The 42522-nt window shown below is 33.1% G+C and carries 34 protein-coding genes, 1 other RNA gene and 1 pseudogene; 20 read left to right on the top strand and 16 right to left on the bottom strand.

The window, feature by feature from the left end; all coding sequences use genetic code 11:
• Both BC748_RS00175 and BC748_RS00170 read right to left on the bottom strand, forming a co-directional pair.
• Window positions 1–3334: pseudogene (locus BC748_RS00175) on the bottom strand (hypothetical protein); the annotation flags it as partial.
• An 18-nt stretch (window positions 3335–3352) separates the two neighbouring features.
• Window positions 3353–3952 carry a hypothetical protein gene (locus tag BC748_RS00170; protein WP_133531439.1) on the bottom strand — a complete coding sequence of 200 codons (600 nt, stop codon included), beginning with the start codon at window positions 3950–3952 and terminating at the stop codon, window positions 3353–3355.
• Between the two features lie 553 nt (window positions 3953–4505).
• On the opposite strand from BC748_RS00170, the gene BC748_RS00165 reads away from it, so the two are divergent.
• The 5 genes from BC748_RS00165 to BC748_RS00150 are packed head-to-tail and all read left to right on the top strand — an operon-like array spanning window position 4506 to window position 9237.
• Window positions 4506–4991, top strand: a complete 486-nt coding sequence (locus BC748_RS00165; RefSeq protein ID WP_133531438.1) for a SixA phosphatase family protein — start codon at window positions 4506–4508, stop codon at window positions 4989–4991.
• Between the two features lie 3 nt (window positions 4992–4994).
• Window positions 4995–7148, top strand: coding sequence for a polyphosphate kinase 1 (ppk1, locus tag BC748_RS00160; protein WP_133531437.1), 2154 nt, complete (start codon window positions 4995–4997; stop codon window positions 7146–7148).
• Window positions 7145–8035: a Ppx/GppA phosphatase family protein gene (locus BC748_RS00155; RefSeq protein ID WP_133531436.1), complete on the top strand. Its 891-nt coding sequence runs from the start codon at window positions 7145–7147 to the stop codon at window positions 8033–8035. The genes ppk1 and BC748_RS00155 overlap by 4 nt, the downstream gene beginning before the upstream one ends.
• Before the next feature lie 10 nt (window positions 8036–8045).
• On the top strand, window positions 8046–8228 hold the full coding sequence (locus BC748_RS14125; protein ID WP_162846376.1) for a hypothetical protein: 183 nt from the start codon (window positions 8046–8048) through the stop codon (window positions 8226–8228).
• A 7-nt stretch (window positions 8229–8235) separates the two neighbouring features.
• The gene (locus BC748_RS00150; RefSeq protein ID WP_133531435.1) at window positions 8236–9237 is read left to right on the top strand and encodes a proline iminopeptidase-family hydrolase; all 1002 of its coding nucleotides are present in this window, start codon (window positions 8236–8238) and stop codon (window positions 9235–9237) included.
• Window positions 9238–9271: 34 nt separating this feature from the next.
• Here BC748_RS00150 and BC748_RS14265 read toward each other — a convergent pair whose 3' ends face one another.
• Window positions 9272–10000, bottom strand: a complete 729-nt coding sequence (locus BC748_RS14265) for a DNA polymerase III subunit gamma/tau (protein WP_246013980.1) — start codon at window positions 9998–10000, stop codon at window positions 9272–9274.
• Complete coding sequence (gene dnaX, locus BC748_RS00140) at window positions 9955–11037, bottom strand: DNA polymerase III subunit gamma/tau (protein ID WP_133531434.1); 1083 nt, start codon at window positions 11035–11037, stop codon at window positions 9955–9957. Before dnaX ends, BC748_RS14265 begins: the two co-directional genes overlap by 46 nt.
• Window positions 11038–11327: 290 nt before the next feature.
• Between dnaX and rnpB the strand changes: the two genes are divergently transcribed.
• An RNA gene (gene rnpB / locus BC748_RS00135) (RNase P RNA component class A) lies at window positions 11328–11632 on the top strand.
• Between the two features lie 16 nt (window positions 11633–11648).
• Window positions 11649–12107: a hypothetical protein gene (locus BC748_RS00130; protein WP_133531433.1), complete on the top strand. Its 459-nt coding sequence runs from the start codon at window positions 11649–11651 to the stop codon at window positions 12105–12107.
• A gap of 12 nt (window positions 12108–12119) precedes the next feature.
• Here BC748_RS00130 and BC748_RS00125 read toward each other — a convergent pair whose 3' ends face one another.
• From BC748_RS00125 to BC748_RS00110, 4 genes are all read right to left on the bottom strand, one after another.
• Window positions 12120–12809, bottom strand: a complete 690-nt coding sequence (locus tag BC748_RS00125) for a response regulator transcription factor (RefSeq protein WP_133531432.1) — start codon at window positions 12807–12809, stop codon at window positions 12120–12122.
• Window positions 12810–12961: 152 nt separating this feature from the next.
• Complete coding sequence (locus BC748_RS00120) at window positions 12962–14320, bottom strand: sensor histidine kinase (protein WP_133531431.1); 1359 nt, start codon at window positions 14318–14320, stop codon at window positions 12962–12964.
• Between the two features lie 327 nt (window positions 14321–14647).
• A complete protein-coding gene (gene rsmD, locus BC748_RS00115; RefSeq protein ID WP_133531430.1) occupies window positions 14648–15235 on the bottom strand; it encodes a 16S rRNA (guanine(966)-N(2))-methyltransferase RsmD in 588 nt (195 codons plus the stop codon).
• Window positions 15232–16044, bottom strand: a complete 813-nt coding sequence (locus BC748_RS00110; RefSeq protein ID WP_246013979.1) for a DUF3822 family protein — start codon at window positions 16042–16044, stop codon at window positions 15232–15234. The genes rsmD and BC748_RS00110 overlap by 4 nt, the downstream gene beginning before the upstream one ends.
• A gap of 207 nt (window positions 16045–16251) precedes the next feature.
• On the opposite strand from BC748_RS00110, the gene BC748_RS00105 reads away from it, so the two are divergent.
• Together BC748_RS00105 and BC748_RS00100 are read left to right on the top strand one after the other, a co-directional pair.
• Window positions 16252–17673 carry an ATP-dependent DNA helicase gene (locus BC748_RS00105; RefSeq protein ID WP_133531428.1) on the top strand — a complete coding sequence of 474 codons (1422 nt, stop codon included), beginning with the start codon at window positions 16252–16254 and terminating at the stop codon, window positions 17671–17673.
• A 100-nt stretch (window positions 17674–17773) separates the two neighbouring features.
• A complete protein-coding gene (locus BC748_RS00100; protein WP_246013978.1) occupies window positions 17774–18346 on the top strand; it encodes a hypothetical protein in 573 nt (190 codons plus the stop codon).
• On the opposite strand, the gene BC748_RS00095 is transcribed toward BC748_RS00100, so the two are convergent.
• From BC748_RS00095 to BC748_RS00085, 3 genes are all read right to left on the bottom strand, one after another.
• Window positions 18333–19139 carry a hypothetical protein gene (locus BC748_RS00095; protein ID WP_133531427.1) on the bottom strand — a complete coding sequence of 269 codons (807 nt, stop codon included), beginning with the start codon at window positions 19137–19139 and terminating at the stop codon, window positions 18333–18335. The two genes, BC748_RS00100 and BC748_RS00095, sit on opposite strands and share 14 nt — an antisense overlap.
• 105 nt (window positions 19140–19244) lie before the next feature.
• A complete protein-coding gene (locus BC748_RS00090; protein WP_133531426.1) occupies window positions 19245–20813 on the bottom strand; it encodes a T9SS type A sorting domain-containing protein in 1569 nt (522 codons plus the stop codon).
• 333 nt (window positions 20814–21146) lie between these two features.
• On the bottom strand, window positions 21147–21554 hold the full coding sequence (locus tag BC748_RS00085; RefSeq protein ID WP_133531425.1) for a hypothetical protein: 408 nt from the start codon (window positions 21552–21554) through the stop codon (window positions 21147–21149).
• 231 nt (window positions 21555–21785) lie between these two features.
• On the opposite strand from BC748_RS00085, the gene kdsB reads away from it, so the two are divergent.
• From kdsB to BC748_RS00070, 3 genes are all read left to right on the top strand, one after another.
• Window positions 21786–22511 (top strand): 3-deoxy-manno-octulosonate cytidylyltransferase, encoded by a 726-nt coding sequence (kdsB, locus tag BC748_RS00080; protein ID WP_133531424.1) that lies wholly within the window; start codon window positions 21786–21788, stop codon window positions 22509–22511.
• Between the two features lie 84 nt (window positions 22512–22595).
• Window positions 22596–22898: a MafI2 family immunity protein gene (locus tag BC748_RS00075; RefSeq protein WP_133531423.1), complete on the top strand. Its 303-nt coding sequence runs from the start codon at window positions 22596–22598 to the stop codon at window positions 22896–22898.
• A 203-nt stretch (window positions 22899–23101) separates the two neighbouring features.
• The gene (locus BC748_RS00070) at window positions 23102–23830 is read left to right on the top strand and encodes a hypothetical protein (protein WP_133531422.1); all 729 of its coding nucleotides are present in this window, start codon (window positions 23102–23104) and stop codon (window positions 23828–23830) included.
• 446 nt (window positions 23831–24276) lie between these two features.
• Here the strand turns inward: BC748_RS00070 and BC748_RS00065 are convergent, their stop codons facing one another.
• Entirely contained in the window at window positions 24277–24939 is a 663-nt protein-coding gene (locus BC748_RS00065; protein ID WP_133531421.1) for a spermidine synthase, read from the bottom strand.
• 57 nt (window positions 24940–24996) lie between these two features.
• On the opposite strand from BC748_RS00065, the gene BC748_RS00060 reads away from it, so the two are divergent.
• From BC748_RS00060 to BC748_RS00035, 6 genes are all read left to right on the top strand, one after another.
• Window positions 24997–25548: a 1-acyl-sn-glycerol-3-phosphate acyltransferase gene (locus BC748_RS00060; protein ID WP_133531497.1), complete on the top strand. Its 552-nt coding sequence runs from the start codon at window positions 24997–24999 to the stop codon at window positions 25546–25548.
• A gap of 54 nt (window positions 25549–25602) precedes the next feature.
• Complete coding sequence (locus tag BC748_RS00055; RefSeq protein WP_133531420.1) at window positions 25603–26598, top strand: hypothetical protein; 996 nt, start codon at window positions 25603–25605, stop codon at window positions 26596–26598.
• A 100-nt stretch (window positions 26599–26698) separates the two neighbouring features.
• Window positions 26699–27832 (top strand): M14 family metallopeptidase, encoded by a 1134-nt coding sequence (locus BC748_RS00050; RefSeq protein WP_133531419.1) that lies wholly within the window; start codon window positions 26699–26701, stop codon window positions 27830–27832.
• 73 nt (window positions 27833–27905) lie between these two features.
• Complete coding sequence (locus BC748_RS00045; protein WP_133531418.1) at window positions 27906–28388, top strand: Lrp/AsnC family transcriptional regulator; 483 nt, start codon at window positions 27906–27908, stop codon at window positions 28386–28388.
• Window positions 28389–28466: 78 nt separating this feature from the next.
• On the top strand, window positions 28467–31037 hold the full coding sequence (locus BC748_RS00040) for a phosphoenolpyruvate carboxylase (protein WP_133531417.1): 2571 nt from the start codon (window positions 28467–28469) through the stop codon (window positions 31035–31037).
• Between the two features lie 10 nt (window positions 31038–31047).
• A complete protein-coding gene (locus BC748_RS00035; protein ID WP_133531416.1) occupies window positions 31048–31566 on the top strand; it encodes a DinB family protein in 519 nt (172 codons plus the stop codon).
• A gap of 142 nt (window positions 31567–31708) precedes the next feature.
• Here the strand turns inward: BC748_RS00035 and BC748_RS00030 are convergent, their stop codons facing one another.
• The 4 genes from BC748_RS00030 to aroB form a co-directional block, all read right to left on the bottom strand.
• Window positions 31709–32125, bottom strand: coding sequence for a DNA primase (locus tag BC748_RS00030; RefSeq protein WP_133531415.1), 417 nt, complete (start codon window positions 32123–32125; stop codon window positions 31709–31711).
• Window positions 32126–32136: 11 nt separating this feature from the next.
• Complete coding sequence (locus BC748_RS00025; RefSeq protein WP_133531414.1) at window positions 32137–33111, bottom strand: deoxyhypusine synthase family protein; 975 nt, start codon at window positions 33109–33111, stop codon at window positions 32137–32139.
• 109 nt (window positions 33112–33220) lie between these two features.
• Entirely contained in the window at window positions 33221–34621 is a 1401-nt protein-coding gene (locus BC748_RS00020) for an arginine decarboxylase (protein WP_133531413.1), read from the bottom strand.
• 298 nt (window positions 34622–34919) lie between these two features.
• The gene (aroB, locus tag BC748_RS00015) at window positions 34920–35987 is read right to left on the bottom strand and encodes a 3-dehydroquinate synthase (RefSeq protein ID WP_133531412.1); all 1068 of its coding nucleotides are present in this window, start codon (window positions 35985–35987) and stop codon (window positions 34920–34922) included.
• A 92-nt stretch (window positions 35988–36079) separates the two neighbouring features.
• Here aroB and BC748_RS00010 point away from each other — a divergent pair, with 92 nt between their 5' ends.
• Both BC748_RS00010 and BC748_RS00005 read left to right on the top strand, forming a co-directional pair.
• Window positions 36080–37252, top strand: a complete 1173-nt coding sequence (locus BC748_RS00010) for a proline dehydrogenase family protein (RefSeq protein ID WP_133531411.1) — start codon at window positions 36080–36082, stop codon at window positions 37250–37252.
• Window positions 37253–37410: 158 nt separating this feature from the next.
• Window positions 37411–42522: lamin tail domain-containing protein (locus tag BC748_RS00005; RefSeq protein ID WP_133531410.1), on the top strand; the 5112-nt coding region annotated here is incomplete at its 3' end.

The following is a 42522-nucleotide window of genomic DNA, read 5'->3' as shown; positions in this document are numbered from 1 at the left end:
TACAAGATGTAGTATTGAATTGGTAGTTATCCCAACAGTTAACCGCAGTTGGTTGAACAGGTTGAGTACCTTCATTTACCCATGTACAAGATGTAGTATTGAATTGGTAGTTATCCCAACAGTTAACCGCAGTTGGTTGAACAGGTTGAGTACCTTCATTTACCCATGAACAAGATGTAGTATTGAATTGGTAGTTATCCCAACAGTTAACCGCAGTTGGTTGAACAGGTTGAGTACCTTCATTTACCCATGAACAAGATGTAGTATTGAATTGGTAGTTATCCCAACAGTTAACCGCAGTTGGTTGAACAGGTTGAGTACCTTCATTTACCCATGTACAAGATGTAGTATTGAATTGGTAGTTATCCCAACAGTTAACCGCAGTTGGTTGAACAGGTTGAGTACCTTCATTTACCCATGTACAAGATGTAGTATTGAATTGGTAGTTATCCCAACAGTTAACCGCAGTTGGTTGAACAGGTTGAGTGCCAGTTACATCATATTTACATGTAGTCGGATTAAACGTTGCTATTTGGTAACATTTTAATTCTGTTGGAGGATCAGGTTGTGTACCCGTTATATCCCAAACACAAGTTGTTGTATTAAACACAGCTGTTTGATAACATTCTAATGTTGGTTGAGGAACAACAGGACAAACAACAGTAATAGTTACTATTGCAGTATCACAGTTAGTTAAATTCCCAATTTCACATATTTCGTAAGTGATTGTATAAGTTCCAGAAGGAGTTCCAGCAGGAACACTAACTTGACCATTTGCAGTATCTATTGTTGGAACTGGACCACCATTTATTGGAGTAGCTGGAGTGACAATTGTCAAATTAACTTGAGAAGTATTTGTTTGATTATTGTTTAAAGTATCAGGACCATTTCCATTAGTATTGAAAACATTTCCAATGTTTGGATTTCCAATAGCACCATTTCCACCGTTTAAAGTATCATCTTGAGCTATAATTCTTGGACATTTGCTAACAGTAAAAGGGAAATTACATCCACTTCCACCACCAGCTGGTACAGCAAAGTAGTCTTCAGTTGAACCAGCAACAAGAGGAATTGGATTTGCATCACTATACTGAATTGAGTTTACAGTTACAGGAAATTCGTTATAGAACAATGATCCTGGAGGAAAATTAGATGCTATTTCAGATGTACCTACAGTTGTATTTGAGCTACAGTATGTAAAGTTTCTAACTATGTTAGTATTAGGACAATTCTGTTTCACATAAGTAGAACCATTAATTCCTAGGTTAAGTGGAGTAGGTATTGGTTCACCCAAACAACTTCCGTTTTGTGTAAATCCTTGAATTAAATTCGAGTTTCTTAAATCAACATTTGTTGTATTTCCTTTTCCTGTAGAATTACCAGTTATAGCAATTGTACTTGCACAAGTAGCATTATTTAAAATGGCACAATCTGTTGTTGCTTTTAATTTAAAAGTCAATTTTGCAAGTAAAACACTTGGATTTGCAGGTAAAGGTAAAGTTCCAAAATTCCAAACAATTGAACCTGTAGTTCCTAGTGAAGGATCAAATGATCCAGTTATTGTTGTATCTGGAGTTGTATAATATAATGTACCCGAAGCACTTCCCGGAACATAACTAGCATTGTAAGGAACAGGAACAATAACTTTATAATTATTAATTGCTTCAGTACCTAAGTTTCTAATGTCTATACTAAAACCAGCATCTTGTCCTGGCAATACTTCAAATGGAGCAACAGCTGGAAGATTATTGATAGTTGTAGTAGTTAATACACCTTCAGTTTCTGGAACATAGGCGTCGATTGCCATAGCAATTGCAAAAATCGAATACGTATCAGATGTTGTTCCATATCTGAAATTAGTGTTTTGATCTCCATTATTAATAATAGCGTTTCCAGTATTATCAATATTAAACATGGCTACATCAATTCCTGTGTTGTTAATCAATTGAGGATTTCTTGCTCCGCCTGAGTTTATAGACGAGTTAAAAAAGTTACCAGTTGAATTTCCAGAGTGACTTAAGTCAGTGTAAACAGCAGTATTTCGATTGCTTATTCTGAAGTAATCTCCAGTAAAACTAACATCACCTTCACTGGCAATAGTTCCTAGTTTCACACCAACATTTCCATATTGAACTGCATTGAACCCAGAAACAGGTAAATCAAATCCAGTTGTATTGCTTGCACTTACATAAGCATAACCATCAAAAATAGTTATATCTCTCCATTTCATTTTGGAGTTTTCATAAATAATAATCATTCCCCAACCACCAGAGTATCCTGTTCCAGTTACATTTCCTTCTAACAAAGGCATATCAGCAACCCAGTATTCACCAATTCCGTTATTTTTAACATAATCAGTAATTTCAGTGTAAGCTGAAAAAATATTATCATCAGAACCCGATGGATAATAGATATCATTAGTTGAAGCTGTTACTGTTGTATAACTTGAAGAATTTGGACCTTTTAAAGAAACTTGTCTTTTGTTGAAGCTCTTAGTAACATTACCAAAAACGGGTGCATTACCTGTAACATTAACACTTGCAGAAGAGGTTGATTGTGTATCACCTGTACTTAAATTTGTTGCAGCACTTCTAGTTAAACTTCTAATAGTTAAAACTACACCACCATCGTTTATAGTGTAAGGTGTTGTTAGTGTAGCTAGAGTTCCAGTACCATTAACAGTAACTGGAATAGCAATAGCCGTTGCACCATTTATTGATAAAGTAACTCTATTTGTTGCTCCATTATTGAAAAAATTGAAAACATAAGAATTACCATTTCCATTGAATGTGTAAATAGGATTTCTATTATTGTTACTTGGATTATTTCTTCCAATAGATAGGGCATAATTTGTATTAGCAATATTTTGATTGTGAACCACAGTCAAATTGTTATTTACAAATTGTGTTCCAGTTTGAACATTTTTAGTTACAGAGAAAGTTTCATTAGCAGATGATTTACCTGTCCAATACAAACCTGCATAAACAATGTTTGAACAAGATGGAATAGCTCCATTTTCAGTTGATAAAACTAAAGTAGAAGATGAAGAGTTAAAAGTGTTCAAATCTGAATCCTTGTCAACATAAGTCATAAACTGGCCATTGTTGTTTTGTGTATCAGAATAGTTTTGAGGTGTTAAACTCGTATTACCCAACATTGTAAAATCACCTTTTACATTATAAATTTTCTTAGTAGGTGAATATGCTGATGTTCTTTGAGTAAAAGTCTTTTTTACCTGAGCATTAGTTTCAATAGTATTTCCAAAAAGAAGTACAAATAATAAAACTAAACACGACAGTAGATTATTTATCTTATTTGTGTATAAATTTTTCATAATAGTCTCTTTAAAATATTATTGATTTGTATCTCTATCTTCAACTCTGAAGAAAACACTATATTTCTCGTTGTTGTTTTGTATCATTCTAGAAATTGTTCTATCACTTACATTAACCTTTGAAGTAAGGAATATGTATTTTAAATTTTTATAACTAGAAAATAAAGACATGTCCAAAGTACCATTCAACTCGCTTGAATTTGAAATTGAAATTATGATAATCTCAATGTTGTTTTTCAAAATACTTGGATTGGAAAGTTGGCTCAAACTACTTAAATCTGTAAATAGATTTTTTGGTTTTTCACCATACGTTTTTACATTTCCAGAATAGAAATAAACTGACGGCTGAACATTGGAAATTAAATCTTCCAAATTCTTCACATCAGAATAAGTGTTACTGGAACTAAGGCGCATTCCTCTTTCAGAGTTTAGAAAAGTGTTTAACTCTCTTATTACAGGAGCGTCTTCACTTTCTAATCTTACTTGAGCTGACATGTTTGCACAGATCATAGCAAACATTAAAAGTAGCATTACTTTTATTCTCATAGTTACATTAGATTTTTCAAACATTTTATTCGTTTGAAGGTTAATTAATTGGTTTGGGATATTTGTTTTCATGATATTAAAATTTTTAATTCATTACTATTTCTATGTTCTTCGTCACGCTTAGCTATACTATTTTAATAGTTTTAGCACAACTTATCACGTTGCTAATTTAGATACATCATTCAGTAATGGTTAATTTTTTCTACAAGTAGCTTGAAAACTCGATAAAATGTTATTTTTTGTCGAATTTGTTCTATTCGTCGATACTTTTTTCGCTTTTTTCATCGTTTTAATTGTTTGTTTTTTGACATAAACGCATATTTCCATCATCGAAATTAGATTTAATTTATCACTTCACCAAAAAAAATATCGATAAAACGCATTATTTTCCAGTTAAAGTGCATTATTTAACAAATAATAAAATAAAAATACTACAAATATTTGTTAACACGATTTTGTTTATAACATTTTTATCGCATTATTAATTCATTTAAAAGTAATTCGACAAAATGCAATCTCGATAAAAAAAAATAAGACTAACTATTACTTAATATTTTTGAATAAAAAATAATTCATTCACACTAAATTTTAGTAATTTTATGGATTATGTTATTTTGGAAAAACTATGAAAAAACTAATCCTCATAAGACATGCAAAATCTAGTTGGAATGCACCATTAAAAGATTTTGATAGACCTTTAACTTCTGGTGGAATTGCAGATGCACATCTAGTATCATCAGCTGTTGTAAATTATCTCCCAAAAAATTTTTTACTTTGGAGTAGTGCAGCTAAGAGAGCTTCAGAAACTGCAATGATTTTTGCTCAGAATATTTCGTTCCCAGTTGAAAGTATTGTCTTTAAAGATGAGTTGTATACTTTTGATGACTACAAACTTGAACAAATAATTTCAAATTGTTCTGATAAAATCGATAACCTAGTTGTTTTTGGTCATAATGAAGCAATTACAAACTTTGTCAATAAATTTGGAAATATATTTATTGATAACGTAACAACATCTGGATTTGTTTCTATTACTTTTGAAACAAATTCATGGAACGATTTAAAAAATGGAACAACTTCAAAAGTTTTGTTTCCCAGAGATTTAAGATAAAATATGAGCGAACAGAAAAACTACAAATATATAGATAGAGAAAAAAGCTGGTTAGCTTTTAATGCAAGAGTACTACAAGAAGCTGCTGATGAAGCAGTTCCATTATTAGAAAGATTACGTTTTTTGGGAATTTTTTCCAATAATCTTGACGAATTTTTTAGAGTTCGTTTTGCCGCTGTACGTCGTTTATCGCTTTCGGGAGTTTCTGGAGAGAAAGTTCTAGGTGGAATTTCTGCTCAACAATTAGTAAAAGACATTACCGAAATTGTAATTAAACAGCAATCAGAAAGTCTAAAAGTTCTCAAAAAAATTGAACAACAACTAGAAAAAGAAAATATTATTATTCTCAACGAAACCCAAGTTGATGCCGATCAAGCTGAATTTATAAAAGATTATTTCATTCAAACCGTAAGTCCTGAATTAGTTACCATTATATTAAATGACTTAGCCGAATTTCCTTTACTAAAAGACACATCCGGTTATTTAGCCCTGAAGTTAGTCATGAAAAATGAAGTCGAAGTAACATCCTCTGTTCTTGGTTTAATAAAAAAGAGAAAGAAAGAAGTTCGATATGCCTTAATCGAAATTCCTAGAACATTTAATCGTGTATTAGTTTTACCTCCAAAAGCTGGGAAACAATATATAATGTTACTTGATGATGTTATTCGCTTCAATCTAAGCAGTATTTTCAATATTTTTGATTACGAAAGCATCTCGGCTCACATGATAAAAATTACTCGTGATGCGCAGCTCGATATTGATAGCGACATGAGTAAAAGTATGCTTGAAAAAATTGCTACTTCCGTAAAAGAAAGACGAATTGGCGAACCTGTTCGTTTTGTGTATGATACCGAAATAGAAAAAGACACGCTACAATTTTTTCTAACCAAAATGAATATTGATGCTTCGGATAGTATTATTCCAGGTGGAAGATATCACAACCGTCGTGATTATATGTCTTTTCCAAATTTAGGAAGATTTGATTTATTGTACCAACCAAAAGTACCACTTCCTGTTGAAGGTCTTTCGCTAGATGGTAGTATTTTGAGTAAAATTGCCAAAAAAGATTATCTAATAAATACACCTTATCAATCCTATTCGTATTTAATCAAATTTTTGAGAGAAGCAGCTTTAGACCCAAAAGTTACTTCAATAAAAATTACGTTATACCGTTTAGCAAAAAATTCGCAGATAATAAGTTCTTTAATTAATGCTGCCAAAAACGGAAAACGTGTTGTGGTGCAAATCGAACTTCAAGCCCGATTTGACGAGGCTAGTAATATTTCTTATGCCGAAATAATGCAACAAGAAGGAATTGAACTTATTTTTGGTGTAAAAGGATTAAAAGTTCACAGTAAAATTTGTATTATCGAAAGAACCGAAAGCGGAAAATCAAAACGTTACGGCTTTATTTCGACAGGAAATTTCAACGAGTCAACGGCTAAAATTTATACCGACCTAACACTTTTTACAAGCCATCAACAAATATTGAAAGATGTAGATAAGATATTTGAGTTTTTCAATGTTAATTATCGTTTGCATCGATACAAACATTTAATCGTTTCACCACATTATACAAGATCAAAAATTAATAAGCTTATCGATAGAGAAATTATGAATGCACAATTAGGTAGAAATGCCTATATGCATTTAAAAATGAATAGCTTATCCGATTTTGCTATTATTGACAAATTGTACGATGCAAGCAATGCAGGTGTGAAAATAAAACTCCAAGTTAGAGGTATTTGTTCTCTAATTCCGGGCGTAAAAGGAATGAGCGAAAATATTGAAGCCATCAGTATTGTAGATAATTTTTTAGAACATTCACGTTGTTTTATTTTTTGCAATAATGACGAACCCGAAGTATTTATTTCTTCTGCCGATTTTATGACTCGTAATCTTGACGGTCGAGTAGAAGTAACTTGTCCAATATATGATGAAGATTGCAAAAATCAAATTATTAATTCCTTCAATGTGGGTTGGAAAGGAAACGTAAAAGCGCGTTTGCATTCAGAAAAATTAGATAATATATATAGAAAACGAAAAGAAAATGAACCAATTTTCAGAGCACAATTTGAAACCTATAATTATTTTTTAAACCAAAATAAAGACGTATTAAACTCTAATTGCCCAATACCAAACTCCAAGCCCGAATGATAACCATAAAAAAATATGCCGCAATTGATATTGGTTCCAATGCCATGCGATTGCTTATTTCCAATATAGTTGAACAACAAGACAAGGAAACACAATTTAATAAAAGTGCTTTAATTCGTGTGCCAATTCGTCTTGGGCAAGATGCTTTTACCGTTGGCGAAATATCAGACGAAAACATTGACCGAATGATTGATGCCATGAAAGCTTTTAAACTGTTGATGAAAGTTTATAAAGTCGAGAAATATAAAGCGTGTGCAACTTCTGCCATGCGCGAAGCCTACAACGGAAAAGAGGTAGCGGAAATCATAAAGGCAAAAGCCGAAATCGACATCGAAATAATTGACGGTAAAAACGAAGCAGCAATTATTGCCTCATCTGATTTGCATTCATTCCTAAAAACAGACCAAACCTATTTATATGTAGATGTTGGTGGCGGAAGTTCGGAGTTTTCTCTTTTTAACAACGGAAAAATGGTAGCTTCCAAATCTTTCAAAAACGGAACCGTTCGCTTACTCAACAATATGGTAAACGAAGTTGTTTGGGAAGAAATTGAAAAATGGATTAGAACCCATACTGCCGAATTTGAAAACGTTACACTTATTGGTTCAGGAGGAAACATCAATAAATTATTCAAACTTTCTGGCAAAATGCAAGACAAACCCTTGTCGTTTCTCTATTTGAACTCACAATACCAATATTTAAGTTCACTTACCTATGAGCAGCGAATTGCGGAACTTGGACTGAATACTGATAGAGCTGACGTAATTATTCCTGCCACAAGAATTTATCTGAATGCCATGAAATGGAGTGGAGCAAGACATTTGTATGTGCCAAAAATTGGATTAGCTGACGGAATTGTAAAAGCAATGTATCAGGGATTAATATAAATCGGATAATATGAAATATTTTAATTTAGCAGTTATGATTATTGCAGTTGTAGTTTTAGTATTTACCATTCAAAAAATAAATTTTTCTGATTTGAGTTTTGAAACTAATTACAGAAACTATATTAGGATTGTGTTGAGTATTGGTATCTTTTTAATTTACTGGGGAAAAGTGTTTAATAAAAAAAATCATTAAATCTATTATGAATAAATTGAAATACATTCTTGCATTAACCATTACTTTATTGATGATATCTTGCAAACAAGAGCCAATTTCATCTACTTATTTTAATTCAGAGGAAACAGGAGTGAAAATTGGTGGAACAAAAATGATAACTATTGAAACTTCAAAAGGTAAATTTAAAGTATGGACAAAACGTATTGGTAACAATCCCAAAATTAAATTATTGTTGCTAAATGGCGGACCAGGTATGTCGCATGAATATTTTGAATGTATGGAAAGTTTTCTCCCAAAAGAAGGAATTGAATTCATTTATTACGACCAACTAGGAACTGGTTTTTCTGAAAATCCAAATGATACTTTAATGTGGGATTTACCAAGATATGTCGAAGAATTAGAACAAGTTCGAGTAGCTTTAAAGTTGAATAAAGATAATTTCTACTTGCTTGGACATTCTTGGGGAGGAATTCTTGGGATGCAATATGCACTTAAATATCAAGATAATTTAAAAGGATTAGTTGTTTCTAACATGATGGCAAGTTGTCCAAAATATGGAGAATATTCTAAAGTTTTGGCAAAACAAATGGATCCGAAAATCCTAAAAACAATCCAAGACCTAGAAGCTATAAAAGACTACGGTAATCCAAAATATATGGAATTATTAATGGCAAACTTTTACAATCAACATATTTTAAGAAAACCAGTTAACGATTGGCCAGAACCTGTAAATAGAGCTTTCGGAAGACTAAATCAATCCTTATATATTACAATGCAAGGTCCAAGTGAATTAGGAATATCTGGAAAACTGACCAACTGGGATGTTTCTAAAGAACTTAAAAATATAAAAGTCCCAACTTTAGTTATAGGAGCAAAATACGATACAATGGATCCTGAATATATGAAATGGATGGCAAGCGAATTTCCTAATGGTTCTTACTTATATTGTCCAAATGGTAGTCACATGAGTATGTATGATGACCAAGAAATTTATATGAAAGGATTAATCGAGTTCTTGAAAAAATAGTTTTAAAAAGAAGTGATAATTTTAAAATGTATTGCTAAACATCCAAATCAAACATCTTTCTTAATAAATCAAGATTAGGATTAATTTCCCTCAATCTATTGTATTTGTCTTGTGGCGTAAATGCTTTTTTAACCTCGATGCTTTCGTTTACATTTACCGTAATACTTATTTCGTGGTTGTGAAGTTTACCACGCAAGTAACCCAATAAATCGTGTTTCTCTTTTTCAAAATCGATTTTTGAACTCTCGTTTGGCAATTCATGAATAATGGTTGTGCCGTCAAGTTTAGGATCGTTAATAGTTAACAGTGAAGCAATAATGCGATAACCTTTATCTTCCATTCGTTGGGCATATTTCATCCATTGTTCAAGCATTTCAGTTTCAGTGAATGCTTCGCTTGGCAAATGAACATGTTCAACTATTTTCCCTTTTTGTTGTTCCAATAATTCTTTCTTGGCTCTAATACTAGCTAACGATAAAGCGGAAACTTTTGGTTGCACTTCGACTGCGCTCGGTGTGACAGAAGTTGGTTTTTGTGAGTTTGGATTTTGGATTTCTTCGTTTTTAACGACAACATTTTCAACTTGAGGAACAATTTCTTCCGTTTTTTGTTCTTCAACTTTTACTATATCATTATTCGTATTTTGTACTTCTAACTTCGTACTTTTTGGCACTTCTGCAATCGAATAACCTGAATTTCTATAATAAGTTGGCGGAATTATGAAATTAGCTTTTTTTTTTCTCCGTCGAAGTTGACAGAGCACAATTGCATCAAGCAAAGTTCAACTAGCAATCGTTGATTTTGACTTACTTTATATTTTAAATCACAATCATTTGCTAAATCAATTCCTTTAAGTAAAAATTCTGAAGAGGCTTTTTTGGCTTGTTCAAAATACAATCGTTGTGCTTGTTCGCCAACTTCCAATAAGGAAAGTGTCGCTGGATTTTTAGCCACTAAAACATCTCTAAAATGCGAAGCCAATCCAGCAATAAAATGATGTCCGTCGAATCCTTTTGCTAAAATTTCGTTGTAAGCCAATAAAACTTCAGGAATATTATTTTCCAAAATCAAATCAGTTACTCGAGTATAGGTTTCATAATCAAGAACGTTCAAATTTTCAGTTACGGCTTGACGTGTTAAATTATTTCCGCAATAAGAAACCACTCGGTCAAAAATAGATAAAGCATCACGCATCGCACCATCTGCTTTTTGGGCAATAATATGCAAAGCATCGTCTTCAAATGCAACACCTTGACTTTTGGCAACTTCAGCTAAATGTTCTTTAGCGTCTTTTACAGTAATACGTTTGAAATCAAAAATCTGACAACGTGATAAAATAGTTGGAATGATTTTATGTTTCTCGGTCGTTGCCAAAATAAAAATGGCATGTTTTGGTGGTTCTTCTAATGTTTTTAGGAAAGCATTAAATGCCGCCGATGATAACATGTGAACCTCGTCAATAATATACACTTTGTATTGTCCTGTTTGTGGCGGAATTCGAACTTGGTCAATTAAGTTTCTAATATCATCCACCGAATTATTGGAAGCCGCATCGAGTTCAAAAACATTGAAAGCAAAATCCTCAAATGGATCGTCATATCCAGGTTGATTGATTTTTCGAGCCAAAATCCTCGCACAAGTTGTTTTTCCAACACCTCTTGGACCAGTAAATAATAGGGCAGAAGCTAGGTGATTATTTTCTATAGCATTCAGCAACGTATTGGTAATCGCTTGTTGTCCAACAACGTCTTTAAACGTTTGCGGACGATACTTTCGAGCTGATACTACAAATTGTTCCATTAGCAAATTATTGGATTACAAATATAGGTTTTGAAATATCAAATATCAAATATTAGATGTCAAATATTTTAAATGACTGAAAATTTAAATCGTTTCTTATTGATTGTTTTGTCATTTCGACGAAGGAGAAATCACATAATCTTTTGTTGATGCGATTTCTCCTTCGTCGAAATGACAAATGATGTGTTTTTTGTGGCAAATAAAAAATATAAAATTATATCAAACATTTCAAATTACTAAATTTTTTAAATCTAATATCTAATATCTAAAATCTAATATTCTACCTTTGCCGCGCAGACCGCCTTATCGTCTCAATTTATTGAGGAGGAAAGTCCGGACACCAAAGAGTAGCATATTGGGTAACGCCCAACCGTCGAAAGGCGAGGACAAGTGCAACAGAAAGTATGTACAGTTCGGCTGTAGTGAAACCAGGTAAACTCTATGCGGTGAAATTCCAAGTATATCGGCATTTAAGGATTACTCGTCCGTTGTCGAAGGGTAGGAAGATTGATTCCGTGAGTAATTGCGGAACTAGATAAATGATAAGGGTTCGTTTCGGCGAATACAGAATCCGGCTTACAGGTCTGCTTTTTTAATTTAAAATCTAATTTATGTTAAATTTATTAAAGTTAATTTTTGGAGGTTTCTCAAAGAAAAAATCTACAAAGTCTATTATAGATTCTAAATTAGGTAAACTTACAAATGAGTATTCTGAAAAGGATAATTATTATTCTTGGGATTTTGAGTTGAAAATAAAAAAAGGTAAAAAGATTGCTTTTTCATTGGATGGAAATTTGAATGGTCCATTTAATGACGTTTTACAAAAAGCATATCAAATGGTAGATTTTGTTGAAGATTTATTTTCCGAAGTGCAAATGGAACTTGATACAAAATTTGCTGAAAAGAAAATAAATTTAGCTAATGATTATGCTTTAGAAGATGTTTTTATTTATAAAAATGAAGAAACTGGTTCAGTAGATTTTGAATTAGAATTTTATACTGAGGGTTCAGAAATAATGATTTCAGTTGAATTTGTAAATGATAAAATTGAAAAGATAGAGTTTTATTAGTCTTCAATCTTTTTATATTTTTACCTTAAACTCCAAACCAATATTTCGAATACTTTCTATCGAAATTGTTTTATCATCAGCAAAATATTTCCGCAATTTACTGATGTAAACGTCCATACTTCGTCCAGAGAAATAATCTTCATTATTCCAAACGGAGCGCAACACTTCTTCTCGTTTTAGTAACTGGTTTCTGTTTTCAAATAAAAAAGTGAGCAAAGCGGCTTCTTTTTCCGTGAGTTGTTGTTTGCTGTTTTCGGTTCTTAATTCCAAACGTTTGGTATCAAAAAGATATAAACCAATTTGAATGTCATTTTGGATTACGTCCAATGGTTTTTGTCGTGAAGTTCGTTTTAAAATATTAGTCAAACGCAAAACCAATTCGTCGGCTTCAAATGGTTTCACGATATAATCATCGGCGCCAAGTTTCAGTCCTTTGATTTTGTCTTCACTTTGATTTCTTGCAGTTAGGAATAGAAAAGGAACTTCGGGTTTTAGCTCTACGCATTTTTCAGCTAAAGTAAATCCGTCGATTTTAGGCATCATCACATCAAAAATACAAATGTCAACATCTTTGGTGTTGAATGTTTGCCAAGCTTCTTCGCCATCTTTTGCCCAATGAATTTCAAACTGATGAATTTCAAGATAGTGCTTCAAAACAGTAGCAAAATCGATATCATCTTCGGCTAAAAGTACTTTTTTCATAGGTTGAAAGACTAGGTTTTGGCGTAATTAAAAAATTAAATATTTAAAACTCACAAAACCATTAAGAAATTAAGTTTCATTAAGGATGGTTTTACTTAATTACCTTAATTCCTTAATGGTTTATATTAAAATATTTTTATGTTAAAGACATATCAAAAAGTTGGTAAACTGATAGTAAATGAAGCACCTTTTCCCAATTCGCTCATGACATTAACCGAACCTTTATGGGCTTTTACAATTTGATCTACATAATATAAACCCAATCCAAGACCTTTTGTATTGTGCAAATTGCCTTGTTCTACACGATAGAATTTTTCAAAGAGTAAATGTTGTTTTGCTTTCGAAATTCCAATGCCATCGTCTTGTATGCGCAATTGAAAATTACCATTTTCGTTTTGCGTGCTGATAGTAATGTTTTGACAACCATATTTTACGGCATTTTCCAAAACATTAGTCACTGCAGTAGTCAAATGAAACTTATCCAAGGTTAGCGATGTTTCATTTTGGTCAAAATGAGTATGAATATTGATGTTAGGAAATGCTAAATTAAAATCGGCGATGATAGTTTTTAATAACGAATTGATTTTGATTTTTTCTTTCTGCAATTCAATTTCTTCAAAACCTAGCGAGTTGCTCATTACTTGGTCGATGATGTTTTGCAAACGGTTATTTTGTCGTTCTACTGTATCGATTATGGTATTGAAAATGGCTTCATTCTCTTTGATTTCGGGTCTTGACAACATTTTAGTAGAAACACTCAAAGTCGATAAAGGTGTTTTTAATTCGTGAGTGATATTATTAATAAAATCGGTTTTAACATCGCTTACTTTTTTCTGTTTGATTAGTGATTTTATGGTGATGACAAAAAGCGTTATCAAAACCACCATCGAAAAAATAGCCAGAATTAGGATGGATGTCATTCGACCTAAAATAATTTGTTCTGCGTTGTGCACTGAGACATATAGACTGTCTTCTGTTAGAAGTTTATAATTTCCATTTTGGATGGCGCTAGTTGTTCCCACATAATTTCGAACCAAAAAAGCATTGTCCAGAGAAGCCAAATCGCCATAAATTGAATTACCAATCAATGGTTTTTCAGAAAAAATAGTGTCAGTTTCAGTAGTATTATTGAAGACAATAAATTTATTGACTACAACGGCAAAGGTAATTTCGCTTTCGGGAAATTCTTTGTTCAGTTTTTCCTTTAAACGTAGCGTTAAAATATCACGATATTCATTGGCTAACAAATCACTTTTAACGTTGTATCGATAGCTTTTGTTATGGATTATTTTTTCTAATAAACTTTTGTACAATACATCTTTTTTGAGAAAAACACTGGAATCGAGTTCGGTGTAATTATTGGTGATGTTGCCAATTTTTTCTTTTACTTCGGTGTGAAATTGTTCTACTTTATAATCATAAGTAGTTTTGACCAGATAAAACTGAATCGCGCAAAGCAGCAACAAAACCAGTGCTGAAAAACCAATTAACAAATTTATTTTTTTCTTCATACGAATAAATGATACTTCAAAAATAGCGGATTTGTTTTAGAAAATGCGTTTTAACTTCGGATTAACTTTGAATTAACGTAGAAATTAAAAAATCAGAGTTCAAGGAAAAAAGTATTGATGAAAATTCAGGAAGGATAAATGAACAATTTTTGGGTTGTAAGAGTTAAACCGTCAGTTCGAGTGTTTTTTGTGCAGAGAAACGGAACAAAAAATGTATCGAGAACCCGTTTTTAATGAAATTTTTCTTTTTCTCGGTACGATTTTTTTTCAAAAAATCACTCGAACTGACGAAAACTTGTCATCAAAAACTATGTAAGAATAAAAAAACTATTCTTCCTCACTTTCCAAACTATCCTCATCATCATTTTCCTCATCACTTTCGAACTCAAAAAAAGTAAACACCGAACCACCATAATTCTTCTGAAATGAAAAATTACTCATTTGATCCAGTTTGGTATATTTAGAATGTTCTACAACCAGCATTCCTTCTTCGTCTAGCAGTTCGTTTTCAAAAATAAGTTCGATGATTTTTTCGAATTCCTTTTGGTTCATTCCATACGGCGGATCAGCAAATATGATATCGTAGTTTCCTTTGTGTTTTTCTAAAAATTTAAAAACATCACTTTTCAAAGCGGTAATGTCAAAGTCAAATTCTTTGGCAGTTTTCTTGATGAAGTTCACACAACCCATATCGCCATCGACACATAAAATAGGAGTACAACCACGCGATGCAAATTCATAACTAATACTTCCAGTTCCTGCAAAAAGTTCCAAGACTTTTAGTTCCGAAAAGTTGAAATGATTGTTCAGCACATTGAAAACGGCTTCTTTGCTCATATCAGTTGTTGGACGAACCGGTAAGTTTTTTGGCGGTGCAATTCGTCTGCCTTTGTATTTGCCAGAGATTATTCTCATGAGTGGAGTAGGATGAAGTGTTCTCTATTCTGTGTTTCGGTAAAGGAATTAAACATAAAACTCACATTCATCAACGAAGTGTTTCTCACATATTTATACGCCATTTGAAACAGCGAACTTTCCTCGTTTATTTTTCCTAACAGTTCCAATTTGAAATGTTCTGGATTGAGATGTAATTGTTCCGCAGTGAAGAGAATATAATAGATAAAATCTTCGGGCGTTTTATAGTCGAACGAATTGTAAAATTCTAGTTTTTGATTTTGAATGACCACAATTTCAAAATGAGTTTCGCTCACGTGAACAAACATTTTTCTATCGTCGATATTTTTTGAAAGGTCTAGCAGTTTTTCAATCAAAATGGTATTGGCGTGACGGTAATCAAAAGTACCAAACTGATCGATGAAATAGTTGTTCATATTCACATAAGGAATGTACACATTGTTCATCTCATAGTTAGGCAATTGGTCAAAGGCAAAGAAATCGGTTTCAAAAACTTTAGTATTGAATTGCAGATAACTGCCAAGGTATTCTTCATCAAACAAAGCCGTAGGGACAAAAGTCGATAAATTATTACTATGGATAATCACCACTTCGTCATAGCCTGATTTAAGTTCAGGATATTTTAAAAACGCCTCACTGAATAGTGATTCAATTTTAGTGTTAATTTGAAAATTAGTAACCAGTATTTTGTCAAGCCCAATGGGTTTATTGGTCAAAGTATCAAAAATAGCAAACGACAAACCATTCAAGGAAACTTGAATTGCTAGTTTTTTATACATTTTGTCGATAACGCTCGTGTTTTGCCACATGATTTTATAGAAAAAGCAAACTTACAAATTTAACCACAAAAGAACACAAAAGAATTTCACAAAAGCAAAATGCAGTATAAAGAACAAACATTATTACTTTTCCCTTTTCCCTCTTTCATCTTTCATCTTTCATCTTTCATCTCTTCGTCTATTATCTATTATCTAAATCACTATCTTTGAACTTTCCAAAAAAACCAACAATTCTCAATGACTTCATCTCAGTTTTACAGCGTTTTGAAAAACCAATTTCCGTTTCAACCCACCGTAAAACAGGATATCTTTTTCCAGCAAATTGCACAGTTTCTGATTAATAAAAACACCAACGAAGTCTTTGTTCTAAAAGGCTATGCTGGAACGGGGAAAACCACTGTTGTTTCCACTATAGTCAATAACTTGGTCGAGATAAAAATGAAATATGTTTTGCTGGCGCCAACAGGTCGTGCGGCAAAAGTCATTGCCAACTATTCTAATAAACCAGCTTTTACTATCCACAAAAAAATCTATTATCCTAAAAAAGGAAGTTCGGGTGGCGTTTCTTTTACGATGAAAGAAAACAAACACACCAATACGATTTTCATAGTAGATGAATCATCCATGATATCGGATGTGAATACAGAATCGAAACTCTATGAAAACGGTTCGCTGCTCGACGATTTGATGTCTTATGTGTATAACGGAACCAACTGCAAGTTGATACTTATTGGTGATACGGCACAGTTGCCGCCAGTTCAATTGGATGTTAGTCCTGCGCTTGACACGAATGCCTTGGCGATGCACTACAACAAAGAAGTATTTTCCATTGAGCTAGACGAAGTAATGCGTCAGGAAGAAAAATCAGGGATTTTATATAACGCTACCGAGTTGCGCGAATTGCTGAAAAGTGATTTTGTAGATACGTTTCAGTTTAATGTAAAATCGTTTAAAGATATCGTTCGGCTAACGGATGGTTTTGATATTCAAGATGCCATTCAAGGTGCGTATAGTAATTATAGTATAGAAGACACGTGTTTTATTGTGCGTTCCAACAAGCGCGCCAACCAGTACAACCAACAAATCCGCAGCAAGATATTAGACAAAGAAAGCGATCTTTCCGTTGGCGATTATCTCATGGTGGTGAAGAACAACTATTTTTGGCTTAAAGAAACAGACGAAGCTGGATTTATTGCCAATGGTGATATTGTCGAAGTATTGCAAATTTTCAATTTCAAAGAGTTGTATGGTTTTCGGTTTGCAAATGTCAAAATCAGGATGGTCGATTACCCGAACCAAAAACCGTTAGAAACCATCGTTTTGCTCGATACGATTACCAGCGAGTCGCCGTCATTAACTTATGAAGAAAGCAACAAACTCTACCAAGAAGTGATGAAAGACTACGAAGGCGAACCGCAATACCGCAAATTCCTCAAAGTGAAAAACAACGAATACTTCAACGCTTTGCAAGTGAAATTCTCTTATGCGATTACGTGTCACAAAAGCCAAGGCGGACAATGGAACACCGTTTTTATTGAGCAACCGTATTTACCCGATGGCATTACTGTAGATTATATTCGTTGGCTCTACACTGCCGTTACTCGTGCCAAAGACAAATTGTATTTGATTGGGTTTAAGGAAGAGAGTTTTGAGGAGTGATTTCCTAAACCTGACAGGTTTTCAAAACCTGTCAGGTTTCAGTAATATCTAACAATAATTCCCGCCAAATTCCGTTATTTTGCTCTTTAATACTATAACTTTGAAGATAATCATCCTTACTCCAATGGACATAGAGCGCGACAAAGTGCTAAACGCTTTGGCTCGTATTCCTAATTTGAATGCTACTTATGACGTAATTGTTTCTGGTATTGGTCGGGAAAGCACGGCTAAAACCATGATGGCATTGCCACCACACGATGTTTGCATCTTAATGGGTTTTGCCGCTGTGGTGGGAAAAGCCACGTACTTGCCTGATTATCTCCAACTGGGGAAACCTATCGAAATCACCAATGCTTCGCTCTATGGCTATGAAGGTGGTTTGTTTGAAAACGGTGCGCCAATCCTTGCCGAACCTAAGTTAGGTTTGTCGTGCTTGGCATCGTTAACCTCAGATAAATTTGTGCGCACTACCGATTTAGCCGAAAAGACGGTAGTCAACATGGAAGATTATACCTTTATGTATTTAAAAAAGCCACAGGATTTTATTGTTAGAATTATTTCTGATTTTTTACCTCACGAAACGGAAATCGATTTTTTTGAAGAAGTAAAAACGATTGACTTTTTGGAGGGAGTGAAGGCAGTGGATGTTTTTATAAAAACTACCAATACGTAACATCAAACACAGTTTTTCCAACTAGTTTTCCGTTATAGAATTTTTTTCTAGTGATGATATTCCCTGTTTTGTCATAGGTGTTTTGATAGCTAAACGTTTCTTTGATAGTTCCATCACTATAATGAGAAGTCTTTTGAATTAGATTTCCTGCTTTATCAATTTTGTATTGGTCAAAATTATTTGGAGCGTTTTCTTTTATGATTTCTGAGCGGGTGATAAAACCGTTTTTATTAAACTTCATTTTGGTTTTCATTGTTACCATATAAAGAGTATCAAAAGATTTTTCAGTAACGATTGTTTTTTCTTTGTAGTTGTAAGTCGTTTTTGTTGTGTGGTTCATCTTGCCAAAATAAACTCTTTTCTCTTCAATTGGATTATTATAGACATCAAAAACTTTTGTTAGCGTATGAAAGGTTCTGTCGTCATTAAATGCTTTTTCCTCCATGCAGTTTTGGTTACTATCATAAGTATAGACCGTTTTATAATTGTTTTTGTCTTCTGGCGAAGTCATTTCGGTTACTAAACCATTCGTATATTTATAGTTGAGTTCCGTTGTGTAATGTTCATTTGTTTTAGTTTCTTTAATTAAAAGATTATTCCTGTCAAACTCCATAACATGGCTTTTGCTCCAAACACTAGTGTCTTTATCAACAATGCGGTACTCATATATAGTAGCATGAATTGATTTTACTTTTCCTACTAAAGGTTGTGTATAATCGTCTTTGAGTTCTTTTATTTTTACTGAACCACACGAACACAAAAGAAAAAATAGAAGTAAAGGTATGTATCTCATTTTTTTAGTTTGGCTTTTTCTAACCAGAGAGGTATTAGTAATTTGTTTACTTGTGTTAATGGGCACGGATTGCAAATCCGCGCTATCGGGGTGTTAGCAGAAGATTTAATTCTTGTTCAGTTTTTTAGTTTCTATAAATCTGTTTTTTGTTTCAATTTGAATGATATAATTTCCAGTTTTTAAACTTTCAATATTTATTGTTTCATTATATTTAGAATTGCCACTTAAAATAATTCTTCCTGTTAAATCTATAATATTGTAAACAAAATTTTCTGTATATAATTCTTTGTTTTCAATTACAAAATAGCTGTTGGAAGGATTTGGATAGATTATACTATTTTTAACGAATTCAAATTCAGATGTGTCAAGATTATCTGTAGTAAGTTTTACTACCCAATAATCACCATTACCATGATTTCCTGTAACATTACCATCGTTTGAACTAGTAGTACCAGCTAAAATATAGCCATTGTCAGATGTTTGTTGTATGCAAGTTGCAAAATCACCATCTGTTCCTCCTAATGTTTTTTGCCAAACAAGCTCTCCCAATGTATTTAATTTAATTACCCAAAAATCGTTAAGGCTATTGTCAGTGGTGTGATTTCCTGAAACATCACCATTGTTAGAGTAAGTATATCCAGCTACAATATAACTGCCATCTAATCTTTGCTGAATACTATTAGCATGATCTGTACCTGTTCCTCCAAATGCTTTTTGCCAAACAATTGTTCCTGATGCATTTAACTTTATTATCCAAACATCTAAATCTCCATGATTTCCAGATACATCACCATCGTTTGAATAAGTATTTCCGGCAACAATATATCCTCTATCTAAAGTTTGTTGAATACTCGTAGCGCTGTCTTGATTTGTTCCTCCATAAGTTTTTTGCCAAATAATTTCCCCGATGCTATTTAATTTTACAATCCAACAATCAGTAATTCCTTGTTGTTGAGTGATATCACCATTATTTGAAGCAGTTAAACCAGCAATAATATATCCACCATCTAACGTTTGTTGAATTTGGGATGCTATATCATCATTGCTTCCTCCCAAGGCTTTTTGCCAAGTAATTTCACCAATACTGCTTAATTTTACAATCCAACAATCATAAAAAAAGCTATGATTACCAGATACATCACCATCATTAGAATAGGTGTGTCCGGCAACTATATAACCACCATCTAAAGTTTGTTGAATGCTTTTCGCTATGTCGTGATCTGTTCCTCCAAGTGTTTTTTGCCAAACGATTGCTCCTGTTGCATTTAATTTTACTACCCAAACATCATCAAAATAAACTGTACCTGTATTATGATTACCTGTAACATCACCATTATTTGACTGAGTACTTCCTGCAACTATATAACCGCCATCTGATGTTTGCTGAATACTATTAGCATACTCTGAAAGTGTTCCTCCAAGTGCTTTTTGCCAAATAATAACTCCGGTTGCATTTAATTTTACTACCCAAACATCATTTTCACCATGATTTCCTGTAACATCACCATCATTGCACACAGTATTTCCAGCAACAATATAACCCCCATCTGATGTTTGTTGGATGCAAGTTGCTCCATCATAATCAGTTCCTCCCAATGTTTTTTGCCATTGTATATTTGGTGATTGGGCTAAAGAATTTAAACTAATTAGAATAGCAAATGCAATTTTTTTCATAATAAATAGGTGATTTAGTTTATTTCCTTTAAGTTTTTTTTCTTTATTAAACGGTGTAAAATTTTCTGCTAACTAGTTTATATGTGCATAAAATTAACTAATTAAGTTCTATATCGTCATGTTATGCGCATGTTTTTTTATTTTACAAACGCATAATTTTTACGTAATTATGCTATCGAGTTTTTAAGTTTGAGTTTAAAAGCTACTAACTAATCCCAAATATAAAAAAACAACCACAACTATTTTAAAAAGTAAGAATACTTTATCCACATAAAGTAAGTTGCTGCTTGTTGATAAAAAAATAGCAATCACAATTCAAACCAATTCACAATTCTAACAAAAAACGCCAACGATGGCGTCAAGAACGTCAAACTTGACGTCAACAACGTCAAACTTGGCGTCAAGAACGTCAAACTTGACGTCAACAACGTCAAATTTGGCATCAACAACGTCAAACTTGGCGTCAACAACGTCAAACTTGGCGTCAACAACGTCAAATTTGGCATCAAAAACGTCAAACTTGGCGTCAACAACGTCAAACTTGGCATCAACAACGTCAAACTTGACGTCAACAACGTCAAAGATGACGTCAACAACGTTAAACTTGACGTCAAGAACGTCAAATTTGGCATCAACAACGTCAAACTTGACGTCAACAACGTCAAACTTGGCATCTACAACGTCAAACTTGACGTCAACAACGTCAAATTTGACATAAACAACGCCATCGTTGGGGTTCAAGCCAATAAAATAGAGAAGAAGTGCTATGCGAACCAAGAATTGGACTATTCTATAATTTATCATTCATCATTCATTCTCTATTCTCTATTCTCTTTCTTCTTTCTTCTTTCTTCTTTCCTCTTTTCCCTTTTCCCTTTTCCCTTTTCCCTTTCCTCTTTTCCCTACTCCCTTCTCCCTTTTAAAAAAAATCTTAGTACCTTAGCCTTTCAAAATCATAGTTACTCAAAAAAAATGAAAACCATCGCTGTTATTCCTGCTCGCTATGCTTCCACACGATTTCCTGCCAAGCTGATGCAGGATTTGGGAGGCAAAACAGTCATTACCCGAACGTATGAAGCTGCTGTAAACACGGGCTTGTTTGACGATGTGTTTGTGGTAACGGACAGCATTTTGATTTATGACGAAATCATCAGCCAAGGCGGCAAAGCCATCATGAGTGTGAAGGAACACGAAAGCGGCAGCGATAGAATAGCCGAAGCGGTAGAACATCTCGATGTGGATTTAGTAGTCAATGTGCAAGGCGATGAACCGTTTATCAACGCCGAACCTTTGGCAAAAGTACTGGAAGTATTTAGAAATGACTTTGACCAGAAAGTAGATTTAGCCTCGCTGATGGTTGAAATTACTAACGAAGACGATATCAACAATCCGAATAATGTTAAAGTAGTAACCGATCAAAGTGGTTTTGCCTTATACTTTTCACGTTCGGTAATTCCTTATCCACGCGACAAAAACGTTGGTGTTCGTTATATGAAACACATCGGGATTTATGCTTTCCGCAAAGAAGCCTTGCTGGCGTTTTATCACTTGCCAATGAAATCCCTAGAAGCTTCTGAAAAACTAGAACAACTGCGCTACCTAGAATATGGCAAACGCATCAAAATGGTCGAAACTACTCATGTTGGCATTGGTATTGATACTGTGGAAGATTTGGAGAAAGCTAGGAAGATGATTTAAGCAAAGCGCTTTAAGCTTTGGGCAATAAGAGGTAAGCAATAAGTTATAGGAAACCATTTTGAAACTCTGCATAAACAATAAGAAATGAAAGAAATTGAATTGAGAAGAGAAGTTTTAATATCAATGCAGAGAGCATTATGGGGAATGATTTATCCCGAAATCAGAGCAATTTCTGTTGGATATGAAGGAACTCAAAAACTTATTGTAAACTGTTATTTAGATAGAAAACCGAATGAAGATGATTATGAAAATATTGCGGTGGTAACGGCGGAAGTAATTTCGGATATAAATTTTATGGAAATAGAAGAAAATTGCATTTATTCACTGGAACCAATTTCGAAGTTAGACAACTTAATGAGTTGGGTTTATGTCAGAAAAGAAAATTAACTTTGATAAACTAATGTTAAAATATAAAAACTGTACCTAACGCTTTTGTAACAAATCTGAATAATTGAATTTAAGTAGGTATTGACACTGTGGAGGATTTGGAGAAGACGAGGAGGATGATTTGTGTGGTCAGTGTTCAGTTTTTAGTGTTCAGTCTCAGATTGCAGTCTCAGTTATAGTAATTTTAAAAAACAGAAATTCAAATGAACTTTTTTCGTAAAATTAAAGATCTATTCGATAGAAGAAAAGCGATTAATGAAATCTACGACGACATAAAAAATTTAGATGAAGTTTTATTAGAGAAAAGACTTGAGATTTTAAATGAAATTGCAACACCAAAGTTTGCTGAAATTGGACTAAACCATTGGAACGGAAAATATTTATGGTTTAGTGATTTTAACGAAGATGGAATTAAATTTGTTGTAGAATATAATGTTTTAAAAGGTTTTGGCGGTTCTTTTTCTTTTGGTATTTGTTACGATTTTATTCCTACCATTTCCTCACAAAATAAATTGATATATCATAAAACGGATAAGTCAACTAAAATCATTTATTATAAAAGATTTGAAGGTTGGCAAAAAAGCTATGAAAATAACAGTCGAATAAATCCAGACAGGATAAGTACTGTGAATGAAGAAAAATTTAAAAAAAGTTTAAAAAATGTTATTGAGAATAATATACCTAAACTAAAAAAATGGTTTGAAGAAAATAAGACAATTGAACAAAATATAACAAGTCTTTTAGGTGAAATAAAAAATCCGACTTATGAAATAGGAAGGCGAACAATTTCGTTTGAATATATACTTGGTTTTATAAATGCTAGAAATAATGATTTTGATTCTGCTGAATTTTGGATAAACAAACATTTTGACAGCAGTAGTGATGAAGTCGAACAAAATTTAGTATTAGAAAAATTAAAAGCTAATTGCTAACAGCCAAGAGCTAATCGCTACTTTAACTTCTTAATTTACAATAGCAACAAAACTTGAGACAGTTCTCGATACATCCCGATAAAAAAATCGGGATACTCGAACAGACGGACGTTCGTTCTAAATAAAGACGCGCGTCACTTCGAGTTTTTCAAAATTTATAATTTTGAAAAGTATCGAGAAGCCTTAAACTAGCAACTTCAATTTCTTAATCGTAAACAACTTTTTATGTACTTCTACTTTAAAAACTTTTTAAGCGTTTGCGATAATGATTGTTTTTTTGATTTCTTAATCTACAACAGCAACAAAACATCAGACAGTTCTCGATACATCCCGATAAAAAATCGGGATACTCGAACAGACGGACGTTCGTTCTAAATAAAGACGCGCGTCACTTCGAGTTTTTCAAAATTTATAATTTTGAAAAGTATCGAGAAGCCTTAAACTAGTTATTTCAACTTCTTAATCGTAAACAATTCATTGTGAACTTCTACTTTCGGGTACATACGTAGGGAATAATTTCCGCCAAATTTTGATTTGTAGTTGCGGTTGCGTTCTTCGTCGGCTTTGTTGATAACCATAGTGTTGAACAATATAAAACCGTTTACATTGAGGATATCATGAATCCGTTGTATGAAAAAATCTTGGAATAAAAAATTGGGCATCGTCGTGTCTTGAAAGATATCGATAATGATTAAATCATAAGTGGCTTTGGTTTTTAGAACATACTCAAACGCATCGTCTATGATGATAGAGCAATTAGGGATTTTGTTGAGTTCAAAATAGTGGTTGGCAAGGTCAATTACGCTTTCGTCTATTTCTACACCAATAATTTTGCCTTTGTATTTTATTTCGTCCACTAGGGTTTTGATAACACTTCCGCCTGCCACACCAAGTACTAGTACCGTTTCAAAATTGCGGATGCGCTCAAACCCAATGTATTTTAAACCTTTGCGAAGAATGCGTTGCAAACTGCCATAAGAGTAGTTCGTGTTTTTACTATCCAATACCAATTCGCCATTGTTCCAAGTTACTTCCAGGGTTTTGCTCACGGGAGAGTTTTTCTTGTGGATGTTGATGGGAATAAAATAACTGAACAGCTTTCTAAGCATGGTAAATAATTTTCTCAAATATAAATCATAAATAGTAATTTTGTGAAAATTTATACCATGAAAAAACGATTGTACCAATTTATATTTATCCGCTTGATGGGATGGAAAATCGTTGGCACCATTGAACCTGAAGTTAAAAAATGTGTCATGGCAGTAATTCCGCATACGTCTAACTTTGATTTCTTCCTTGGATTGTTCACTCGTGGTATTATAGGTTTGGAAATGAATTTTGTGGGCAAAAAAGAATTGTTTGTCTTTCCGTTTGGCTATTATTTTAGAAGTATTGGTGGCGCAGCATTAGACCGTTCTGGTGGAAAAAACAATGTTGATGCTACTGTAGATGTTTTCAACTCCAGAGAAACTTTCCGAATGGCTATTGCACCGGAAGGCACTCGAAAAAAAGTAACCGAACTCAAAACAGGCTTTTATTATATTGCACACAAAGCCAATGTGCCAATAATTCCCGTAGCATTTGACTATGGAAAAAAAGAAGTAAACATTGGCGCACCATTCTATACTACAGGCGATTATAGTACAGATATTGCTATCATTCTACAACACTTTAAAGGTGTAAAAGGAAAAATTTTAGAAAAACAATACATTTTTTAAAACCAAGATGAATTTGTTCTCGTAAATGATTAAAATTTTAAAACCTAATTATTTATGAAAACAAAAATTGTAACATCCGCTTTGCTATCATTAGCTTTATTTTCGTGTTCAGATAGTGACAACGAATCTAAAAAAGAATTCAAACTTTTCACCACTAGTAACACGACTGGAAAAGTATCGGTAACCGATATGTCAACTACTACACCAATGACGTATAGTTTTACTGTAGCGTCAACAGATGCTGACGGTGCGTATTATTTTGACGATACAGACGAATTTATCTTGGCATCAAGAACGAATAATAAAGTAGAACTTTATGATAATGTTTCGGAAGCAATCTCTTCAGGTGCTACTAGCTTATTATTGGGTGCTTCTAGTACAGTTGATTTTAACAACGCAAGAGAAATTGCTGTTATGGGCGATAAAGTTGTGGTAACACAAGATCAAAACGCAGCGAATAGTAATACGAATAAACTAATCGTATATCAAAAAACCGCTACTGGATTTACACTATTAAATTCGTATACTGTTAATTTCAAAACTTGGGGAATTCATTTAGTTGGAAACACTTTATATGCTGTTGCTGATTTAACGGCTGATTTAGTAGTTTTTGAAAACTTCTTTGCCAATGCCAATGGTGCAATTACACCAACAAAACGTGTTGCTATTGAAGGATTAGTAAGAACACACGGAATTACCTATTCTACTAGCGATGATACTATGGTATTAACCGACGTTGGTGATGCTGCTTCTAATTCAGATGGTGGTGTTATCGTGATTAAAAATTTCAAATCTACATTAATGTCCACTTCAAATATGGGAATGATTGCTATGAACAAACAAATCAGAATCTACGGAAGTGCCACAATGTTAGGAAATCCTGTTGACGTAGCTTATGATTCTAGAACGAAAAAAATATATGTTGCTGAAAGACTTTTTGGTGGCGGAAAAGTATTAGAATTTGACACACCAACAACCAATGTAAATGCTACACCAACAAGCTCAAGAGACGAAGCAGGTGTATCTAGCGTTTACTTATTGAGAAAATAAAATTTGGTTTTGTTTTTTTGTTAGAGAAAACCTTTGGTAGTTTTACTATCAAAGGTTTTTATTTTGTGTAGGGAAACCAACTTTTATTTAAATTTGGAACATGAACTACGAAAAATTACATCAGCACTACAAAGAAGAGCAACTTTTTGGTCGGTATATTACCTTAGAACATATTGAGCCTTTGCTTTCTTCTCTTCCAAAACAAGTCATAGGACAATCGGTTTTGGGAAAACCAATTTATAAAATAACCTTAGGAAAAGGTAAAACAAAAATCCTAATGTGGTCACAAATGCACGGAAACGAAAGCACGACTACTAAAGCATTGTTTGATTTTATCAACTACATCCAAAGCGATGAAGCCGTTAGTATTTTAGAAAACTTCACTTTTTGTTTGTTACCAATGCTCAATCCAGATGGTGCAGCACTTTACACTCGCGAAAATGCCGATAGAGTGGATTTAAACCGCGATGCACAAAATCTTACGCAACCCGAGAGCAAACTACTTAGAAAAACTTTTGAAGAATTCCAACCCGATTTTTGTTATAATCTCCACGACCAACGTACTATTTTTGGTGCTGGTGGCGATGGAAATCCAGCTACGGTTTCTTTTTTAGCTCCAGCATATAACGAAGCAAGAGAAGTTAACGAAGTTAGGAGCAAAGCAATCGAAGTGATTGTAGCGATGAATAATGAATTGCAAAAACACATTCCAAATCAAGTCGGTCGTTTTGATGATTCGTTCAATTTAAATTGTGCTGGTGAAACATTTCAATCGATGAATGTGCCAACGATTCTTTTTGAAGCGGGTCATTATCAAGGAGATTATGATAGAGAAATCACACGAAAATATATTTTTATTGCTTTAATTTCCGGAATTAAGTATATCAGCGAAAACGATATAGTTCTTAATGAAATGATAAATTATTTGCATATTCCTCAAAATAAAGTGGCTTTTTATGATTTTGTTTATAAAAATGTCAAAATAAATTATGATAATATAGAAAAAAGCATCAATTTTGCAGCACAATACAAAGAGGTTCTAAACCAAGGCAAAATTACTTTTGAAGCACAAATTGTCAAAATTGATTACTTGGATGATTTTTATGGACATGTTGAAATAGATGCGAAAGGCGAAACTTATTCTGATGAAGAATATAATTTTCCAATAATCGAAAGAAAAGCAACTTTTTCAATTGGTAAAAACCTGAAAATCGTTAATGGTTTGCCACAATAATAGAAATGCCTTTTTGTAGTTGAAAATTAAGATTAGTAAAACATCCGAATAAAAATAAAATAATACTTTTAAAATGAGCAAGTTTAAACTAGATGAAGTTGATCTACAGATATTAGATATGTTGATTGATAACACCAGAATTCCTTTTACCGATATTGCCAAAAAACTTTTAATTTCTGCTGGAACAGTTCATGTTAGAGTAAAAAAATTAGAAGATCAAGGAATAATTATGGGTTCATCATTAACGCTTGATTATGAAAAAATCGGTTATTCTTTTATCGCTTACGTTGGTGTGTTTTTAAATAATACTTCTCAAACTAAATTTGTTTTAGAAAGAATTAATGACATTCCTTATGTAACTGTTGCACATGTAACGACTGGAAAATTTAATATTTTCTGTAAAATAAGAGCAAAAGATACTAAACATGCTAAAGATGTAATCTTCATGATTGATGATATTGAAGGTGTCTACAGAACCGAAACAATGATTTCGTTAGAAGAAAGTATCAACGACAAAAAACGTTTGATGCATACCATCTTTCAAGATTTAGATTAGTCATTTAAAAAAATATATTTAAGACCTCAAGTGAAAGCTTGAGGTTTTTTTATTAATTTAAGCCAAAATTATTCTGCTATGTACACACTTCCAAAAATTGAGCGTTTCAACCAAAACGTATTGTCGAAATACCAAATATACAATAGTGTTTTCATCACATTGCCTTTTGATGCTATTGACAATACAGGAGTTTTGTTGCCATTATTTGCTGAGGTTTGTGATAATGGTTTCAAGAAAAACTGGACGCCAAAACAAATGGTAGATTTTTTTGCAGACAAATACATGGATAAACCATCAGAGGAAGAAAAAATTAGTTTGTTGTTTCGCTTCATACAATATGTAGAGCGGCAAATTGTGCTTTTTGACGCGATTGAAGATGCAGCATTTCCTGTAGTTAATAATCTAGAAGGAAGAGGTTCGCTTCGTGATGTTAAAGAAAAAACAGAAGCCAAAAACAAACGCGAAGAACTTATTAATTTCTTAGAAAATTTTAAAGTTAGAACAGTTTTAACAGCACATCCAACACAATTTTATCCGGGTTCTGTACTAGGAATTATTACCGATTTAACTGATGCAGTTCGCGATAATGATTTGACAAAAATCAAACAATTATTATCGCAACTAGGCAAGACTCCTTTTATAAAAAAAGAAAAACCAACGCCTTTTGATGAAGCCGTGAGCTTGATTTGGTATCTTGAAAATGTATTTTATCAAACAGTTGGCGATATGATGCATTATCTGCAGAAGAATATTTATGATGATAAAATAATTGATAATCAAATTATTAATTTAGGGTTTTGGCCTGGTGGCGATAGAGATGGAAATCCTTTTGTAACTACAGAAATCACTTTGAAAGTGGCAGAACGTTTACGAACTTCTATTTTGAAATGCTACTATTTTGATGTTAGAAAGCTAAGAAGAAATTTAACTTTTACAGGCGTTGATACTCTAATTGCTGAACTTGAGAACAAATTGTATCGTTCCGTTTTTTACTCGCAAGGAGAAATTTTTATTACCATTTCGGAATTAAAAAATCAGCTCAATGTGATTAGAGAAATTATAATCAATAAACACCAATCTTTGTATCTTGATTCTGTGAATTCGTTGATACAAAAAGTGAATACTTTTGGTTTCCATTTTGCCTCATTAGATATTCGTCAGAATAGTAAAATCCATAATAAAGTTTTCAAAGATATTGTTAATCAATTGGTTTTAGACGAAAAAAGTAATTTTCCTAAGAACTATTTTGAACTTTCAGAAGTAGAAAAGTTTTTGGTTTTAGAAAAAATAAACTGTGATGTATCGCCACAACTTTTTAAAGACGAAATAACTATTTCTACACTAGAATCTATTCGAGCCATAAAAACAATTCAAGAAAATAATGGCGAACTAGGAGCAAACCGCTACATTATCAGTAACAACGAAAGCGCTTTGAACGTAATGGAAACGTTATCATTGTTTAAACTTTCCAATTGGGAGAATCCATCAGTTGATATTGTGCCACTTTTTGAATCGGTAGATGATTTACAAAATGCACACACAATTTTGGAGCAATTATATACTAATGAAAGTTATAGAAATCATTTGAAACAGCGAGAAGACAAACAAACAGTGATGCTTGGCTTTTCTGATGGTACAAAAGATGGTGGCTATTTGATGGCAAATTGGAGTATTTTTAAAGCCAAAGAAAACATAACGGAAATGTCTAGAAAATTTGGAATAAAGGTAGTTTTCTTTGATGGTCGTGGTGGACCGCCAGCTCGTGGTGGTGGAAAAACACATAAATTTTATGCTTCACTCGGTTCAACTATTGAAAATCAAGAAATCCAAGTTACTGTTCAAGGGCAAACCATAAGTTCTAATTTTGGTACATTAGATTCCTGTCGACTGAATTTGGAAAATCTGTTAAGTGCTGGTGTTACCAATCAGATTTTTAATAAAGATGAAAATAATTTGTCCAAAGAGGACAAGAAAATAATAGATTCGTTAGCTGAAATTGGGTATAAAAAATATTCGGATTTTAAAAATCATCCTAAATTTTTACCTTATTTGGAACAAATGAGTACGCTTAAATATTATTCTAAAACCAATATTGGTAGTCGTCCATCCAAAAGGAATACAGATGAAAAATTAGATTTTGCTGATTTGCGCGCCATTCCATTTGTGAGTTCGTGGAGCCAATTAAAACAAAACGTTCCCGGTTTTTTTGGTGTTGGAACAGCGTTAAAACATTTTGAAGACACCAATCGATGGGAAGAAGTGCAATCACTTTATGATAACTCGTTATTTTTTAAAACCTTGTTGGAAAACAGTATGATGTCGTTGGCAAAATCATTTTTTCCGTTGACGTCATATATGAAAGACGATAAAGACTTTGGCGATTTTTGGCAGATTATTTATGATGAATTTTTAGAAACCAAACGATTGTTACTCAAAATAGCTGGACACAAAGAATTAATGGAAAATTATCCAGATGGAAAAGCTTCTATAGTGATGCGAGAGCAAATTGTACGTCCGTTATTGACAATTCAACAGTATGCTTTATCACAGATTAGAAGTAATAATTATGAAAACTTAAAAGAGATTTACGAAAAACTAGTCACACGTTCGTTATTTGGAAATACGAATGCGAGTAGAAATTCGGCTTAAAAATAAATATATGAAAATATCCCAACTACAATCTAATGAGTACGGACAATGGTACGCTAACTATTTAACACAAGTTTCCGATGAATATACCTTAATAGAAGAACTTGAAATTTCGGTACATCGATTAGTGAAATTTGTTCGTGAAATACCGATGGATAAATTTGATTATCGCTATGCAGAAGGAAAATGGACCATCAAAGACATACTATTACATTTGATTGATGCGGAAAGAATTTTTGCATATCGGGCTTTGCGTTTTGCTAGAAATGACAATACGGAATTGCCTGGTTTTGAAGAAAATAGTTATGTTGATGAAGCCAACGCCAACCAAAGAAGTATTCAAGATTTGTTGACAGAATTGTTGGTTGTACGTCAAGCTAGTTTGTCTTTATTCAAGTCTTTTTCTAATGAACAATTACTGCGAAAAGGAATTGCGTCTAATAATTCAATGTCAGTTCGAGCATTGGGTTTTATCATTATTGGTCATCAAAATCATCATCAAAAGGTTTTTGAAGAGAGATATTTATGATAATTACGAATTAAAAATTACGAATTATGAAGAGGTAATAGTGTAAAGGACTACTATTTGTGCTAATTAAAAAATCCCAAATTCTTTATGGAACTTGGGATTTTTTATATTTCGTAATTCGTAAATTTTAATTCGTAATTGACTATTCTTCGTCGTCTTCGTCATCAAAGTTATCGCTATCTGCAAAATCATCATCGTCAACATCGTCATCGTCACCATCATCAGAACCACCTTTATCTTTTAGCAAATCTTCATCTTCATCATCATCAGAAGCAATGTCATCGTCGTCAAGATCTAAGCCTTTTATTGGTACAATTGGTTCAACAACAGAGTCGATGTCTTCTTCATCAAATTTTTCCATTCTGCTAGCAAGTTTAGTACTAACTTTTACTAAATAAATAGTGTCTTCAGTTCTAACTTCCACAGCTTCAATCAATTCGTTTTGTGCATTTCTAAAACGGATAATGTCTGAATCGTCATATCCTTCTGGAAATTTTTCTACTAATAGGTTTAAAATGTCACCAGTTAGTTTGGCATAGTCTACAATAATTCTTCTCATAAAAAAATCTTTTATAAATCTAGTATATAAGCAAAAATCAGTGGCACAACAATAGTTGCATCTGATTCTACAATAAATTTGGGTGTCGTAATATCAAGTTTTCCCCAAGTAATTTTTTCGTTGGGAACAGCTCCAGAATAGGAACCATAACTTGTTGTTGAGTCCGATATTTGGCAAAAATAACTCCAAAAAGGAACATCGTGCATTTCCATGTCTTGGTATAACATTGGTACAACGCATATTGGGAAATCTCCTGCAATTCCTCCACCAACTTGGAAGAAACCAATTCCTTTTCCTGAACAATTGTTTGTGTACCAATCGGCTAACCACATCATGTATTCAATTCCACTTTTTGTAGTAGTAGGTTTGAATGTTCCTTTAATGCAATAGGAAGCAAAAATATTTCCCATTGTACTGTCTTCCCAACCTGGAACTACGATTGGTAAGTTTTTTTCTGCAGCGGCAACCATCCACGAATCTTTTGGATCGATTTCGTAGTATTGTTCTAAAACTCCAGAATTAATCATTTGATACATAAATTCATGTGGAAAATAGCGTTCTCCATTACTATCAGCATTATTCCAAATATCATATAAATGCGATTGTAATCTGCGGAAAGCTTCTTCTTCCGGAATACAAGTATCAGTTACTCTATTATAATGGTTTTCTAATAAATCCCATTCTTCTTGTGGTGATAAATCTCGATAATTTGGTACTCTTTTATAGGAGTTGTGTGCAACCAAATTCATAATATCTTCCTCCAAGTTGGCACCAGTACAAGAAATAATATGAACTTTATCTTGGCGTATCATTTCTGCTAACGATTTTCCAAGTTCGGCCGTACTCATAGCGCCAGCCAAAGTAATCATCATTTTACCATTGTCAAGTAAGTGTTCTTCATAACCTTTTGCGGCGTCAACTAATGCAGCAGCATTGAAGTGAAGGTAGTTTTTTTCTATAAACTGACTAATTGGTCCTTTGCTCATTTTCGTTTGTTTGAAGTTTGTCGTTTAGGCTTCAAAGAAAATCTTTTTTTCTATAACGGCAAACAGTTTTTTTTAAAATTATTTTAAATTTAAAACTATTCTGAATAGTTTATTTTTTATCGTATCCCAATATTCTCAAGACATCTTCCGAACTTTGTTGTTCAGAGAAAACTTCGGTAGCCAAAATACCATTTTCATCTCTATCGATCAAAATGTGTTTTGGTTGTGGAATTAAACAGTGATGTAATCCGCCAAAACCTCCAATGGTTTCTTGATAAGCACCAGTATTGAAAAATCCAATGTATAAGGGTTTTTCTTTGTTGTATTTTGGAAGATATACGGCATTCATGTTTTGTTCCGAGTTGTAATAATCATCACTGTCACAAGTCATTCCGCCTAGGAGAACTCGTTCATAGGTATCATTCCAACGGTTGATTGCCATCATCACAAAACGTTTGTTAATTGCCCAAGTATCAGGTAAAGTGGTAATGAAAGACGAATCAATCATGTTCCATTTTTCTCTGTCATTTTGTTGTTTTTGATACAAAACTTGGTAGATTGCGCCACCCGATTCGCCAACGGTAAAAGAACCAAATTCGGTAAAAATATGTGGTACATCAACTTCTGCTTCTTCACATGAAATTTTTATTTGATTTACAATTTCGTCAATCATGTATTGATAATCATATTCAAACGCAAGTGAGTTTTTAATTGGAAATCCACCACCAATATTCAAACTATCAAGTGTTGGACATTCTTTTTTTAATGCTACATATACTTTCATACATTTTAGCAATTCGTTCCAATAGTATGCAGTATCACGAATACCGGTATTGATAAAGAAGTGAAGCATTTTTAGTTCCACTTGTTTGTTTTCCTGAATTTGTTTTCTGTAGAATGGAACAATATTCTTGTAGCCAATTCCTAGACGAGAAGTATAGAACTCAAATTTTGGTTCTTCTTCGGCTGCAATTCGGATTCCAATTTTGAATTTTCCTTTTATTTGTTCTTGTAACAAATCAAGTTCTTCAAAATTATCAATAACGGGAACGGTTTTTGAATGACCATTATTAATTAATCGAGCAATATTTTCAACATACTCATCGCGTTTAAAACCATTGCAAACAACATAAGTGTTTTTATTGATTTTGCCTTCTTCCATTAATTTTTCAACAATATTGATGTCGTATGCAGAAGAAGTTTCGATGTGAATATTATTTTTAAAAGCTTCATTCATGATAAATTTAAAATGAGAACTTTTTGTACAATAGCAATAATAATATTTAGCTTCATACTTGTTTTTTTCCATCGCTTTTCTAAACCAACCTTTTGCTTTGTTGATGTTATTAGAAATTTGTGGCAAGTAGGTAAATTTTAATGGTGTTCCATATTGTTCTACCAATTTCATCAAATCAATATTATGAAATTGTAGATTGTCTTTGTTTAATGTAAATTCTTCTTGAGGAAAGTAGAAAGTCTGATTAATTAAGTCGTAATATTTAGTATTCATTAGGTTTTTGAGTATTTTATATAGATTATGATATTTTAGTTAAAACAAAATAATCCATCATTCAAACCCTAATATTGGCGTAAATAATCGGTAACTTTTCTTGAAATAAAAAGATGATAGGAGAACACATGCTATTAAAAACATTTTTCGAACTTAAAAAATGAGAGGTAGAAGTTGAGAAACTAGAATTAATTTCTTGGCTGTAGCTACGATAGTTAGGAGTGTTATCACTTTTTTTCATTAGGGCAAATGTAAAAAATATTATTATCGAAATACAACTATTGGTGTGAAAAAAATATTAAGTTTTATAGTCTCCAAAAGCTGCTGCAATTAATTCTGTATCAACTTTTTGATTGATTTTCGATTTTCCTATTCTTTCAAGTAATGAAAATTGGATTTCTCCATATTCATTTTTTTTGTCATGAATGAGTAAATCGAGTATGGGTTGCAGGTCATTTTCATTGAACTCAATAACTTCAAAAATTGAATTTATAGTAGATTTAATTTGGTAATATTCTTCTTTGGTAAGTAGCTTTTTTTGCCACGAAATATAACTTTCTAAAATCATTCCAACAGCAATAGCCTCGCCGTGTAGAAGTGTTTTTTTGTTTTCATTCTCAAGGAAAAAACTTTCTATCGCATGTCCAAGTGTATGTCCAAAATTTAAAGTTTTTCGGATGCCATTTTCAGTTGGGTCATGCATCACAATTTCATTTTTTATTTCTATCGAACGATGGATTAAACTATCAAAATCGGCAAAATCAATTTGGCTTAATTGTTGAAACTTTGACCAGTAGGAAGTATCATAAATCAAACCATGTTTTATCATTTCGGCTAATCCTGAACGCATTTCGTTTTGCGGTAATGTGGTTAAGTATTCGGTATCAATAAGTACCATTTTTGGAATATTGATAACGCCAATTTGATTTTTTAAGTTGCCTAAATCTACACCATTTTTTCCTCCAATTGAAGCATCAACCATTGCTAAAAGAGTTGTTGGAATATTGACAAAATCAATACCTCTTTTGAATGTTGAGGCAATAAATCCACCGATATCTGTGATAACGCCTCCGCCAACATTGATTAAAAGTGTTTTTCTGTCAGCGCCAAGTTCCGTTAATATATTCCAAATTTCAACGCAAGTAGTTATATTTTTTTCGGTTTCACCAGGTTCAATTTCAATGATTTCAATTCGAACATCCGTTTCTAGTGAAGAAAGAAATCTGGTAGAACATAATTCATTGGAATTACTATCAAATAAGATAAATAGAGAAGAATAATTATTTTCTCTAATGATTTTATTTAATGAAATATATCCATTATTGCTGAAAGAAATGTGGTAACCGTTGGCTTGAATAGACTGCATTTTTTTATTGAAATTGAGAGCCAAAAATAAGATAAAAATTGCTAATTAATCGCCAAAGACTATTTATATTTGCTACAATATTTTTACTATAAATGGACAAGATTTTTAACAATACCCAAGTTGCTTTTTCGCTAAAAACAGATACCGAATTAGATAGAGCTTATTTTCTCTTTAAAATGATTGCTAATGAGCCGTTAGTTCGAATTGGAACAGCGGTTACCAACTTTGCTTTGAAAGCACATTTACCTGTAGAAGGTTTGATTAGAGCAACAGTTTTTGATCATTTTTGTGGTGGAACAACAGAGGAAGATTGTCTCACTGTGGTGGATAAAATGTTCACTAAAGGCGTTTCTTCTGTTTTAGATTATTCTGTTGAAGGAAAAGAAGAAGAGGAACAATTTGATGCCGCTTTAGAAATGACATTAAAAACAGTTGAATTTGCTAAAGAACGAGAAGCTATTCCTTTTGCCGTATTTAAACCAACAGGATTAGGACGAATTGATTTGTATACAAAAATAGGTGAGAAGCAAACATTAACTAATGAAGAACAAGCGGAATGGAGTAGAGTGAAAGAGCGCTTTGAAATCATTTGTAAAACAGCTCATCAAAAAGATGTTGCTTTGTTAATTGATGGAGAAGAAAGTTGGATGCAAGATGCAGCAGATGATTTGGTTACAGAAATGATGCAGAAATACAATAAAGAAAAAGCCATTGTTTATAATACTTTACAATTATATCGTTGGGATAGAGTTGATTATCTTAAAAAACTTCATCAACAAGCTATTGCTGAAGGATTTCATATTGGGATGAAATTAGTTCGTGGCGCATACATGGAAAAAGAAAATAAACGTGCCGAGGAAAATAATTATCCAACACCAATTTGTGCGTCAAAAGAAGCAACGGATGAAAATTATGATGCTGCAGTTGTTTACATGATGAATAACTTGGATAGAATGGCAATTTTTGCTGGTACGCACAACGAAGAAAGTTCGTATAAATTGATGGATTTGATGCAAAAAATGAATATTGCAAAGAATGATTCTAGGATTTGTTTTGGACAATTGTATGGAATGAGTGATAACATCAGTTATAATTTAGCTCAAAGTGGTTATAATGTTGCAAAATATTTGCCTTTTGGTCCAGTTAGAGATGTGATGCCTTATTTAATACGAAGAGCGGAAGAAAACACATCGGTTGCTGGTCAAACTAGTAGGGAATTAAACTTACTCAAGACAGAAAGAAATAGAAGAAAGACAGAAAAATAATAATGAACCTCATTAATTTGAGGTTTTTTTATTCACATTTCTACTAAAAGACTAAATTTGATACTGGAAATTTTACTATTAGTTAACTAGTGTTTAAGGTAATATAATTATATTGCTGCCCGTTTTTAACCTCAAATTATAAATTAAAATAATTCATAATGAATTGTAAATCAATACTTAAAAATATATTTTTATTTGCATTATTGTTTAATGTAGCTCAAATAAAATCCCAAAACCTATTAGTCAACGGTGACTTCGAAACAGGAACTGTCGTAGGTTTCTTTTCAAACGGTGCAGGTTATGTTAGAATTTTTCCTCCGTTTACAGGAACGACTAACTCAGGTAATTGGGCTTTTACAAATGATCCACAACCAATGAACACGGCTTCCTTTGTTTCAGGTGGTGATCATACAACAGGTTCTGGACTAATGTTGGTTTTTGACGGAAACACAACTGGTGGTCAACAAAATTTTTGGGAAGCAGGAAATGGTGGCGGTGGAGTTTGTGGATTGACCATTGGAGGAACATACACCTTTAGTTATTGGATTAAATCAGTTTATGGAAACGTTGCAGGAAATCCAACACCAGCAGATATTAGAGTAGATATTTTAAATGCAAATTCAGTCACACTAGTTTCAGGAAGTACAGTTGCTCCTCCAACCTCAAGTGGATGGCAACAAGTGACTTATACTTTTGTTGCAGCTGGGAATTGTGCAAATATTAAAATGTATAATAATAATACAAGCTCAGATGGTAATGATTTTGCAATTGATGATATGGCAGTAAATCCACCTCCAATTGCACTTTCTATAACAACTTCTTCAAATAATCCTACTTGTAATAATGCAAGTGATGGATTTATAATAGGATATGGAGTTGGTGGAGTTCAACCGTATACACTTTATAATTTAACAGGAACAGTTACTGCTAATAATTCAACTGGAATTTTCACAGGACTTCCTGCTGGACCATATACTATAAAAGTTACAGATTCAAATGGAGCTACAGCGCAAAGAAATGTTACTTTAGTAAATCCACCAGGAATTAATGCTATTGCAAATACAGCAATTTGTCTTGGACAGCAAACAACTCTTAATGTTAGTGGAAGTACATCTGGATATACTTGGACTTCATCACCAAATGATGTATCACTAACGACACCAAATATTGCTAATCCTATAGTATCACCAACACAGACAACTACTTATACTGTTACATCAACAAATAATGTTCCTGTAAATCTAATTACTAACGGAGATTTTTCTAGTGGGAATGTTGCTTTTCAATCTGATTATCAATTTTTGACAACAACTGTTCCTGCTGGAACTCAAAAAACTTATGGACTGACTACGAATTCAAATACATGGTTTGGAGGTTTCGCTAATTGTACAGATCGTTCAGGAACTGGAATAATGATGGTTGTAGATGGTTCCATTACTAACGCAGGAAATGATATGGTTTGGGGACAAACAGTTGTGGTAAATCCAAATCAGAATTATAATTTTTCCTTTTGGATGCAATCAGTAGCACAACCCAATCCAGCTCAGATAAGAGTTGTTATAAATGGAGTTACTTTAGGAACATTTACCGCATCAACAAATAATTGTGATTGGAATAATTATGCTCAAGGATGGAATTCAGGAACAGCTACAACTGCTGTTATTGAATTATTTGACTCAAGAGTAACTGCTGCTGGAAATGATTTTGCGTTAGATGATATAACTTTTACAACTAATAACACCTGTGTTTTAACCGATCAAGTTGTGGTGACAGTTAACTCATTAAGTCCAACAATAACATGTGGAACAGCTACACCAACTTCACAGGCATTTAATTGGTCAACTGTTACTGGAGCAACAAATTATACTGTTTCATACACTATTAACAACGGAACACCTGTAAATGTTGGAATTGTAAATCCTACAACCTATAATGTAACAGGAATTAATCCAACGGATAGTATACGAATTACGGTAACTCCAAATGGAACTGGTTGTTTTACAGCAGCAAGTTTGACTTGTGGTTCAGTTCCAGTTTGTCCTCAACCAATTGTTAGTGTAACTCAACAGCCAACATGTGCAGTCCCAACAGGAACAATTGTTTTTACAAGTCCATTAAATACAAGTCCATTACCAGTTCCGTCAGAATTATTTATTTCTGAAGTTACAGATGAAAGTGTTGGTTCATTGACTTATATAGAAATTTATAACGGAACAGGAACTACAAAAAATTTGAGTAATTATAAAATCAAAGTTTACAATAACGGAAATAATTTTATCTCACCGAATTGTGATATTCAACTTTCTGGGACTCTAAATAACAATGATGTATTTGTTTTAGCGATTGGTTCTAATGCCAATCAAGGTGGTGTTGTTCCTGATTTGGTTGTTGGAAATTGTGGAGCCATAAATGAAAATGATAATATCAGACTTACATCAAATACCGATGTTGAAATTGATAATTTTGGTAGAAGAGATGGAGTTAATTATACTCCTGCTAATCAACCTGGTTATACTTTTAGACGATTGCAAACAGCTCCAAAACCAACTAATACTTGGAATATAAATGATTGGACTGCTCTTGATCCACAGGACTATACCGAGGTTGGAGGATATGTCTATCAAACATCGAATTATGAGTATAGTGTAAATGGAGGAATAAATTATCAAAGTAATCCAATTTTTGCAGGTTTAGCTCCTGGAAATTATAGTGCAGTTATTAGAGATATAGTTTCAGGTTGTGTTTCTACTCCAATTCCTTTAGTTATAAATGCTTTACCAACGGTCACACCACCAACTGTATTACCTGTAACGTATTGTCAAAATGCAACTGCAGTTCCTTTAACAGCAACTCCATCAGCTGGCGGAACATTAAATTGGTATTTAACCAATAATACTAGTGAAACGCCTCTAGCCACAGCACCCACACCAACAACAGGAACTCTTGGCGATACAACTTATTATGTTAGTCAAACTATTGGAGGTTGTGAAAGTGTTCGAGTTGCATTAACTGTTAGAGTGACAAATCAACCACCAAATGCAACGCCTATTTTATTTTGCGCAAACTCTACACCAACTTCTGCGGAGTTTGACTTTAACAGTATTGGACAAACAAATTATACTTTTAGTTATACTATTGATGGTGGAACTCCTGTAACAGGTGTAATTCCAACATTTCCATCAAGTTATATAGTAAATGGACTTACAGCAGGTCAATCTGTTACATTAACAATTACTTGGAATGGCTTATGTACTACTTCCAGAACAGAAACTTGTTTTGCATCTTGTACATCACCAACATTAATTACAACTCCACCAGCTGCAGTTTGTACTCCAAATACAGTTGATTTAACACTACCAGCTGTTACAGCAGGTAGTACTACCGGGACAACATTAACTTATTGGACAAATGCTGCAGCTACAATTGCTCTTGCAAATCCTAATGCTGTTTCAGCAGGTGGAATTTATTACATAAAAAGTACCATTGGAACATGTTCTACTATACAATCAGTTTCAGTTACTATAAATACAACTCCTGTACTTAGTGTAACAAATCCTCCAGCAGTTTGTGCTCCTAATACTGTTGACATCACTTTGCCAGCTATAACAGCCGGAAGCTTTGGTGTTGGAACATTATCCTATTGGACTGATAGTAGCGCAACAATTCCTTTGGCAAATCCTTCGTCAATTTCAAGTGGTGGAACGTACTACATTAAAGGCACTCATGTTACTTGCTTTGATATTGAGCCAGTTACGGTTACGATTAATCCTAATGTAAATTTGATTATCACAAATCCGCCAGCATTATGTTCGGGTATTGCTGTTGCTGTCGATTTGACTTTACCTAATGTTACTGTTGGAAGTACAACAGGAACATTGACCTATTGGACTAATGCATTAGCTACTTTTCCTCTGAATAATCCTAGTACTGTTACTATTGGTGGAACTTATTATATAATGTTAACTATTGGAACTTGTTCGGTGATTAAACCAGTAATAGTTACTATAGATCAATCGCCTGTATTAGAAATAACTAATCCAAGTCCTATTTGTTCTCCAGGAAGTATTGATTTGACAGTTCCAGCGTTAACTGTTGGAAGTTCTTCTGGAGTAAAAACTTATTGGACAGACTCAGCAGCTACAATCCCTTTGGCTAGTCCAAATAGTATTACTTCAAGTGGTGTATTTTATATTAAGTTAACCTTTGGTTCTTGTTACGATATAAAACCAGTAACAGTTACAATTAATCAAACACCTTCTTTAGTTATCACAAATCCAGCATCAGTTTGTTCTCCTGCAACTCTAAATCTCCAAGCACCTGCAATAACAATTGGGAGTACAGGAAGTGGAGTTTTATCCTATTGGACTAATTTAGCAGCCACTAACTCTTTAACTAACCCAAATGCAGTTTCCTCTTCAGGAACTTATTACATTAAAAGTACAGTAGGTGATTGTTTTGATATTGAACCGGTAAATGTGATAGTAAATCCTAGAAATAACCCAACTTTTAGTTCTTTTGGACCTTATTGTGAAGGAGTTACTATTCCAGCTTTACCGACTACTTCAAATAATAGTATTCCCGGTACTTGGAATCCTGCTGTTGTTGATAATACCACTACAACAACTTATACATTTACGCCAAATACAAACCAATGTGCAAATACTTATTCAGTACAAATTGTGATTATTCCTCAAGTAACTCCAACTATTGATATTGTTCAGAGCTGTGGTTCAAATACGGTTACAGTTACAAGTCCATTGGGTAGTCAATATGCTTATTCACTAGATAGTTTACCAGTACAACCATCACCATTCTTTAACAATTTATCAGCTGGAAATCATTCAATTGTTGCTATTCAAACTACGGCCAATTGTACTTCCAACCCAGTAAATTTTACAATTAATACAATTATTAATGATGTTGTAATCAATCCGAACCCATTACCATTAGAGATTTGTGATTTAAATAATGATGGTTTTGGAGCTTTTGATTTAACATCTGCTATACCTAGTATTGTCGGGGCAAATACTTATACGATAACTTATCATGAAACAGAGGATGATGCAAATTTAGATGGAACTACAATACCAAATCCTTCAAACTACAACAGTATTGATCCGTCAACCCAAACTATTTATATAAGAATAGAGTCTACAACAACTTCTTGTTTTGAAGTTGTCGAACTAGAACTCATCGTTAACCCAACGCCAGAGGCAACGGTTCCAGAGGATTTACATCTATGTGATTATACAGGCGCAGTAGGTTACGAG

Origin of the sequence: Flavobacterium dankookense, assembly GCF_004362665.1 — a bacterium.
Classification (GTDB): Bacteria; Bacteroidota; Bacteroidia; order Flavobacteriales; family Flavobacteriaceae; genus Flavobacterium; species Flavobacterium dankookense.
Note: the sequence above shows the minus strand (reverse complement) of the source record. Positions and strands in the feature narration are given on the sequence as shown.

Coding starts and splice junctions, on each gene's coding strand:
- BC748_RS00170 (WP_133531439.1), bottom strand. CDS start 3,952: ATGAAAACAAATATCCCAAACCAATTAATTAACCTTCAAACGAATAAA.
- BC748_RS00165 (WP_133531438.1), top strand. CDS start 4,506: ATGAAAAAACTAATCCTCATAAGACATGCAAAATCTAGTTGGAATGCA.
- ppk1 (WP_133531437.1), top strand. CDS start 4,995: ATGAGCGAACAGAAAAACTACAAATATATAGATAGAGAAAAAAGCTGG.
- BC748_RS00155 (WP_133531436.1), top strand. CDS start 7,145: ATGATAACCATAAAAAAATATGCCGCAATTGATATTGGTTCCAATGCC.
- BC748_RS14125 (WP_162846376.1), top strand. CDS start 8,046: ATGAAATATTTTAATTTAGCAGTTATGATTATTGCAGTTGTAGTTTTA.
- BC748_RS00150 (WP_133531435.1), top strand. CDS start 8,236: ATGAATAAATTGAAATACATTCTTGCATTAACCATTACTTTATTGATG.
- dnaX (WP_133531434.1), bottom strand. CDS start 11,037: ATGGAACAATTTGTAGTATCAGCTCGAAAGTATCGTCCGCAAACGTTT.
- BC748_RS00130 (WP_133531433.1), top strand. CDS start 11,649: ATGTTAAATTTATTAAAGTTAATTTTTGGAGGTTTCTCAAAGAAAAAA.
- BC748_RS00125 (WP_133531432.1), bottom strand. CDS start 12,809: ATGAAAAAAGTACTTTTAGCCGAAGATGATATCGATTTTGCTACTGTT.
- BC748_RS00120 (WP_133531431.1), bottom strand. CDS start 14,320: ATGAAGAAAAAAATAAATTTGTTAATTGGTTTTTCAGCACTGGTTTTG.
- rsmD (WP_133531430.1), bottom strand. CDS start 15,235: ATGAGAATAATCTCTGGCAAATACAAAGGCAGACGAATTGCACCGCCA.
- BC748_RS00110 (WP_246013979.1), bottom strand. CDS start 16,044: ATGTGGCAAAACACGAGCGTTATCGACAAAATGTATAAAAAACTAGCA.
- BC748_RS00105 (WP_133531428.1), top strand. CDS start 16,252: ATGACTTCATCTCAGTTTTACAGCGTTTTGAAAAACCAATTTCCGTTT.
- BC748_RS00095 (WP_133531427.1), bottom strand. CDS start 19,139: ATGAGATACATACCTTTACTTCTATTTTTTCTTTTGTGTTCGTGTGGT.
- BC748_RS00090 (WP_133531426.1), bottom strand. CDS start 20,813: ATGAAAAAAATTGCATTTGCTATTCTAATTAGTTTAAATTCTTTAGCC.
- kdsB (WP_133531424.1), top strand. CDS start 21,786: ATGAAAACCATCGCTGTTATTCCTGCTCGCTATGCTTCCACACGATTT.
- BC748_RS00075 (WP_133531423.1), top strand. CDS start 22,596: ATGAAAGAAATTGAATTGAGAAGAGAAGTTTTAATATCAATGCAGAGA.
- BC748_RS00070 (WP_133531422.1), top strand. CDS start 23,102: ATGAACTTTTTTCGTAAAATTAAAGATCTATTCGATAGAAGAAAAGCG.
- BC748_RS00065 (WP_133531421.1), bottom strand. CDS start 24,939: ATGCTTAGAAAGCTGTTCAGTTATTTTATTCCCATCAACATCCACAAG.
- BC748_RS00060 (WP_133531497.1), top strand. CDS start 24,997: ATGAAAAAACGATTGTACCAATTTATATTTATCCGCTTGATGGGATGG.
- BC748_RS00055 (WP_133531420.1), top strand. CDS start 25,603: ATGAAAACAAAAATTGTAACATCCGCTTTGCTATCATTAGCTTTATTT.
- BC748_RS00050 (WP_133531419.1), top strand. CDS start 26,699: ATGAACTACGAAAAATTACATCAGCACTACAAAGAAGAGCAACTTTTT.
- BC748_RS00045 (WP_133531418.1), top strand. CDS start 27,906: ATGAGCAAGTTTAAACTAGATGAAGTTGATCTACAGATATTAGATATG.
- BC748_RS00040 (WP_133531417.1), top strand. CDS start 28,467: ATGTACACACTTCCAAAAATTGAGCGTTTCAACCAAAACGTATTGTCG.
- BC748_RS00035 (WP_133531416.1), top strand. CDS start 31,048: ATGAAAATATCCCAACTACAATCTAATGAGTACGGACAATGGTACGCT.
- BC748_RS00030 (WP_133531415.1), bottom strand. CDS start 32,125: ATGAGAAGAATTATTGTAGACTATGCCAAACTAACTGGTGACATTTTA.
- BC748_RS00025 (WP_133531414.1), bottom strand. CDS start 33,111: ATGAGCAAAGGACCAATTAGTCAGTTTATAGAAAAAAACTACCTTCAC.
- BC748_RS00020 (WP_133531413.1), bottom strand. CDS start 34,621: ATGAATACTAAATATTACGACTTAATTAATCAGACTTTCTACTTTCCT.
- aroB (WP_133531412.1), bottom strand. CDS start 35,987: ATGCAGTCTATTCAAGCCAACGGTTACCACATTTCTTTCAGCAATAAT.
- BC748_RS00010 (WP_133531411.1), top strand. CDS start 36,080: ATGGACAAGATTTTTAACAATACCCAAGTTGCTTTTTCGCTAAAAACA.